We start from the raw sequence: 49,644 nt of genomic DNA on the forward strand, positions 1-49,644 counted from the left end.
AAAAAGTTCATAATAAAAAGAAATAAATTGGCAACAAGCATAGCCCATTCAAGAAAATTAAGGAGAGGAAAATCCTCTCATTAATAAGGAATCGACATTACACTTCCGTTTCTTCAACGGAACCCCATAATTATATTGTCCGAAAAATCCTCTGTGGATAAGATACTGCCAACGCCAGAATTGTATTCTTAGATACGATACTTGAGCAACAAAAAAGGCGCCCGTAAAGAGCGCCATATTAATCGATTATAATCAATTTAGCTATTTGATAATCAGATATTTACTTGCCGATGCAAAAATGCTTGAATATATTCCCCAGCACCTCATCGGTCGTAATTTCCCCGCCCACAATCTCTGCCAAGTGGAAGAGACATTCACGGAGGTCTTGTGAAACCAAGTCACCGGAGAGATGCATGGCCAGTCCGTCCTGTACGCGGTGGATAGCCTCCAACGCATGACTCAAAGCCTCGTAGTGGCGGATGTTGCTCACCACCACATCGTTCTGTGAGAGGTCGGGCAGGGCGGCGAAGTCCACCAACTGCTTCTGAAGCTGGGAAAGTCCCTCTTTCTGTTTGGCCGAAAGGGAGAGTACACACACATCTTCCGGCAAGTCGGGGAGAGCCGCTTTCAGGCGAGCAAGCTGTGCATCCGCCGAAGAAGCAGTATTATCTGTAGAAGGTTCTGCCGATGAAAGCAAATCTGCCTTGTTGAGCACAATCACCAGGTGCTTGCCTTTGCAGCGGGGCAGAATCTTTCCGGCCAGTTCACGGTATTGCGCCTCGGCACAAGTGGCGTCGATGACCCAAAGCACGATGTCGGCCTGGTCCAGTTTCTGGAAACTCCTTTCGATACCCAGGCTTTCAATGGTGTCGGTCGTTTCACGGATTCCTGCGGTATCAATAAAGCGGAAGGTGATGCCGCCCAGGTTCATGGTATCCTCGATGACGTCGCGCGTAGTACCGTGGATGTCGCTTACGATGGCGCGTTCTTCGTTCAGAAGGGCATTCAGCAGGGTAGATTTCCCGGCATTGGTTTCGCCTACGATGGCCACGGGAACTCCGTTCTTGAGGGCATTTCCTACGCTGAACGTATCCACAAGGTGATGGATGACGTGCTCAATCTGCCGGGCGATGTCTTCCAGTTCCGAACGGTCGGCAAACTCCAGTTCCTCGTGGTCGCTGAAATCGAGCTCCAGTTCCATGAGGGAGGTGAGGTGGAGCAGCTTGTCGCGCAGGGTGGCCAGTTCCCGACTGAAACCGCCGCGCATCTGGTTCATGGCCATCCGATGGGTAGCGGCGGAGGTAGAGGCGATGAGGTCGGCCACAGCTTCGGCCTGGCTCAAATCCATCTTGCCGTTCAGGAAGGCACGTTGGGTATATTCACCCGGTCCGGCGGCACGGCATCCTTGCCGGATAAGGAGCTGCATCACTTGCTGGAGAATGTAGCTCGAACCGTGGCAGGAGATTTCCGTAGAGTCTTCTCCCGTATAGGAATGAGGGCCTCGGAAAAGGCTGACCAGCACTTCGTCGATAATCTCTCCATCGGGTGTAAGAATGTGGCCGAAAGTGAGGGTATAGGGTTCTCGCTCGGCCAGCGGTTTGCCGGAAACGGGCTTGAAGATGCGGTCGGTGAGGGTGATGGCTTCCGGACCCGACACGCGGATGGTGCCGATGGCTCCACCTTGGGCGGTAGCGATGGCACAGATGGTATCTTGGGTTTGTAGTATGTTCACGTGCGTATTGCTTTTAGGTGTTGCTTAAAAAATCCTTGCAAAGATACGGTTTTCGGGTTACATCCGGAAGGGGAGTCGACAGATTTATACGTGTAGGTAGAGGGTCTGTACCAGCATATCGACTACTTTTTCGAGGAATTCGCGGTCGGTGTCGTCGAATGTGGCCAACTGGTCGCTGTCGATGTCGAGCACGCCCCGGACCTCACCGTCGGCAATCATCGGCACCACGATTTCGGAGCGGGAGAGAGAACTGCAGGCTATGTGACCGGGGAACTGGTCTACGTCGGGCACGACCTGGGTACGTGCTTCGGCCCAGGCGGTACCGCATACGCCGCGTCCTTTCTTGATGCGGTAGCAGGCCACGCTGCCTTGGAACGGGCCGAGGTGGAGCTCGCCTTCTTGAACGAGGTAGAAGCCTATCCAGAAGAATCCGAATGCTTCTTTCAGGGCGGCACTGGTGTTGGCCAATACACTGATTTCGTTTTTCTCACCTTCTATCAGTGGGGCGAACTGTTCAAGGAATTGTGCGTAACGCTGACGCTTGTCGGTAAGGTTGGATTTGAAACTTGCTTCCATGTGTATGAATTTTCAGACAGAAAAACAGGCTCTCTTCCGGAGAAGGGAACCTGTTGGTTGATAATAAGTTCATTAGATTCGTTCCAGAACGACCTTAATCAGGTCGTCAATCTTGCTCTTGTATCCGGTATTGGCTTCCTTGGCCACGCGGTTGGCTATGACCATGCACACGGTGGTGGCTTTATGGCCTTGCAGACGGGCCAGTCCGGCCAGGGCCGAGCTTTCCATCTCGAAGTTGGTGATACGGTGTCCCTGGTACTCGAAACTTTCGATTTTTTCGTTCTGGTGCGGGTCGGCCAAAGGGATACGGAGCTGACGTCCCTGCGGACCGAAGAAGCCGCCACAGGCTACGGTCACGCCACGTACCATATCGGTTCCGGCGATGCGGTCCACCAGTTCCTTGTCGGCATGGATCACGTAGGGAGCCGGGGCGCAGAGGTTGCCGGTCCAGCCCAGGTGGTTGAGCAGGGCACGCTCCATGGGCAGATCACAAACGGCATTGCGACCTTCGTAGAAGTTCAGGAGGCCGTCGAATCCCACGGATACTTCGGAACAGATGAAGGTGCCTACAGGCGTGTAGGGTTGCAGACCGCCACAGGTGCCGATACGCACGATCTCCAGCGGACGGAAGGTATCGTTTTCTTCACGGGTCTGGAAATTGATGTTGGCCAGCGCATCGATTTCGTTCATCACGATATCGATGTTGTCACATCCGATACCGGTGGAGGTCACCATGATGCGTTTGCCTTTGTAAGTTCCGGTAATGGTATGAAACTCACGGCTTTCCACTTCACATTCGCGTGTGTCGAAGTGGGAAGCCACGAGTGCCACGCGTCCGGGGTCGCCCACCAGGATGATTTTGTCGGCCAGGTGTTCCGGTTTCACGTGTAGATGGAATACAGAACCGTCTTCATTGATGATCAGTTCTGAAGGGGGAAAATACTTTTTCATAAGCGTAATGGTTGTTAGAATCAAAACTGCTTTTCAAATAGAATCATATTTCTCAACTGCTTTTTCGAAGGTCGCCTGTACAGCGCTGAATTGCTTCGGCTTGAAATCTTACTCAGTTGTTTATTTGCTTAACGGCTGATTGTTGTCGTCCGTAACAGGCCGGGCAATGCTGCTCCGCATGTCGGTGTCGGCCTGGATGTTCTTCATCCGGTAGTAGTCCATGATACCGAGGTTGCCGCTCCGGAAGGCGTCGGCCATGGCTTTCGGCACTTCGGCTTCGGCCTGTATCACGTTGGCGCGGGCTTCTTCGGCCTTGGCTTTCATTTCCTGTTCCAGAGCTACGGCCATGGCACGGCGTTCTTCTGCCTTGGCCTGCGCGATGTTCTTGTCGGCGTTGGCCTGGTCAATCTGCAGGGAGGCACCGATGTTACGGCCGATGTCGATGTCGGCTATATCGATGGACAGGATTTCGAAGGCAGTGCCGGCATCCAGTCCCTTGCGCAGCACGAGCTTGGAGATGGAATCGGGATTTTCGAGTACCGACTTGTGGTTTTCGGAAGAACCGATGGAGGAGACGATGCCTTCGCCTACACGGGCCAGTACGGTATCTTCACCGGCACCGCCCACCAGTTGGCGGATATTGGCGCGTACGGTTACACGGGCCTTGGCTATCAACTGGATACCGTCCTTGGCCACAGCGGTGACGGGAGGCGTATCAATCACTTTCGGGTTGACCGACATCTGCACGGCTTCGAACACGTCGCGTCCGGCCAGGTCGATGCTGGTTGCCATCTTGAAAGAGAGTTCGATGTTGGCTTTGGAGGCCGATACCAGGGCATGTACCACTTTCTCTACATGTCCGCCGGCCATATAGTGTGCTTCCAGATCGTCGCGGGTAATGTTGCTCAGTCCGGCCTTGTGAGCCTCGATCATGGCCGGTACAATGGTGTAGGGCGGAACCTTACGGATACGCATCAGGAAGAGCTGTATCAGCGAAATCTTTACACCCGATACCTTGGCCGAGAGCCAGAGGAAGAAGGGTACGTAATGGAAGAAGATGACCAGGATGATGATGACGGCTACGGCCGCCAGCACGATGGGGAAGAGGTTGATTTCGTATTCCATAGTTCGTTATGGTTTAAAGTTAATACATTCTGTTTGTGGATTTACAGGGGAGGGTACAGGTCATGCCTGCGTGCGTTTCACGTAGACTACCCCGTTGTTGATGCGGCTGATTTCAATACGGCTGTGCTCATCGATAAAGCCGTCGGCCGACTGCACTTCGATGATGTGACCGTTGATTTCGGCATTCCCGATGAGGGTGAGGCGGGTGATGGCCGTCCCCTTGTCGCCTACCTGCAGGTTGGAACCTTCCAGCGGATCGGGCCGGTAGTCGAGGGTCTTCTTCAGCGACAGGCGGTCTACCGTTTTGGAGCGCATGAACCAGACGGTTACGCCTACTACTCCCACAGCCGCTACGGCCAGGGTGATGAACCCTGCCTGCATACCCATGTTGGTGAATGCAAAATATACGGCATAGATGAGGCTGGCAGCCGATGCGAGTCCTGCCAGACTGATACCCGGAATGAGGAATACTTCTACGATGAAAAACAGGAGTCCGGCAAGGATCAGTCCTGCGATAATCAGTGTTCCCATGGTGATAGGCTTTATGTGTTTCTATTTGATTTTCTGCAGTTCGGTATTGCGGATGTCTTTGGCCATTCGGGCAAGTCCTTCCTGCATTTCCCTGACACGTTTCTCCTTGTCGAGGATACCCGGTGCCAGCTGTGCCTTTCCGTCGGCATTGCTTTTGCTGTAGTCGGTACGGAGCTTGTCCAGCGATGTTTCCAGTTCGGCCAGGTCTTTTCCGGTCTGCCGGTATTGCTGGAACATTTCACGGGCTTCTCCGGAACGGAAGTCCTCCAGTGTATGGTAGATATGCGTGTCATTGATGACGAAACGGAAATCTCCCTTGCTTCGCTGCTGTTCTTCTCCGGCATACTTCACCTGTGCCAGCTGCTGTTTGCCCAGACGGAGCTTGTCCTTGTCGGTCCAGGTGGAGCTGATGGAGCGCAGACTGGCGTCGGCTATGATGGCCTGCAGATCGGTATTTTCATAATCGTACGTTTCTTTGCTCTCGTTCGGGACGAATACATAGACACAGACTTTGCCTTCGGGCTGGAAACGGTCGGAAGCGAACCACCCCAGGTTATGCACATCGTCTATGGCATACATATAGTCGTTATAGGGCGAGTTGAACGGCATGCCCATGTTGTCGGGGCGGAAGTAGCTGTTGCTTTCCGAATCATACCGGGTGACGAAAATGTCGTATCCTCCGAGGCTTTCCTTACCCTTGGCGGCGTAATAGAGCGTGATGCCGTCGGATGCCACGAACGGATAGTTCAGGTCGGTACCTTCTTCGGTAATTCCTCCCTTGAGCGGTTCGGGAGTACTCCACCGGTCTATCAGTCTGATGCTGGAATAAAGGGCTGTCCCGTCGCCGGATGCCTGGGTGATGATTTTCTTGTCGTCCATCTCATTGGTGTAGCTGGTAGTGACGCCGTCCTCGTTCATGCTCACGGTTCCTGCCTGGCTGCCCAGTTTGAATGCGGTAAGGAACTGGTCCTTGTCGACCACGAAACTGTCTACCACCACCACCTTTTCGGTACCTTTCAGCATGCGGTCGCCCAGACGTGAACGTTCCATTTCCTCTTCTCCCAGTATGGGATCTTCCTTTTTCTTTTCGCGCATCGATATGTACAGCTCGAGGTTTTCCATGGCATCTTCGAAGCGGTACATGTCATTATAGAGCCGGGCTACGTAGAGGTAGGCGTTGATGACACGCCGTTTGGCACTCATCTGGAGGTAGGGAAGGGCCTCTTCCCTGGCTCCGGTCTCGTAACAGCAGGCACCGTACCAGAAATTGTAGTTGGCGTTGCTCGGAGCCTGTTTTACCAGTTTCTGGAATACGGGTTTGGCCTTGGCGAACTCTCCTTCGAGAAACCAGTCCTTGGCCTGTTGCAATGTTTGTGTAAAGGCGGTCCCTGTACAGCACAGGGCCATCAGTGCCAGCGCATATTTCTTGTTCATGATTTTTCGTGTTGTCAATTAAGTGTTTTTCAAAAATACAAGTTTCTTTTGAATTTCGGCCGTTTTCGTCTATTCTATTTTTCAAATTCTTTCCCGAATCGGTTTTTTGATGTAATTTTGCGTCGTTTTTGATGGACCGTTATGGGAAAACTGACTGAAGAGGATAAACTGATGCGCCGTATCGCGAAACGTTTCAACAAGGGCGTCGTACAGTACGGGCTGATTGAAGAGGGCGACAGGATTCTGGTTGGACTGTCGGGCGGAAAGGACTCGCTGGCGTTGCTGGAACTCTTGGCCAACCGTTCACGTATATACAAGCCTCGCTTTTCGGTGGTGGCGGCGCATGTGGTGATGACAAATATCCCCTACAAGTCGGATATGGATTACCTGAAAGAGTATGCCGAGGGACTTGGAGTGCCTTTCGTGCGGTATGAAACGTCGTTCGATCCGTCGACCGACACCCGCAAGTCGCCGTGTTTCCTCTGCTCGTGGAACCGTCGCAAGGCTCTGTTTACTGTAGCCAAGGAACAGGGGTGCAACAAGATTGCGCTGGGCCACCACATGGATGATATTCTGGAGACCTTGCTGATGAACATGACTTTCCAGGGAGCATTCAGCACGATGCCGCCCAAGCTGGTGATGCGTAAGTTCGACATGACGATTATCCGCCCGATGTGTCTGGTGCATGAAGCCGACCTGCTGGAGATGGCTGCCGTGCGCGGATACCGGAAACAGATCAAGAACTGTCCGTATGAGACGGATTCACACCGTTCGGACATGAAGGAGGTGCTGCACAGACTGGAGGAAATGAATCCTGAGGCACGATACAGCCTGTGGGGGAGCATGAACAACATTCAGACCGACCTGCTGCCGGAGGAGGCGGAAGGTACGGGCGACAGGAATTGACGGAATTAATAGAGAACCTGAAACTAAAATAGGAGTAGAAGATATGTTTTCACAAGGAGTTTATTCGATCGTACTGCTGATCTTTTCAAACATCTTCATGACGTTTGCGTGGTACGGTCATTTGAAAATGCGTGAAGAATTCAGCTGGTTCGCGGCATTGCCGCTGATAGGTGTCATCGCTTTCAGCTGGGCCATCGCTTTCTTTGAGTATTGCCTGCAGGTGCCGGCAAACCGTCTGGGATTCAAGGACAGCGGAGGTCCGTTCGACATCATGCAGCTCAAGGTTATCCAGGAAGTCATTACCTTGACCGTGTTTACCGTTTTCTCGATGATTGCCTTCAAGATGGAATTGAAATGGAATCATCTGGCAGCTTTTTTCTGCCTGATTCTGGCGGTCTATTTCGTGTTCAAGAAATGACGGATGAATTTTGACTTGTCCTTTTCCGGAAATGGCTTGACGGTTTTCGGGGAAGAACAAGTGAAACTGATAAAAAGGCCAAGGCGTTTCCGATGAAAGTTCAAGTTCTTTCATGGAAACGCCTTGGCTTTTTTTCTTGGGGCCCGGATAGCGGGTCAGTTCTGTTTTTCCTTGTATTGCCGTATCTGTTTTTCGAGGTCGTACACGCTGTTCTGCAAACCTCTTTCCTGTTCTCTTCTGAGTTGTTGCTGGCGTCGGATGGAATCTTCGGCCATCCGTTGGCGGATGTAGTAGGTAAAGCGTGAAACTCCTTCCTCGGGCTCTTTCTTTTCCTGCTTCTCCTGTGGCTTCTTTCCGGTTTCCGTTTTTGCCGGGGCTTTCTGGCGTGCAGAGGCTGTAGAGTCCTGTTCTCCGGTCCGGTAGACGGGAAGCAGAGGCTGAACGGGGAACTGGTTGTGCAGTACCGGAGCTTCACTCATATCGATGCCGGACGACGTATAGCTGTTGGCGGCAGCAAATGTAGAGTCGGCCGCTATGCTGTCACGCCGGCTCAAGACAATCCCTTCCTTGCGGAAGTAGGTCGGAAATTTGGCGCTGTCGGCAGCCGTAGGAATGTAGTTTTTATAGGTCTTCCAGGCATTGGCATGTTTGCGGTTGTGCGCCAGCATTCTTCCTCTGGGCGTAAGGACATCGTACAGGAAACCGTTGATGTCGGCTGAGATGACAACAGAACCTCCGGAGCCCATCCCGTTGCTGATCCGGTCATACATAGGACCCGGACTGGCCGGAAGCGAATGACCGTAATTCTCGTCCAACGCCGGACGGAACGGGTTGAGTGTCCAGTAGATTTTCCATTCCTTGTGTGGATTGGGAAGCACGTCGTAAACCGGATTTTCACCGAATTTGGTCCAGATGGTATATGGTTCGGGGCGTATCCATGCTTCAGGGCTTTTTACCCGGGTGCTGTCGGTTAGACTACGCGGCATAGAGAGGTCTTTTTTGAATTTCATCCAGCTTTTGTCGATGGGGGCCTCCAGCATGCGGGGGGCCTTGTCGTCGGGCTGTGCCGAGAAGTCGAACTGGATCATGCGTACGGCTTCATCGTTGAGCTTCAGCTCCTTTTCTTCCTTTGTGTTCTGCGCGGCGGCCGGAATTCCGCTGCACAGCAGCAGGAGTGTAACGCCGCTGATTGTAATTTTGTGTCTTTTCATTGTGTCTGTGTGTTAGAGTCCTTTCACCCTTCCTCCCTGCATCCAGTATTTCTTGTAGTAAGGTTCGTTCAGGCTGCTTACGATGACGCCTGCGTTGCTGGCGTGGATGAACTTGCTGTCCTTGAGGTAGATCCCTACATGGTTGGCGGTACGTTTGTTCCGTCCGTTATGGAAGAATACCAGGTCGCCTTCCCTGAGGTTCCGTTTGGCTACCTTGCGGCAGTTCTTTTTCCGCTGCTTCTCGGAACTTCGCTGCAGTTTCTTGCGGTAGACAGTCTTGTAGATGTTGCAGGTCAACCCCGAGCAGTCCACTCCCTTCCGGGTGTTTCCTCCTGTCCGGTACGGCACACCGATCCATTTCGACGACTCGATGTAGAGCTTGTGGTTGTCGTCCTTGTCGATATCCATCTCAAGCCGTATGGCGGCCTGTGCCAGTGCCTGATAGTCGTACCGGGGGGCACGTGTACCGCACGATGACAAGGCCAGCGTAAAGAGTGTGCCGATAAGGAGAAGGATGCCTGATATGTATTTTTGTCTGTGCATATGCGCTGTTTCTATAGCTATATAAAAACAAATATATAGAAAATGCTGGAAGGGGGGACTGGTAACCGGTTGAAATTTCAATAAATTAAACATCCGGACCTGTATGGACGTTTTTTTAATCTTTATTTAATGAAATTCCCTCTAAGGGTATCAGGGAGCAACATTCCTGTATATCCATAGAGGGAATCCGGTTGTCAAACCGGGTTAAATTTCAGTTTGAACCGTGCATACGGCCTGTCTTTTTCATTCCTGTATCTCGAAATAGGTTTCGAGTTCCTTTTCGGCGTTTCCGTCTACGTTTCCGATGTCACGGATAATCTTTCCGTGCTCAAGCAGAATGATGTGCGAGCTGATGTCGACGGTATGGTTCAGGTTGTGGCTCGAAACGAGGATGGTAGCTCCGGTCTGTTCATGGTATTCGCGGAGCAGGTGTTTCAAGGCCGACTGCGAGCTGGGATCGAGGAAGTTGAAGGGCTCGTCCAGGACCAGCAGTTGCGGACGGTTGAGCAGGGCTGCCAGAATTCCCACTTTCTGCTTGTTCCCGGCCGATAGGTTGCGGATCAGTTTCTTCTGCCCCAGAATTTCGCCGTTCATGAACCGGCTGTAGGGTTCCAGGCGTGTGTCCACTTCGTCCTTGTTCAGGCTGCACATCTTTCCTACAAAGTAGAAGTATTCTTCGGGAGTGAGGTAGTCTATCAGGAAACTTTCGTCCATGTAGGCTCCCGTAATGTCTTTCCAGTCCTCACTCTGTGCCACTTCGGTATCACCTATCCGTACATGTCCGCTGTCGGCTTTCAGCAGATCGAGGATGAGGCGGAACAGGGTGGTCTTTCCGGCCCCGTTGTTGCCTACCAGACCGATGATTTCACCTCCTTTGATCACATAGCTGTCGATGTCGAGGGCTACGTGTGAGCCGTAGCATTTCTTGAGTTGTTCTATTGTTATGTCCATAATTCGAAGCTTTCGTTAGCGTGTATTTCTGAAGTTCTCCATGTTGCTGTAACGGCGTTTCATGAAGCGTACATAGATGTTGTATATCCAGTAGCGGTGTGTGAAGAATACCGCCAGTCCTATGACAATCATGACCGTATAGGCCGTATCCGGTTCGAACAGTACCGTCAGCAGCCGGTAGATGAGCAGGGGCACGATCATGGCTGCGATGGAAACGATCGACTGGTATTTGTTGGCATTCTGGCGTTTGCCCATCATACTTACGTTCAGCGGCATGGTTTTGTCGTTGTAGACTGCCATCTGCATGAGGCAGGCGAATACGGGTCCCATGGCGAAGCAGAGGTATCCCAGTGACATCAGCAGAGACATGGAGCCCTTGATGACCGGTATCAGGCAGAGCAGGAACGGAATGACAAGGAAAATACACTGCAGGTAGTATTTGGCCCGCAGCATGTTATATACGGTTTCCCTGCGTACCATCAGTCCGTCTATGTAGTTCCCTTCGATGGCCATAATCTGGCTCAGTGTCATGATGCCGAACACAATGTAGCAGTACAGGCACATGAAATCGTTCATCAGGCTGTTCTCGCCGTAGATGTTGAAGGTGAGGAAGGCCGCGAACATACATACGCATACCATCAGCATCCAGAACTGGCTTTTCGGTGATTTGTTGCGGAATATCATCTTCAGCTCCAGACGCATGTACTCGCCCACGTTCCCGTAACGGTCGAAGAAGCTGTAGCTGCTGATATGCTTGACACCTGTATCGTCCTTGCGCGAAAGTTCGTTGTGGATGAGCCGGAGCTGTACTCGGTAGTTGATGAAACCCATAACGGCTATGGCCGCAAGTTCGCCCAGATAGGCCAGCGGGTTCCACAGGATGAAGGCTTCACCCAGGTTCATGGTAAAGGTGCTGAGCCATCCCTTTTCGGGCAGGAACTCGATGAGCGCCAATATGCCGTAGACCGGTACGATAATCAGGATATTGAGAAACCTCTGGCGTACCAGAACCTTGACCAGCATACTCCAGTAGCTGTTCAGTACCATCAGGAGCCAGATGCCGAGGCAGTAGCCCAGCACCCCTGTAAGTCCGTACAGCCGGGTAACGGTTATCAGTCCGAAAGGAACAAAGAAGAACAGCCAGAAGAAATTGAATCCGCCCAGTCCGGATTCGATTAGAAGAACGCTCATCACTTTCCGTCGGGGTACCGGAAGCAGCAGGAAGGGCTTTATGGCCTGTACCGGGGTGGGGAAGAGAAAGCGTATCAGGAAATCAAGGACCAGAAATACGATCAGTCCTTTGTCGAGCACATGGTATGGCTCCATATTAGGGAAACCATCCATAAACGCAAAGGACAGCATAACCCCGAAGAAAATGAGGTATGCTGCCCAGAATGCGATCATCAGATACACCAGAAACTTGGCAAAGCGGTTCTTTTCGAACATCGGACTCCGCTTTGCGTCGAGTTTCTGGAGTTTTCGGATATCATTATATAGCATAATCGGAATATATCGGATCAATATGCCGCAATCAGTTGTCGCCGGACGTCATGCTGACTTCAATGTCGTTATCCTGTGAGAAGATCGTTTTGGCAAACTTCTGCAGGTCGGCACCGGTTATTGTACTTACGAAATTGGCATAGCCGGTCACACGGTCATCGTCGGCCCAGTAATAGTTGTAGAGTGCTCCCATCCAGTAGGCGTTTTCCTTCTGGTTCTGTTCGTTGCTCTTTAACATGTACTCTTTCACTTTCTTCAGGTTCTCGGCGTCGGGACCTTTCTCGATGAAGTCGCTGATACCCTTGTTGACGAGGTCCACCATCTTGGCACGTCGGGCCGGATCGGTATCGAAGTAGATCTGGATGATGGCTTCCGATGTAGGATATTTGTTCAGGCTTCCGCGTACGCTCACGCCGTATGAGGCTCCTTCCTGTTCACGAACGGTGTCGGTGTAGGTCATGGTGAGCAGCTGCCCGATCATGCTTGTCATCAGCTGGTTCTGGAGGTTATAGTCGCATTTGGCTGTGCGCACAAGGACTACGGTCGCCTTTTCCGTTTCGAGGTCTTTGTGGAAGACGTTCCTGTACTGGCCTTTGCGAAGTTCCATGCGGTCATGGAAAGTCTCCTTGCGGTTGATTGACGGCAAAGATCCCAGATAGGTCTCGATAAGCGGAGTGGCGGTTGCCGGGTCGATGTTCCCTACAAAGATGAAAGTAAAGTCGCTTGCATCCTTGAACCGGTCTTTATAGAGTTCCATTACTTTCTGGTAGTCAATCCGGTCAATCATGTCGGCTTTGAGGCGCATGGCACGCGGATTGTCGCCATAGAGGGCTTTGTTGAGCGAGTCGGTCAGTGCTACCTGCGGATTGGCCTCCAGGTTGGCAAGCTGGGCTTTCATACGGCTCTTGAACGAGTCGAAGGCTGCCTGGTCTGTACGTGGGGCGGTAAAGAGCAGGTAAGTGAGCTGCAGCATGGTTTCCAGGTCTTTCGGAGCGCAGGAACCGTTGACTGCTTCGGTGAGTGTGCGTACGGAAGATTCGGCCGAAACCACTTTACCGGCCAGGACTTTCGGCAGCTCGATGGCGCTGAAGTTACCCAGACCGCCCAATGCTACCACCTGGTCTATCATCTTGAACTGGAGGGCATCCTTATCGTCGAAGACAGATGTACCTCCGTTGCTGAATGACTGCATACGGATCTCGTCGGCCTTGAAATCGGTCTGTTTCAGGATGACATGTACGCCGTTGCTCAACGTAAGCACCGTCGATCCGTACATGCCGGGTTCAGTCTTTACCACTTTTCCCGGCTGGGGAGTTTCTTTCAGAAGCGGTTCATCGGATACTTTGTCTACATACGGTTCGATCTTTTCGGCTTTCACGTCGGCCAGTACTTTCTTGATATCGGCCTCGGTAGGATATTTCATGTCCGGTTTGTCGGGGCAGAAAAGGGCTACCACAATGTTACTGTCGTTCACCATTCCCTTGAAAAGCTGGTTCACCTGGTCCAGAGGGATGTTCGGGACTATCTGGCTCATCAGGGTATACTCGTCTTCCACGCTCGGTATCGGTTCCGCATCGATGAAGTTACGTACATACTGTTCTACGAACTGTTCGTTCTTCATGTTGTTGCGCTCATTGTAAGCTTTTTCCAGCATACTCAGGTAGTCGGCCTTTGCACGTACATATTCGCCCGCTGTAAAGCCGAACCGGGTGGCACGCTCGAATTCACGCATCAGGGCAGCCAGTCCGCTCTCTATTGCATTTTCCTTGCATACGGCAGCACCCTGATAAGCCTTCTTGGTCTTTGACAGAATGAAGTCGCCGTCGGCCACACCGGCACCTATGAAGGGCGGGTTGGCACTTTGGGTCAGTTCGTCCAGGCGGGCGTTCATCATGCTTTCGGTCATGCCCAGCATGAAATTATATACCAGGTAGCCCACGTTGTTCTTCATTTCGTTGGGGAATGCGTCGTGCTTGTGGAACACGGCTACCTGTGCAACCTGCTGTTCCTTGTCCTTGGCTATGGCTATGATGGGTTCCTTGTTGTCGGGTACAGGGAAGTACTCGCGTGTAGCAGGGTTTTCAGGCATCTTGATCGGGCCGAACAGGTTTTTGATCTTGGCTTCCACGGCATCTACATCGATGTCGCCTACCACGATGATTCCCTGCTGGTCGGGGCGATACCATTTTTCATAGTAGTCGCGCAGAGCCTGGTATGGGAAATTGTCCACCACTTCCATCGTGCCGATAGGCAGGCGGTACGCATATCGGCTGCCTGCGAACATTACGGGGAAGAGTGTTTCGTACATACGCATCATGGCTCCTGTACGGGTACGCCATTCTTCATGGATGACTCCACGTTCCTTGTCTATTTCTTTGGGAGCCAGTGTCAGGTCGTCTGCCCAGTCGTGCAATATCAGCAGACAGGAGTCGATGATCCCGTCGCGTATCACAGGAACGTCCGAAATGTTGTATACGGTTTCGTCTACCGCAGTATAGGCATTGAGGTTGGTCCCGAATTTTACACCGATGGATTCCAGGTATTCACGGAGCGTGTTGCCCGGAAAATGGGTCGTTCCGTTGAAACACATGTGTTCCAGGAAGTGGGCCAGTCCGCGCTGGTTGTCTTCTTCCAGGATGGAACCTACCTTTTGGGCTATATAGAAATCAGCCTGTTTTTCCGGCCGTGTGTTGTGGCGGATATAATAGGTCATACCGTTGTCCAGTCGGCCTATCCTTACAGCCGGATCGGTCGGTACCGGTGGCAGCTGTTGTGCCGATGCCGTTGTGAATCCGCTTATCATCACAACGGCAACAAGGGCTTTTCTGAATATTTTTCTCATGATTTCAGTTTTAGGTGTCTTGGGGCTTAGAGCAGGTTGTTGGCCGACAGGTAACGTTCGGCTTCTATGGCAGCCTTGCATCCGCTACCGGCAGCTGTGATGGCCTGACGGTAATGAGGGTCGGCTACGTCACCGGCGGCAAACACACCCGGGATACCGGTACATGGAGTAGAACCTTCGGTAAGGATATATCCTGTTTCGTCTGTCTTTACCCATGGCTTGAAAATGTCGGAATTAGGCTTGTGTCCGATAGCCAGGAAGAATCCGTCGATTGCCACATCGTAGCGTTCCTCGTCGGGTTCACCCATGCGTTTCACTACGTGCATGCCTTCCACTCCGTTTTCACCGTAAAGGCCTACGGCGTTGTGCTCGAACAGCACGGTGATGTTCGGATGGTTCATTACACGCTCCTGCATGATCTTGGAGGCACGCAGATAAGGTTTGCGCACTACCAGGTAAACCTTGCTGGCCAGACCGGCCAGGTAGATAGCCTCTTCACAGGCGGTATCGCCTCCACCCACTACGGCTACCACTTTCTTGCGGTAGAAGAATCCGTCGCAGGTAGCGCAGGCACTGACTCCCATTCCGGCGTATTTCTTTTCGTCTTCCAGACCCAGGTATTTGGCTGTGGCACCGGTAGAGATGATGACCGTATCGGCAGTGATTTCCTTTTCGTCATCGACTACAAACTTATAAGGAGCCTGGCTCAGGTCGGCTTTGGTGACGATTCCGTTGCGGATATCCGTACCGAAACGTTCTGCCTGTTTGCGGAGGTCGTCCATGAGCACCGGTCCGGTTACTCCGTCCGGATAACCCGGAAAGTTTTCCACTTCAGTCGTGATGGTCAGCTGTCCACCCGGCTGTATACCTTCGTAAAGTACTGGAGCTATGTTAGCTCGGCTTGCATAAATAGCTGCTGTATATCCAGCAGGGCCCGATCCGATGATCAGGCATTTTACATGTTCTGTTGCCATATTGATTATAAATTTAGATTTCACGTCAGTTTACCGCATGTCGATGACTTCGGCGGTAGGGTATTTTTTCGGATTGAAGCGGAAAGACTCCATGCTCACGTTCTTATAGGTCTTGTAGGAAGTTACGTTGAACACCTGTTTTTGTCCGTTGGACTGCCTGATGGTGATGTGGAGCGGCTGGTAATTATCCGAAACCCCTAAGGTAATGGACTGGATGTCTCCCTTTTCTTTCGGGGTGAGTATGATTTCGTGTCCCTGTTTCCCGTTGAATGTCCTGGTACCGTTGTAACGGTAGTCGAAGGCTGTCTGATACGACGTGATCCAGGAGTAGGGGTTGATGCTTCTTATCTCTTCTCCGGTAGGATTGGTTACGGTCACTTCATCGTTCTTCTCAACGTAGCTCCATTGGGTCTTGCCGTCGAACCAGCTTTTTATTCCGGCGCATTTCAGGTAAAAACATTCGCCGCGCAACCAGAGGGTACCTTCCTGGCTGCCGTTGAACGTAAGGCAGATACCGCCTGTACTTTTATACGCTGCTGCAGTCTTGTCGAGCACTGCCTTTGCCTGGGCATCCTGCCCGGCAAAGCTTTCCGTAAAGGCGATAAGCAGCAGTAATAGGGTAATATAAATCTTTTTCATTTCAGGATCTGTTCAGTTTAGTTTCTCCCTTAGGGGGAGGATGGTTCAGTTCTTCAGGTTGCTCATACGCATTTCAAGGTCGTTCTCATCCATGCAGAGCACGTCGCGTGCCTTGCTTCCGTTGGCCGGCCCTACGATACCCGCACGTTCCAGCTGGTCCATGATACGTCCCGCCCGGTTGTAGCCGATGGAGAATTTCCGCTGGATGAGTGACGTCGATCCCTGCTGGTGATAGATGAGCAGACGGGCCGCTTCTTCGAACAGCGGGTCGAGGCGGTTCATGTCCACATCGGCGGCACTGCCGGTATCGGCGTTCTCGTCTACATATTCCGGCAGCTGGAATGCACATGGATAGCCTTGCTGCTTGCTGATATAGTTGGCTATACGCTCCACTTCCGGCGTATCTACAAAGGCGCACTGCACACGTACCGGATCGTTTCCCTGCAGGTAGAGCATGTCACCCTTACCGATCAGTTGCTGGGCACCCGGACGGTCCAGGATAGTACGTGAGTCCATCATGGAAGCCACGCGGAACGCTACACGTGCCGGGAAGTTGGCTTTGATGGTACCTGTAATGATATTGGTAGTCGGACGCTGGGTCGCTATGATGGCGTGGATACCTACGGCACGTGCCAGCTGTGCGATACGGCAGATAGGCAGTTCCACTTCCTTGCCTGCTGTCATGATCAGGTCCCCGAACTCATCGATGATGATCACAATGTACGGCATGAACCGGTGTCCGTTCTCCGGATTCAGCTGGCGGTTGATGAACTTCGCGTTGTATTCCTTGATGTTACGGCATCCTGCCTTGCGCAGCAGGTCGTAACGGGTATCCATTTCCACACACAGTGAATTCAGTGTCTGCACTACCTTGGTTACATCGGTGATGATGGCGTCGCCGTCGCCCGGAAGTTTGGCCAGGAAGTGCTTTTCTATCGGTGCGTAGATGGCGAATTCCACCTTCTTCGGGTCGATGATGACGAACTTCAGTTCGCTGGGGTGCTTCTTGTACAGCAGGGAAGTCACGATGGCGTTCAGACCTACCGATTTTCCTTGTCCGGTGGCACCGGCCACCAGCATGTGCGGCGCTTTGGCCAGGTCGACCATGAACACTTCATTGGTAATGGTCTTTCCCAGAGCTACGGGCAGGTCGAATGTGGTTTCCTGGAACTTCTTGCTGGCCAGGACCGACGCCATTGGGACGATGCGCGGATTGGCGTTCGGCACTTCGATACCGATGGTCCCTTTGCCCGGTATCGGAGCAATGATACGGATTCCCAGTGCCGAGAGGCTCAGGGCTATATCGTCTTCCAGGTTGCGTATCTTGGAAATACGTACCCCTTCGGCGGGTGTGATTTCATACAGTGTGATGGTAGGACCTACACTGGCTTTGATGGAACTGATTTCAATGCCGAAGCTGCGCAACACCTGGATGATGCGGTTCTTGTTGGCGTTCTGCTCTTCCATGTCGATTGTCGGCTCATGGTCGCCGTACGAGTTCAGCAGGTCGAGGGTAGGGAATTTGTAGTGTTCCAGGTCCAGTCTCGGGTTGTACGGCTGGCTCAGGTCGCCTTTTATCACTTCATCTTCTTCATGATGCTCGTCGCTTATTTCAAATGTAGGTTCCGTGTCTTCCGCTGCGTTGATGTCCTCTTCCTCTTCCGGAATTTCCTGTTCTGCGATATCCGGTGTCATCGGCTGGCGTATGATGGGGGCAGCTGCAACGGTTTCCGCTTTCGGGGCCGGTTTGCGTGTGTCCGGGGTCAGGTCCAGTTCAATGGCGTGGGGAGGCTCTTCCGTATCCTCTTCTTGCTCTTGCTGTTCTTGTTCCTGACGGATATCGGTATGGATATTTTCATCATCGGGCTCCGGTCCGTTTTCCGGCAGTATGCTGTCTTCCTCTTCTTTTTTCTTATCTTCAGTGTCCGGTCCTTGCGGGTCTGTACCGTCCTTTTTCCTGAAGGGGATGGACGGGTGCAGGGCTTTCCTTACCACCCGGATGGTTTCGCTGGTAAAGAAGATGCAGATCAGTATCAGGGTGATCAGCAGGAAGAGGATGATGCCGGGGGCACCTATCTGGGAACAGATCCACCGGCTCACGTTATATCCGTGCAGTCCGCCCGGGTAGAGGAATGAATCGGCAAAGGTCCCTTCAAAGATAAATCCCAAGGCGATGGAAAGCCAGATCATGACGGTGGCACAGCCCACAAACCATTTCCATAGCGTGAACTGGTAGGCTTTCATCAGTTTCATACCTGCAATGATAAGGAATACTACGATGAGATAAGCCGAAATGCCGAAGCAGTCGTTGATAAGGAATTGAGCCAGCTGTGCTCCTCTGGCACCGGCATAGTTCTGTATGTGGTTGTCGGTCTGGAGCAGCTCTTCCGGGTTGGGGTGGGTCAGTATGCTCTGGTCGTTCCCTCCTGTGAAGAAGAATGAACTGAAGGCCAGAATCAGGTATACCCCGAAAATGACGCACAGCAGTCCTACGATGAAACGGACCGTTTCGCCCTTCATGGCTGTCACCACTTTCTCTTTTGTTATGAATTTTTTATCGTCGGTTTTTGTCTCTGTCTTTTTCTTGACCATAGTCTCATGTGTTTGGAATTATGATTTCTTGTCGTATCATCTTTGATTTATTACGCAAATGTACGAATAAAACTAAAACTGAAAAATTTTTTTCATACCTTTGCACACCAATTGACAATTAAATATGGAAAAGAGCACTCCGATTATTTTCGATAGAAACACGGTTGAATTTGTGACTGTTGCCGCCGAATTCTGCGGATTCCTGGAACGGACTTCCGGAATGAAGCGCCGCAATTTTGTCGACAAGGCCCTCAAGCTGCTGCCTCTGCTGTATCTGAAGGCCTCTCTGCTTCCTGCCGGCGAACGGATTGATGAGGCCGATCCTGAGACATTCGTTACGGAAGGCGACTATGAGAGGGTACGTGGAGGTATTGCCGCACTGATGGGGAATATGGACGACTTTCTGGATGTGTTCCTGGAGGATATGGCCTACAGTGACACGCCTATCACGCAGACCATTTCTGAGAACCTGGCCGATGTATACCAGGTACTGAAGGATTTTATCTGTGTATACCAGCTGGGGCTTGACAAGACTATGAATGACGCCCTGATTATCTGCAACGAGCATTTTGCGGGTTTCTGGGGGCAGCGTCTGCTCAATGCGATGCGTGCCTTGCATGACGTGAAGTACGGCCATCATACCGATGACGGTACGGACGATGAGATGAGTGAAGAGGAGCTTTACAGGAACTCTCCGCTGGCTTCCGACGCCGGTATTACGGAAGACGACCTTTACGAAGGCCTTGACGCCGGTGAGGAAGATGACGGTTCGGGCGACCGCTGGGAGGAGTGACCGTCCGGATCGGATAAAAAACAACAAGACTTGATTATGGTTGTAATACAGAACAAGATATCCAAACAGTATGTTTCCGCCTTGCCAAAGGATGCATTCGGCGGACGTATCTTTGTCATTTATACGGAAGAGGAAGCCCGTAAGGCGATTGCGTATCTCAATACCCATTCCATTGTGGGGGTGGATACCGAAACACGTCCTTCTTTCCGCAAGGGGACCGTGCATAAGGTGGCGTTGCTGCAGGTGTCTACGCACGATACCTGTTTCCTGTTCCGTCTGAACCATCTGGGCCTGCCCGATTTTCTGGAGGAGTTCCTGCAGAATGACGTGTTGAAGGTGGGGCTTTCTCTGAAAGATGATTTTGCTATGTTGCGCAAACGTAACCAGAAGGATCCGCAGTCCGGCAACTGGATCGAACTGCAGGATTATGTGACCCGTTTCGGCATTGAGGAGAAGAGTCTGCTGAAGATTTATGCGCTGCTCTTCGGAAAGAAGATATCGAAAAGCCAGCGCCTTTCCAACTGGGAGGCGGAGACGTTGACGGAGGCGCAGCAGCTGTATGCGGCTACCGATGCGTGGGCCTGCGTGGAGATCTATACTTACCTGGAAGAATTGCGCAGCCACGGAAACTATGAGGTGGTGAAGGTGCCTGATGAACAGCCCGAGCAGGCTTGAATGAGGCTGCCGGCAGGGAATTTCCGCCATGGATTTTACTGTATAATTTTATTTAATTCATTATAAGCGTGTCGTATAAAAGAGTTTATCTGAAACCCGGCAAGGAGGATTCGCTGAAGCGCTTCCATCCGTGGGTGTTTTCAGGGGCTATTGCCCGTGTTGAAGGTGAGCCTGAAGAAGGTGAGATTGTCGATGTATATACGTCGAAGAAAGAATTTATAGCTTGTGGCCATTTCCAGATCGGAAGCATCGCTGTGCGTGTTCTTTCGTTCGTGCAGCAGGAAATAGACCATGAGTTCTGGGTACGCAAGCTGCGCGTGGCAAAGGAATTGCGTGTGGCCTTGGGGCTGATCGGGAATCCGCAGAACAATACCTACCGTCTGGTACACGGTGAAGGCGACAACCTTCCGGGGCTGATTGTCGATGTGTATGACCATACCGCCGTGATGCAGGCTCATTCTGCCGGCATGCATGTATACCGGATGGAAATTGCCGATGCCTTGTCGGAAGTGATGGGCGACGTGATTAAGAATATTTATTATAAGTCGGAAACGACCTTGCCGTTCAAGGCCGATCTGCTTGCCACCGAAAACGGGTTTATCAAAGGGGGAAGTCCCGAGAACATAGCCATGGAGAACGGACTGAAGTTCCATGTCGACTGGCTGAAGGGTCAGAAGACCGGGTTTTTCGTCGACCAGCGCGAAAACCGTCACCTGCTGGAACGCTATGCCAGGGGACGTAACGTGCTGAACATGTTCTGCTATACGGGTGGCTTCTCTTTCTATGCCATGAGGGGAGGGGCGAATCTGGTACATTCTGTCGATAGTTCGGCAAAGGCTATCGACCTGACCAATGAGAACGTGGAGCTGAATTTCCCGGGAGATACCCGCCACCAGGCTTTTGCCGAGGATGCTTTCAAGTTCCTTGACCGCATGGGCGACCAGTACGACCTGATTATTCTGGACCCTCCGGCCTTCGCCAAGCACCGTGATGCCTTGCGCAATGCCTTGAGAGGATATACCAAATTGAATGCCAAAGCTTTTGAGAAGATACGTCCGGGAGGCATCCTGTTTACCTTCTCCTGCTCGCAGGTGGTAAGTAAGGAGAATTTCCGCAATGCAGTGTTTACGGCTGCTGCACAAAGCGGACGCAGCGTACGTATCCTGCACCAGCTTACCCAGCCGGGCGACCATCCGGTGAATATCTATCACCCGGAAGGTGAGTACCTGAAAGGGCTGGTGCTTTATGTGGAATGATGTACCGCAGGATGTGACCTGTACGGCTATATGACAGGCTCATACAGAAAAGAACCGGGAGGATGTCCAGTTTCGGATCTCCTCCCGGTTCTTTTCTGTATGGTTGCAACTGTTCGTTATTCTACGGTAACCGATTTCGCCAGGTTGCGCGGTTGGTCCACGTCCTTGCCTTTGCACACCGCAATGTGGTAGGCCAGCAGCTGGAGTGGGATGGTGGTAACCAGCGGCTCCAGGCATTCCAGGGTTTCCGGAATCTCGATGCAGTCGTCTGCCAGTTTGCTGATCACATTGTCGTTCTTGTTGACCAGCGCAATGATGCGCCCTTTGCGGGCTTTGATTTCCTGTATGTTGCTTACTATCTTTTCATACATCGCGTTCTGTGTGGCAATGACTACGACAGGCATTTCCGTATCTACCAGTGCGATAGGGCCGTGCTTCATCTCGGCGGCGGGATATCCCTCGGCATGGATGTAGGAAATTTCCTTCAGCTTCAGGGCTCCTTCCAGCGCTACGGGGTAGCTGTAGCCGCGTCCCAGATACAGGAAGTTGTGGGCATAGGTGAATATGCGTGCCAGCTCGGCTATGTGGTCGTTCTCTGCCAGTACGTCCTTGATCTTGTCGGGGATACGGAGCAGTTCGTCTATGATCTTGCGGTATTCTTCGTCTTCTATGGTGCCCTTGGCCTTGCCTAGCGTCAGTGCGAACATGGTCAGTACGGTTACCTGTCCGGTGAATGCCTTGGTCGAAGCGACTCCGATTTCGGGGCCTACATGGATGTAGGATCCGGAGTTGGTGATACGGGGGATGGATGAACCTACCGCATTGCAGATTCCGTATACAAAGGCTCCTTTGGCCTGTGCCAGTTCGATGGCTGCCAGGGTGTCGGCCGTCTCGCCCGACTGGGAGATGGCTATCACCACGTCGCCGTCGGTTATCACCGGATTGCGGTAACGGAATTCCGAAGCGTATTCCACTTCCACCGGTATGCGGCAGAACGCCTCTATCAGCTGTTTCCCTATCAGTCCGGCGTGCCAGGATGTACCGCAGGCTACAATGACGAAACGGCGTGCGTTGAGCAGGCGTTCCTTGTGGTCGTTCACTGCCGATAGCACTACCTGGTGCACTTCTCCGCGTACACGGCCGCGCATGCAGTCGTTAATGCATTCGGGCTGTTCGAAGATTTCCTTCAGCATGAAATGCGGATATCCGCCTTTTTCCAGCTGGCCGATGTTCATGTCGACGGTTTTGATTTCCGCCGGTTGCGATTCGTTGATCAGATTGACTATCTTCAGAGGTTTCCCTTGTTCCAGAATAGCTATCTCACCATCCTGCAGATAAACCACCTTGTCGGTGTATTCCACTATCGGGGTGGCGTCCGAAGCCAGGAAGAACTCGTCCTGTCCGATGCCTATCACCAGCGGACTGCTTTTGCGGGCGGCAATGATGCGCTCGGGGTGCTGGTGGTCCAGAATGGCGATGGCATAGGCACCGATCACTTTATGCAGGGCGGTCTGGACGGCTTTCAGCAGGTCCAGGTGATAGGTCACCTGGAAATATTCTATCAGCTGTACCAGCACTTCCGTGTCGGTCGAGCTACGGAACGTATAGCCTTTTGCCTGCAGTTGTTCACGCAGGGTGGCGTAGTTTTCGATGATTCCGTTGTGTATGAGGGCCAGATTGCCCGACTGGGAAAGATGGGGATGGGCGTTTTCCTGACTGGGCTCGCCGTGGGTGGCCCACCGTGTGTGGGCTATGCCTACGCAGCCCGACGTATCCTTTTGTGAGGCCAGTTCCTCCAGATTCGATACTTTCCCTTTGGCTTTATATACATTGAGTTGGTTTGTGTCACTGATAAGACCCACACCCGAACTGTCGTATCCACGGTATTCCAGCCGCTTCAGTCCTTTGATCAGGATAGGGTAAGCTTTACGCTTTCCTATGTAACCTACGATTCCGCACATGTCTTCTATTTAGGATTATTCTGTTAAAATGATAATAATAACATGCGAATTTACGAATATAGCCAAAGATAAACAAGCCGAATATGGAATTTTTCCTATAAGTTTGATATATTTGCAATGATAACCCTAAAAACTGGATGATGGATATACCGACTATTTTAGCGAACCTGAAGATTGAGAAGTTGAACGGAATGCAGCAGGCTGCCCTTGAGGCCGCTGCCGGTGGAGGCGACCTGATTCTGCTGTCGCCTACGGGGTCGGGGAAGACCCTGGCTTACCTGCTGCCGCTGGTAGATATGCTGAAGCCCGATGTGGCGGGAGTGCAGGCCGTAGTGCTGGTGCCTTCACGTGAGCTGGCCCTGCAGATCGAGCAGGTGTTCAAGTCGATGGGTACCGGCTATAAGGTGATGAGCTGCTACGGCGGACGGCCTGCCATGGACGAACACCGTACCATGAAGGGAATTTCCCCTTCGGTGATCATCGGTACTCCGGGGCGTATGAACGACCACCTGGAGAAGCAGAATTTCGATCCCGCTGCTGTGCGTTACCTGATTATCGACGAGTTCGACAAATGTCTGGAATTCGGATTCCAGGAGGAGATGGAGGAAGTGATCGGCAAATTGCCGGCCCTGCGCCGCCGTTTCCTGCTTTCGGCTACCGATGCCGAAGAGATACCCCGCTTTACGGGATTGGGCAGGACGGTACGGCTGGATTTCCTGGATCCGGACCGTCCCTTGTCAAGCCGCCTGCAGGTGTATAAGGTTCTTTCGCCCGAAAAGGACAAGCTGGAAACTCTGTATAAGTTGCTGTGCTGCCTGGGCGACAGCTCCACGCTGGTGTTCTGTAACCACCGTGAAAGTGTCGACAGGGTAGGGAAATACCTGCATTCCATGAAGGTTTATTGTGAAACGTTCCATGGGGGAATGGAGCAGGACGACCGTGAACGGGCCCTGTACAAGTTCCGTAACGGGAGCTGCCATATCTTTATCTCTACCGATCTGGCTGCACGCGGTCTGGATATCCCCGATATCCGGAATGTGGTGCATTACCACCTGCCGCTGTCCGAGGACGGTTTTATCCACCGTAACGGACGTACAGCCCGCTGGGATGCCGACGGATGTGCCTATGTGATTCTGGGGCCGGAGGAACGGCTCCCGGCTTATGTACGTGAAGAGCCGGAAGAGTTTGTCTTTCCCCCGCAGATTCCCGGACCGTCCGAACCGGAGTTCGTGACTTTCTACATAGGCAAGGGAAAGAAGGACAAGATCAATAAGATTGATATCGTAGGCTTCCTTTCCAAGAAAGGGAACCTTAACCGGGAAGATGTGGGCCGGGTGGACGTGAAAGACCATTATGCCTTTGCCGCCGTTTCCCGTAAAAAGGCACGCCAGGCATTGAAACTGCTCCGTAACGAGAAAATCAAGGGCGTGAAGACCGTGATTGAGCTGGCCCGGTAATCGGGCCTCCCGCCGGTGCCTTGAACCTTGTATGATACTATGGACCTGCCTTGAAGCCGATTCCCGGATGTGAGGTAGGCAGATATCGATGTGTAATTAAAATACGGGTATTCACAATAATCTGAAAGGATAACTTGGTGTATACGGGAAAAATATTAGAAAAACTTTTGGAAGTCTGAAAATATTGACTAAATTCGCACTTGTTACATTTTGAACTTATTGTTTAACCAAAACAAACTTCCAATGAAAAAACATAATTTTAATGCGGGACCTTCTATCTTGCCTCGCGAGGTAATCGAAAAAACAGCTCAGGCTATTCTTGATTTTAACGGTTCAGGACTGTCTTTGATGGAAATCAGTCACCGCGCTAAAGACTTTCAGCCGGTAGTGGATGAGGCAGTAGCCTTGTTCAAGGAACTGCTGAATATTCCCGAAGGTTATTCGGTATTATTCCTGGGTGGCGGAGCAAGTCTGGAGTTCTGTATGGTTCCATATAATTTCCTCGAAAAGAAAGCTGCTTATCTTAATACAGGTACATGGGCCAAGAAGGCAATGAAGGAGGCCAAGGCATTCGGCGAAACTGTCGAAGTGGCATCTTCCGAAAAGGACGGCTATACCTATATTCCGAAGGGATTTGAGGTTCCTGCCGATGCCGACTATTTCCATATCACTACCAACAATACCATTTACGGTACCGAATTGCATGCCGATCCGGAAGTCAGTGTTCCGATGGTGGCCGATATGTCATCCGATATCTTCTCACGTCCGGTCGATGTTTCCAAATATATCTGTATCTATGGCGGTGCCCAGAAGAATCTGGCTCCTGCCGGCGTTACTTTCGTCATTGTAAAGAACGATGCGTTGGGTAAGGTTTCCCGCCATATTCCTACTATGTTGAACTATCAGACCCATGTCGATAAGGGCTCTATGTTCAATACTCCTCCTGTAGTTCCTATCTATGCTGCCTTGCAGACTCTCCGCTGGCTGAAGGAACAGGGTGGTGTTCTGGAAATGCAGCGCCGTGCCAAACAGCGTGCCGATATGCTGTATTCCGAAATCGACCGTAACAAGCTGTTCCGCGGTACAGTAACCGTTCCGGAAGACCGTTCATACATGAACATCTGTTTTGTCATGGCCGATGAATACAAGGATCTGGAGGCCGACTTCCTGAAATTCGCTACCGATAAAGGTATGGTGGGTATCAAGGGTCACCGTTCAGTAGGCGGATTCCGTGCTTCCTGCTATAATGCGTTGCCGATAGAAAGTGTACAGGCACTGATCGACTGTATGCAGGAGTTCGAAAAGATGCATTGATCCGGAAAAGAGAAAAATTAGGAAATTAAATGATATAGATGAGTTATGGATTGTTCCATACCATACAGGGATGGCGTGATTCATAACTCTTCTTTATTTTAAACTCATAAATCTGATTATTATGAAAGTTTTAGTTGCTACCGAAAAACCTTTTGCCAAAGTAGCTGTCGACGGTATCCGGAAGGAAGTCGAAGCTGCTGGTTATGAATTGGCTTTACTCGAAAAATATACCGACAAGAAACAGCTGCTCGATGCGGTAAAGGATGCGGATGCTCTCATTATCCGTAGCGATATTGTCGACAAGGAAGTGCTCGATGCCGCTTCCGGACTGAAGATTGTGGTACGTGCCGGTGCCGGTTACGATAATGTGGATCTGGATGAGGCTACCGCCCACGGTGTATGTGTCATGAATACTCCGGGACAGAACTCGAATGCTGTGGCCGAACTGGCCTTCGGACTGATGATCATGGCTGTCCGTAACTTCTACGATGGCAAGTCGGGTACCGAACTGAAAGGCAAGAAGCTGGGTATCCACGCTTATGGTAATGTGGGCCGCAACGTGGCACGTATCGCCAAAGGTATCGGTATGGACATTTACGCTTACGATGCTTTCTGTCCGAAGGAAGTCATGGAAGCCGACGGCATCAAGCCGGTATCTTCTGCCGAAGAGCTGTATGAAACCTGTAATGTAGTTTCCCTGCATATTCCGGCAACAGCCGAAACCAAGAATTCCATCAATTATGCACTGGTTAACCGGATGCCGAAAAACGGTCTGCTGGTGAATACGGCCCGTAAGGAGGTTATCAATGAGTCCGAACTTATCAAACTGATGGAGGAACGTCCCGATTTGAAGTATGTGACCGATATCATGCCGGTAGCAAACGAAGAATTTGTGGCCAAGTTCCCGGGACGTTATTTCTCTACACCGAAGAAGATGGGTGCGCAGACTGCCGAAGCGAATATCAATGCCGGTATCGCAGCGGCCCGTCAGATTGTGGGCTTCCTGAAAGATGGTTGTGAGAAGTTCCGTGTAAACAAGAAATAAAAAACTGAAGCATTATGGCAATCGTTAAACCATTCAAGGGAATTCGTCCGCCGAAGGAACTGGTGGAGCAGGTGGCTTCCCGGCCTTACGACGTGCTGAATTCTGCCGAAGCACGTGCCGAAGCGGAAGGCAACGAGAAATCCCTTTATCATATCATTAAGCCGGAAATCGATTTTCCGGAAGGTACCGACGAGCACGATCCCCGCGTATATGGAAAGGCCGCCGAGAATTTCCTGAAATTCCAGGAGAAAGGTTGGCTGGTGCAGGACAAGAAGGACTGTTATTACATCTATGCCCAGACCATGAACGGCAAGACGCAGTACGGACTGGTGGTGGGGGCTTACGTGCCCGACTATATGAACGGGGTGATCAAGAAGCATGAACTTACACGCCGTGACAAGGAGGAGGACCGCATGAAACATGTGCGGGTAAACAATGCGAATATCGAACCGGTGTTCTTTGCTTATCCCGACAATGACGTGCTGGATGCCATCATCGCAAAATATACGGCCCGCAAGCCGGAATACGATTTCATTGCACCGGGCGACGGATTCGGACATACGTTCTGGGTGATCGATGACGATGCCGATATCGCTACCATTACGGAAACATTTGCCAAAATTCCTGCCCTTTATATTGCCGACGGACATCACCGTAGCGCTGCGGCAGCATTGGTCGGTGCCGAAAAGGCGGCACAGAATCCGGATCATAAGGGCGATGAGGAATATAATTACTTTATGGCTGTGTGCTTCCCGGCAAGTCAGCTCACCATCATCGACTATAACCGGGTGGTAAAGGACCTGAACGGATTGACTCCGCAGCAGTTCCTGGATGCGTTGCGGAAGCATTTCGATGTGGAGGATAAGGGTACGGAAATCTATAAGCCTGCAGCCTTGCATAACTTCTCCCTGTATCTTGACGGGCATTGGTACAGCCTCACGGCCAAACCGGGCACGTACGATGACAATGACCCGATCGGTGTGCTTGACGTGACTATCTCTTCCAATCTGATTCTGGACGAGATTCTCGGCATCAAGGACCTGCGTTCGGACAAGCGCATCGATTTCGTGGGCGGTATCCGCGGACTGGGTGAGCTCAAGAAACGGGTGGACAGCGGCGAGATGAAGATGGCGCTGGCCCTCTATCCGGTTTCCATGAAGCAGCTGATGGACATTGCCGATACGGGTAACATCATGCCGCCGAAGACGACGTGGTTTGAACCGAAACTGCGTTCGGGACTGGTTATCCATAAGTTGGAATAATTCCCAGACTAAACCGGGACTTATTATATATCAGAAGCCTCGTTCCTTTTTTTCGGAAAAGGAAGAGGCTTCATTTGTATTTTTGTATTTTTGCACCCATGATACAAGAAGATACATATAAGACTATAACCGGCAGGTCGGAATCTGTCTATACCGAAAAGAGGAGCAAGTTCATTGCTGTGGCGCTTCCTGTACGCACTCTTGCCGAAGTCAAGGCTTACCTTGAAGAATATCAGAAAAAGTATTATGATGCCCGTCATGTGTGTTATGCCTACATGCTGGGGGCCGACAGGAAGGAGTTCCGTGCCAATGACAACGGGGAACCTTCGGGAACTGCCGGAAAGCCTATCCTGGGGCAGATCAATTCCAAGGAGCTGACCGACGTGCTGGTCATCGTGGTGCGGTATTTCGGCGGTATCAAGCTGGGTACCAGCGGACTGATTGTGGCTTACCGTACGGCTGCCGCACAGGCGCTCGGGGAGGCCGAAATTATCGAGAAGACCGTCGACGCTACGGTGGCAGTAGCCTTCGAATATCCGTTCATGAACGATGTGATGCGTATCGTCAAGGAAGAGTCGCCCGAAATCCTCGAGCAGTCGTATGATATGGACTGCTTCATGCGGCTGCGCATCCGCAAGTCGCTCATGCCTCTGTTGCGGGCCCGTCTGGAAAAGGTAGAGACCCTCCGCTTCCCCGAAGAGGAGGAAGGTTCCTCCCTGGAATAGCCCGCTTCCGTCTGTCTGTAACATGTGTTTCTTGTGAAATGTTTTTGTAACAGGTATGACATCATTACGTTAACTTCTTCGCATACTTTTGCCGCGGATTTAAAAAGTAGTGAGAAGTTTATACATGAAAAAGCTAATATCTGCGCTTACCTTTGCGCTTTGTATGGCATCGGCAGCAGCTCAGACTGTCGATTTGAGTGAATGGAAGAAATATTTGCCCGAAATCCACGGTACCGTGCGTGGTAAGTATGAGTATCAGACCACCACAGACGAACAGCGGTTCCAGGTCCGTAACGCGCGTGTCAGCATTACGGGAAAAGTGCTGCCCATCGTGAGCTATAAGGCCGAAATCGACCTCTCCGACGAGGGGCAGATCAAGATGCTCGACGCCTTTGCCCGCGTGTCTCCTTTCAAGGGATGGGATTTTACGGTAGGGCAGATGCGTGTGCCCTTCACCATCGATGCGCACCGTTCTCCCCACCAGCAGTATTTTGCCAACCGTTCGTTCATCGCCAAGCAGATGGGAAGCTTGCGTGATGCCGGTGCTACCGTGAAGTATTCGCAGAAGGAAGGTTTCCCCTTCGCGCTCGAGGCGGGACTTTTCAGCGGTTCGGGACTGACCGAACAGAAGGGATGGCACAAGGTGCTGTGCTACTCTGCCAAGCTGGAAATGATGCCTTTCAAGGGATATAACCTAACGCTGAGCACGCAGCGTGTGCGCCCCGAACATAACAATATCTATATGTATGACGCCGGTACCTACTACGATTGGAACAACTGGCATTTCGAGGTAGAGGCCATGTACAAGCGGTATGCCCATGCGGCCTTCGACGATGTATGGTCGGTCGATGCCTTCGTGAACTACGACTGGTGGATGAAGAAGCCCAAATCACTTGTCAAGAAGATCTCTTTCCTGGCCCGCTTCGACTATATGGGCGACAGCAGTACGGGTGAATCCGATCCCGATACCGGAAAGCTGTATATCACCGATTACCAGCGCAAGCGTATCACCGGCGGACTTACCTTCAGCTTCGGTAAGCCTTTCCAGGCCGATCTCCGTCTCAACTATGAGAAATATTTTTATGACGACCTCTCTTTCGCCAAGGAATCCGAACAAGACAAGCTGGTGGTCGAAATGATGGTCCGCTTCTGATGTCTTTTTAATTTTATTGCATAAATCAAAAACATGTGCTACCTTTGCCGGGAAAACTAATATTTAAACAAATATGTTCAGAAGTCATACTTGCGGCGAATTAAGACTTGCCGATGCAGGCAAAAATGTGACACTGGCCGGATGGGTACAGCGTACACGTAAGATGGGCGGAATGACGTTTGTCGACCTCCGCGACCGTTATGGTATCACTCAGCTGGTTTTCAACACTGAGGTCAATGCCGAACTTTGTGAACGCGCCAACCACCTGGGACGTGAATTCGTAATTCAGGTCAAAGGTACAGTTAGCGAACGTTCCAGCAAAAACAATAATATCCCGACAGGTGATATCGAGATCATCGTTTCAGAACTGAATATCCTGAATACGGCGCTTACTCCTCCTTTCACCATCGAAGACAATACCGACGGTGGCGACGACCTCCGTATGAAGTACCGTTACCTTGATTTGCGCCGTACTGCCGTACGGAAGAATCTGGAACTGCGCCACCGCATGACGATGGAGGTGCGCCGTTACCTCGACAGCAAGGGATTCCTCGAAGTGGAGACTCCGATGCTGATTGGTTCCACTCCCGAAGGTGCACGAGACTTCGTGGTTCCTTCCCGTATGAACCCGGGCCAGTTCTATGCGCTTCCCCAGTCTCCGCAGACTTTGAAGCAGCTTCTTATGGTTTCCGGTTTCGACCGTTACTTCCAGATCGTGAAGTGTTTCCGTGATGAAGACCTCCGTGCCGACCGTCAGCCGGAATTCACCCAGATCGACTGCGAAATGAGTTTCGTTGAGCAGGAAGACATCATCGAAATGTTCGAAGGGATGGCCAAGCATCTGTTCAAGGTACTGCGCGGCGTGGAACTGAACGAACCGTTCCTGCGTATGCCGTGGTCCGATGCCATGAAGTATTACGGCAGTGACAAACCCGACCTGCGTTTCGGCATGAAGTTTGTCGAACTGATGGATATCCTCAAGGGTTATGGCTTCTCCGTATTCGATAATGCAGCCTATATCGGCGGTATCTGTGCCGAAGGTGCTGCACACTATACACGCAAGCAGCTCGACCAGCTGACCGAATTCGTGAAACGTCCGCAGATCGGTGCGAAAGGTATGGTGTACGCCCGTATCGAAGCCGATGGAAACGTCAAGTCGAGTGTCGACAAGTTCTATTCTCAGGAAGTGCTGCAGAAGATGAAGGAAGCCTTCGGTGCCAAACCGGGCGACCTGATCCTGATCCTGAGCGGCGACGATGCGATGAAGACCCGCAAGCAGTTGTGCGAACTGCGTCTGGAAATGGGTAACCAGCTCGGTCTCCGTGACAAGAACAAGTTTGCCTGCCTCTGGGTAGTCGATTTCCCGATGTTCGAATGGAGCGAGGAAGAAGGCCGTCTCATGGCTATGCACCATCCGTTCACTCACCCGAAAGATGAAGATATTCCGTTGCTCGATACAGATCCGGCTGCCGTACGTGCCGATGCCTACGATATGGTAGTAAACGGCGTTGAAGTAGGTGGTGGTTCTATCCGTATCCACGATTCACAGCTGCAGGCCAAGATGTTCGAGATCCTCGGCTTCACTCCCGAAAAGGCTCAGGAGCAGTTCGGCTTCCTGATGAATGCCTTCAAGTTCGGTGCTCCTCCTCACGGAGGTCTGGCATACGGTCTCGACCGTTGGGTATCCCTGTTTGCCGGTCTGGATTCCATCCGTGACTGCATCGCGTTCCCGAAGAACAATTCCGGCCGTGATGTCATGCTCGATGCTCCGGGCTTCCTCGACCAGAAACAGCTTGATGAATTGAATCTGATAGTCGATATCAAGGAGAAATGATCCGTCATTCCGCCTTGTAGCCGACGGCTGTCCGTTATCATAAAGCGGAGGGTGTCTGTTCTGCAGTTTGCAGCGTTACAGTACACCCTTCGCTTCCGTTTGTATTTTATATTCCTTTTGTCTTCTCACTTCACCAGTCATGAAAGAACATGTACGCATCTTCCGGTTTGCCGTCATCGGTACGCTGAACGCCGTTATCACCGCCATTGTGGTAGGGGTGCTCATGCAGCTGTGCCGTCAGGAGTATACGGTGGCAAACATTGCGGCTTATGTGGTGGCGCAGATCCATAATTTCGTGTGGTGCAAGTATTGGATATTTCCTCTTGATCCGGATGCGAAAAAAAACAGCATCTGGCATCAGATGCTGTTTTTTGCCGGGGCGTTTGCCATTGCTTATCTCGCCCAGTTTATGTTTCTGCTCGTGCTCGTCGAGCTTCTGCATGTCAACGAGTATCTGGCCCAGTTCTTCGGACTTTTCATCTATGGGGCCATCAATTTCCTTGCCAATAAGTTTGTCACTTTCCGCTGACGGCCTTCCGGCTTCTCAGCAGGTCGGCTGCAAATGCCAGAATAACCAGGTAGCACACCAGCGGTACAATAAATCCTGTGGCCATGTTGATCCGGTCGGCTATCACTCCCATGATTACAGGAGCCACTGCTCCGCCCGCTATCCCCATAATGAGGTACGATGAAGCCCTTTTCGTGTGTTCTCCCAGCCCTTTGATCGACAGGGCGAAGATGGTAGGGAACATGATCGATTCACACAGGAAACAGAGAAAAAAGGCCAGTACCGCCCCGAATCCTTTCCCGAATATCACGATGACCATGCTCACCACGGCTCCTGTAGCCAGGTAGGCCAGCATCTTTTCCGCCCGTATGTATTCCATGACCCAACTGGCAGCCATACGTCCGGCCATGAACAGTCCCATTCCTCCGAACGACAGCCACAGAGCGGCTTCACGCGGTTCTATTCCGGCATTTTCATTCACGTAGTTGATGAAGAAGCTGTTCACCCCCGTCTGTGCCGCCACGTAGAAGAAGAGGGCTATCAGCCCGAATACGAAGCGTCGGTGGCTCCACAGCCCGCCCCCGTTTCCGTCACGGGTGGCCGATTTGTCTTCTTCCACGGTAATTTCCGGCAGTTTGATTCTGGAGAATACCAGTGCCACAGCCAGTACCACACAGCCTATGATGGCATAGGGAGCTGCCACACTGCCTTCACCGCCGTCGGCCGCGAAGATGAAGAGTCCGCCCACCAGCGGCCCGCATATCCATCCCAGTCCGTTGAACGATTGCGAGAGGTTAATGCGCCGTTCGGCCGATTCCCTGTCGCCCAGCACCGTAACGTACGGGTTGGCCGCCGTCTCCAGGCAGGCCAGTCCGCACCCGATGATCAGCAGCGAGAACAGGAAGAAGTTGAATGACATGATCCGTTCTCCCGGAATGAACAGGAGGGCGCCTGCACCGTACAGCAGCAGTCCGGTCACCACGCCTGCCCGGTATCCGTATTTCCGGATGATGTTTCCGGCAGGCAGGGCCATCAGGCAGTAGCTGCCGTATACCACGGCCTGTATCATGGCCGAGTGAGCTTTCGATATGCTCAGCGCATCCTGGAAATGCTTGTTCAGCACGTCCAGGATACTGTGTGCGAATCCCCATAGAAAAAAGAGGGTCGTAATCAGTATGAAGGGGGTCAGGTAGTTTTTCCCGTCCCGGGTCTTTACCAGTTTTGCGTTCGATTTCATTTCAATGTCATTGTTAGGTTTATCAGCTCCGGCTTACTTCCAGCCCTTTGGTCGACAGGCTCATCTCCACAAACCGTGCCCGGTTGTTGGGCGGATTCTGGTTCAGCCGCTGGCGTATGCGCACGGCCGCTTCCGGATCCTTGGCTACCATGTAGAGGTATCCGCCTCCGCCTGCTCCGGGCAGTTTGTATCCCAGGCACAGGTCATCTATCCGTGCCGTCAGGGCCGCTACCGCCTCCGGGTTGGTCCCTGCATCCAGGCGCTGGTTCTGTTCCCAGGTCTTCCGTATCAGCAGTCCCGTTTCCGTGAAGTTGTTGCGCAGAATGGCGTCATACAGGTCCAGTGCATGCTGCTTCATCTGCCGCAGCAGTTCCAGGTGTTCTGTCGAGTTCAGGAACATGCCCCGTACAATCTCGGCCAGAATGCCCTTGGCGGTACGTGTTATGCCGGTGTAGTACAGCAGGTGGCACTGGCGGTATTCGTCGTCGGTAAACAGGTGTTCAGGCAGCCAGCGCACCATCGGTTCCTGGTTCCATCCCGGCTGTGTCTGCAGCAGCTTCACTCCTTGCAGCACCCCGCCGTACTGGTCCTGCCAGCCGCCTCCCGTAGTGAGCAGCTGTTCCAGTATCAGAGTACGGCTGCCTATGGCATGCTTGTCCCAGTTTAGTCCGCAGAAGTCGTTCACGGCTCCCAGCACGGTCGATGCCAGGATTGAGCTGGTACCCAGTCCCGATCCTGCCGGGATGGCCGACAGCAGCGTGATCTCGATTCCTGCCCCGAATGCCTTCAGCTGTTCCTCCAGCGAGTTGAACTTTTCGGCCGAGAAGGTAGGGTGGAATCCTGCCAGCACCAATGCCGCCTTCGGGATCGAGAAGGGCGATCCCACCTTGTTGAAGCTGTACAGCTCCTCGTAGGTCGATACGGTTTCCATGGCGCCCAGGTCGATCGAGCGCAGTGTCACTTTGTATTGGTCCGATGGTTTGACGTATACCTGCAGCGGCGGTTGTCCGTTCAGTTCGATGGCGATGTTCACCACGTTACCTCCTTCCATCAGACTGTAGGGTGGGGTATCGGTCCATCCTCCTGCCAGGTCAATCCGCACCGGGCTCCGTCCCCACACAATCTGGTCGGCGTAGACCGACATCGTAGGATGCTGGTTATGGTCTACGGTAGCGGTCAGCCCTTTGCGCATCAGGCCGAAAGCCTTCTCCTCCTGCCGTCCGGTTTCCGCCGGATCACCGGCTGCCGACAGCTGCGCCACTCTGGCACGGAACATGGCGTCGTTGATGCGCGTCATCAGCGGAGCCGTTTCAGGCAGTCCGGCCGGCAGTTCCAGACCGTACCGGGCAAATGCCTCGGCAGCCTCCTGCAGGTCCAGCTGGTAGAACACACTGTGCTCATAGTTCCTGGCCAGAGCCGTCCAGCTCTGCTTGCGGAACTCCTCCCGCTGTGCGGTAAGCCGCCGCAGGTTGGCGTATGCCGAAATCTCGTCGGCCGAAACCTTCCGGGCCTCTGTCCATATCCGTTTCCCGGCCTCTTCTTCCGGATTCGTAGTCATCCAGCGCATCACGGCACCCAGTTCGTCCACATCCTTGCATACCGGGAAAATCCGGGCAGCCTGCAGGTCGCCGTTCTGTTCAATCTCCCCGGCGGTCAGTCCCCTCTGTGCCAGCCATTCGCTTACCGGTCTGCCCATATACATCGTAGCCTGGTTGTCCAGCGCCCCCTTGAAGGCGTCATTGAACCCGTACGGGCGCGCTGCCAGTTCCGTTTCGCCCATCGGCACCACGTCTATGCACACCCCTTCGGGCACATCCAGGCACCAGTCGTTTACAGGTACCCCCGTAATGATATGCCGTCTGTGCAGTGTCCATCGGGCACCCACACAGCTGTTTTCAATCCATACCTCCGTATTCTCGCCCGTCAGCCGGAAGCTGTTCACCGCATTCTGTATAAAGATGGAAGGATGCGGCTTTACCTTCTTCAGCATGATGGCCCGCTGGTCGGTCACACAGTTCTGCACAGCCAGTGTCGACGAGATCATCTCCCGGCTTGTACCGTAGTGGTGGAATTCACCTCCCGGCAGCGGCAGTATGGCTACACTCAGCCTGTTCAGCTCTTCGTCGGCTATGCGCGGATGCTCGCCCAGTGCCGGTCCGAACTCCGAATACATGTCGTAGAATACCGGCTTCCCGTCCTTCACCGAACGCTTTGCCATCAGTTCCACGGCCTTGTCGCTCAGCAGCCAGATACCTATGTCCATCAGGAACAGATAGTCCTGCATCAGTCCGCCCAGCTCTTCCACACTCGGTTTCTGCAGCATGAAGTCCAGCTTTTCCGGGTTGTTTCTCGATGAAACAAACACCCCGTGGTTCTTCGCCAGTTCCGGGTCGGCCCACAGACCGTAGCACACCACGTCGGCTTCCGGAATTTCCTGCAGCGCTTCGGTGGCACGTATGTACACGTCGCCGCTGGCCACCAGGGTATGCAGGGTGTCGGGAGCCTTGCGCATAATCCGTTCATAGAGCGGGAGCTGCAGTGACAGCAGGTTCTGCGACAGTTTCTGTCCGCGTCCCCACCTGAATACCGGGATAGGGGTGAGTATCTTCCCCGAAGGCGCATATCCCGGCAGGCGCCGGCTCTGTCCACCCGCGTGCAGCAGGATGCGCTTCTCTTTGGCGAGCCATCCCGCCAGACTTTCCGTATTCCCTTCGTATTCCTTGCAAGCCTGCAGCAGCCATGTCGTACCTCCTCCCGAGCCCAGCTTGCAGCCTATCGGGTCCGAGGTGCAGAACCATTCGTTCCGGTCTGCATGTTCGATATCATGGAAACATTCCACCAGATTCGGTGGAAGCGACAATAATTTCTTCATCTTCATCGTAAATTTATTGGTTGGCCTTTTCAATGTACCCCACCGGAATCTCCACTTTGGCGTATCCCAGCTGGTCTATCTGTACCGTCACCTGCGTTTTTCCGTCCACCACGATCAGTTCACCTTCCAGTCCGGTCAGCGGACCTTTGATTACCCGCACCCGTTCACCCTTCTGAAGCGGTTCACTTACGAACGATACCGCCTCTTCCGAGAAGTCGAGCATGAACCGGAACCGTTCCATCTCCTCGTCGCGTATCACGGCAGGTCTGTGCGTGCAGCGGTCTATCAGTGTCCCCGTAATGGCGGGAACCTCCTGCATGAGCCGGATGCGTCCCTTTTCGCCTGTCCGCACAAAGATCATCATCGGTATCACCACCACCTGCAGCTTCTTTTTCCGGTCGCTCCATTGCCTTACCACTTCCTGTACAGGCAGGTAATGTTCCACGCCCATCATTCCCAGCTTTTCAGCTGTTTTCTTTTCGTGATGCATGCGTACATACATCGCATACCAGTGTAGTTTTTCCATATCGGAAAACAAAGTTAATAGAAATTTTTAGAACTTTCTGAAAGTCAGGGTAGCGTAATTCGATTCCAGCACCAGTTCCTTGCCCGTCAGCTTCTGTATCCGGAAAAGGGTATAGCCGGCATTGTCCATCCCGAAGGGTTTCATCTGCTCGTCGGTAGCGTTCTTCTTGCTGTCGCTGGTTGCCGCCCTCACCTTGAACTCACTCATGGCTACAGCGTTGTCATCCAGGTATTCCAACCGTCCTATAAAGGCACCGTATCCGTTTTCACCCTGTTTCTCGGCCACTTCCACCACCTGGCGTGTAATGCTGTAGTAGATGCGTTCACACCGGTGTCCGGTCCCGTCGTCCAGCGTAGTGAACGATTCCAGTTTCCACATGCCTTCCAGCTTGTCGTTGATGGGTGCCTTGCTGCACCCGTTCAGGCACAGCACAGCCGCCAGTATCCATACCGGCAGCAGTATCTGGTATAGTCTTTCCTTCCGTATCATTTCAGGAGTCCTCCCGTCTTTTTCAGTGTAATCATGCCCCCGGTGCTGTTCCCCAGGTAATTTCCTCTGTCCAGTCCCAGTGCGGCCGAAACGCTCCATCCTGCGGCCCATGCCGGACGGTAAGTCACCTCATACAGTGAGCTGAACTGCTTGTGCTGCTTGTCGAGCGGAGCCGAATAGGTTCCCCAGTGGCGCACCATCGAAGCCAGGATACGGTAGCTCCATTCGCTTGAAGGGTTGCCCGATACGCCCACATGGTTCGAGCGTACCCGGTTGCTCTTGAATGAGTTGGTATGGTTGGCATTATACTGCGGTCCCGGTATCAGCGGGTTCCCCAGTGCGGCACCCCAATGCTGCCAGCCCAGGTACTCGCCGTTGTTGAAGTAGTTGTCGCCTCCGCTCTGCTGCACGTCGTGGAACGATCCGCCCACACCGTCATACAGCAGCGGTCCGGTCTGGTCCTTGGTAGCCATCCCTTCCCACAGCAGGGCCGATACCCACCTGTTCTTCGGGAGCGTCACCTCCAGTCCCAGCTGTCCGTCCTTCCAGCGTCCGTACTGCCAGAACATCTGCGAGTGGTCCTCGTAGTAATGCTCCAGATATCCCCGTACTTTCCAGTCTTCTCCATAATAGGTCAGTGCAAAGTTCCAGCTTCCGCAGTGGTTTCCCTGCACGTTCTGCAGCGTACTCTCATGTTTCGGAATCAGGATTTTGAAGAAGTCCTTCAGTCCGTTCGGCATGTTCGATACCAGCTTCCCCCCGTCGGCGGTCATGGTCATACGTTTCCCTCCGAACTGTGCCGCATGCAGGATGCCCACCTCAAATTCCATCGGGAACTTTTCCCGGTTCCCTATGCGCATAGCCAGCGACTTGCTGTGCATCAGCACATTCTTCGTATACGATGCACCTACGGGCACATAACTTTCCTGCCAGTTGCCGTCGGTAAACAGTCCGTAGGCTATGTGAGCCTTCATGGCTATCCAGTTTCCCGTACCCGGCACCGTCAGGTAGTCGACCGTGAGCCGCACCTGCGGCACCGGCCGTGCGTTCGGTCCTTCCACCATCATCCCGCTGCTCAGTTCGTGGTTCTTCTCCAGCGGAAATCCGTACCGCTCCTTGCTTCCCACGCTCAGCGTCAGCATTTTCCACGCTATGTCGGCATACAGCTGCTGCACCACGAAGTCGGCCGTCTGGTTTGCCGTTCCGGCCAGGTCCACACCCGTTTCCAGTCGCCAGTGGTGTTTCATCTCCTTGCGGTAAGTCAGCCCCGCACGCAGATACCCGCTGTTAGGCTTTTCGCTCGAAAGTCCGAAGCGGTTGGCGGTAAACCACAGCGGGGCGTAGGTGCCGTCCGATGCGTTTGCGCTCGCTTCCACCCGGTACGTCAGCGTAGAGTCCGTCTGTGCCCCTGCGGCGGCAGGAAACAGTCCTCCCGCCAGGCATAATAAAGTTCCTAGTAATCGTTTCATCCGGTTTCTTCGTCTTTTATTCCTGTGAGTATTCCTTGATGTGCTGTTCCTGGTCCAGTCTGCACACCAGCAGGCGTCCGTCGCGTTCCGCCACGATGTATCCGTCCAGTCCTTCCAGCACCACCTTGCTTTCCTGGTTGGCGTGCACCACACAGTTGCGGCAGTCGTACAGCTTCACGTTGCCGCCTATCACCGCATTGTTGTCGGCGTCATGACTGTGCTGTGCGTGCAGCGATCCCCACGTACCCAGGTCGCTCCATCCGAAGTCGGCCGGCAGCACATGGATCCCTTCTGCCTTCTCCATCACCGCATAGTCTATCGAGATCTTCTCGCAGGTAGGGAAGAGGCGTTTCAGTTCCTCCTGTTCCTTCTCCGTATACAGACTGGGCGTCAGTTCGTCCATCACCCCTGCAATCTGCGGCGCATACGTCCGCAGAGCCTTCGTAATCGTCTCCACGTTCCACACAAAGATCCCCGCGTTCCACAGGTAGTTTCCTGCCGCCAGGTATTTCTCTGCCGTTTCCAGGTTCGGTTTCTCACGGAACGAGTCTACCCGGTGTATTTCACTGCCTTCCAGCTTCTCTGCCGCGCAGATGTAGCCGTAGCCTGTTTCCGGCCGTGTCGGTCGGATACCCAGAGTAACGATGCGGCCCCCCGTTTCCGTAAAGGCCAGCGCCGTCTGTATGCACCGTTTGAATTCGGCTGTATCAATCACCAGCGCATCCGAAGGCGTCACCACAATGTTCGCCTGCTCGTCCTGCATCCTTATTTTCCAGCAGGCGTAGGCTATACACGGTGCCGTGTTTCTCGCTTCAGGTTCTGCCAGTATATGCTGTGCGGGAATGTCGGGAAGCTGTTCCTTCACGATGTCCGTATATTTCTCCGAGGTCACCACCCAGAAGTTTTCCGGGGGACAGATGCCCGCAAACCGGTTTACCGTAAGCTGTATCAGTGATTTTCCGCAGCCCATCACGTCAATGAACTGTTTCGGGTATTCGGGTGTACTCATCGGCCAGAAGCGGCTTCCTATGCCGCCCGCCATAATAACGATATGGTTATGTTCCATGTTGTTGTCTTTTGAATTTCGTTTACAAAGGTAATCATATATTCGGTACGAAAGGCTTTCTTTTCCTATGAAAATAGGTTTTGACTGTTTCCGCAAGAATAAGCCGTTTGTCATACTTCCTCAAAATTATAGACCGTAGCCATGTCCTCCGGATATTCCGCATGAGGTTTGATGCTGATGGGATGGATGGTGAGGGTGGCTTTTTCCGGGTCTACCTGCGGATAGGCCAGTGCCAGTGCCTGCCGGCGTTCGAGTGTAACGTATTCACTCTCGGCGGCATTCTTCGACCAGCATAGGATAAACAGGTCCGACGAGTCGATATATTGCCTTATCATGACAGGATAGATATCGCCGGCTTTCAGGTAATGCCGGTCAAAGAAATAATCCACTCCCTGTGCCCTATAGGCTTCGGCTATATATTTTACCTGCGCTTCATCCTTGTGTGAATACGAAATGAAAATTTTATGGAAGGTCCTGCATTCCACATTTGTATACAGGTTTTGCGGGTTACGTACTACATTGGTCTTGAACAGCATTTTTCCGGCAGGTATTCCGTTTACAGACACTACCACGGTTCCGATAAGGACAGATGCCCTGAAACCGTCTTTTACGGATACTCCGAACTGGCAGTCCGCAAGACTCCCTTGCCATGTCAGTTCCCGTACAGGCTCATCCGTTATTTCTACCCCTTCACCGCACATGTTCAGGCATACCCTTACCGTGTCTCCCTGTTTCAGCAGGACGGAAAGAGGGGTGAAATTACGGCGTATAGCCTGTGAATCCACTTCCGTTGCCTTGCGCATCACCGTGTCTTCCCATCCGTCCTGGTAGAGAAAGACCTGTACAAGCATGTAGTCACCGGGGCTGGTCTCTGCCGGAGCGAATACGGAAGCGTTGACTTTCGACGGCTGGGGCTGCTTGCTTTCACCCTTCATGTCACCGTTGCCTGTAAACAGTTGCCTTAGTCGGCCTAAGAGTCCTCCGGTACGTCTGGGTGCACCCTGTCCGGATCTCGAAGGCTCTGCCTCCTGCCGGGTATTCCCGGCCGATGGGGAATAAGATACTGGTATATCCTTCCGAACCCCGATATGCGGGCCGATGCATGTAGAGCAGAATTTTTCTACGGTCTTCTGCGCGGGGCTTGAAGAGAATCTGCCGCCGCTGATGAGAAGAAGGTTCCCTTCCTGCTGATGCCCGCGCATGAAATCCAGTACGTCTGTCTTGAAAGCATCCAGTGATTCATATCTGTCCGAAGGCTCGTAGCTTATGGCCTTGGGCAGAAATGGAAAGTCAAGGTTGCTGTATTCCGGCTTCATCAGCAGGGATGGTCTGGGAATCCGGACCCTGTTCATCCGGAGATTGTGTGCTCTTTCACCGTATTCCAGCCACAAGGGAGGATACAAGTTGTTGAGCAGGTGATAGGCCATCATACCTGTGACATACACGGCCGAACGTTCGTCGAATAAGTTTTCCCGTATTGTCTCTGGAGCCATGTACCATTTGCTGCCCACACCGCCTCTGTCTGTCATCCCGGCGTATTTTCCCGCTTTTCCGGTAAAGGTACAGCTGCCGAAGTCACCTAGCTTATACAGGTTGCGTCCGTTTTCAACGTCATCTGTCAGGTATATGTTGTTGAGATGGATATCCCTGTATACGATGCCATGTGCCAGAAGCTCTTCCAGCCCCGCTATAACGTCAAGTATCAGGAGGCAGAAGTCATTGATGGTCAGTTTGAAATAGTGGCTTGCAAGGATTGCCGCCAGAGGAGTTGCCTGTTCAATATAGAGTATACCCTTATTGAAATCGGCGTTTGTGGCGTGCAGGATATGCCTTATCGTATTTTCACTTGCCACGGTCAGTTCCTTGCGTAACAGTTCATGGTCCGGATCGTTTTTGAACACTTTGGCTACCGACTGCCGGCGGCAATGTTTGTCTTGATTGTGTGCCAGATAAATCTCCGATGTACTTCCCGAATCAGAAAGGAGACATCCCAATCCTCCGGCATTTCCGTTCCTTGACGGGGCGACGTCGATGTCCTGATATCGGGTATAGCCGATGTTGCCGTCGCAGTGCGGTAGCAGCTCCTCTTCCTCTATCGTCCTCGACTGTCTGATGGCAGATGTGTCCGTACAGAAAAAGTTATAGAACAGAGAGTCTGCTCCAACCGTAGGTTCAGTTCCTGATTCACGCAGGATCTTTTCCGTTTCCGGCATCGCAAAGGTGGGGTCAAGGTGATACCACTTCTCATCTACCTTTACGGTCAGCCAGCAGTGGCGGCTGTCAGCCTCACTGTTGTTCATCTTGCCGAATACCAGTCTGCTTTCAATGCCCAGCAGCTGTAGGAGATATTGTGCCGCCTTGGCTATGCCGGTACATACGGAGTTACGGTAAACGAATACGCTATAGATGGTCTGGTTATGGGCCGAATGGATGTTGTATCTGCAATACAGGGCAATCCATTTGTATACATACATCACTTGCCCGGCTGTTGTCAGTTTCCGCACCTCTTCCATGCGGAAATCGTTTTTTATGACGTCCTTTATCTGTTCCATTCCCTTTTCACTCTCTTCCTTTTCCAGGGCATAATGGAATGAAACCCTACCTTCTTTGTATTCCCACTGATGCGAGAACCAGAAGATGTCGGGATTGTCACGCATTACCTGTCGTACGGCACACGATATGTCCTCTCGGGTTGCTTCGGAAAGTACGGTTGCCGATGGTATATGGTTACGCAGGCATTGTTCTATCTGTTGTTCTATCAGTTCTTTGTTTTTCATGGCAGGTATTCCAAGAGTCCTTCAGTTTTGGCCAATCATAATTTTGCCTTTTCTTTTTCCAGTGCATCCTTCAATGTCTGCACGTCCAGCGTTTCCTTGCCGGACATGAGGAGCTGTAGGGCGCAACGGCGCACCACGTTGGTGATGGACCCGCCGGAAAGTTCCGTTCCGGCGGCAAGGGCGATGAGATCGTCGGCCTGCTGTCCCAGCCATTTCTTGGGCAGCATGTTCCGCCAAAGCTCGCGGCGGAGTTCTTCGTCGGGCATCGGGAAATAGACGACCGACTGGAAACGGCGTCAAGTTCTCCTCCCGATTCAGGCAACTGCAGTTCGTAGCTGTCAGCCGGGCGGAATCCGGACCAGTCGGTATAGAGAACAAATGCAGGATCGGTGATACACAGGTCCATATACAGCACATCGGTGTCCGTGTCCGGCTCCTCCGTAAAGAACAGGCTCCAGCTTCCCGCCGTTTCTTCACGGACCATCATTCCCCTGCGGTGCATCAGTGCCTCGCTTCCGGGTGAGATGCGGAGTTTCAGTGAAGGGCACGGGCTTTCTCCGAAATACTCGTGTCTTACGGTCATGCGGTATAGTCTGTTGTAACCTTCCATGCCATCCGTTTTTTACATCTCCACCACAGGTCGTCCTACGTTGGTTCCGCCCGCAGTTATCTGTTTCCCGTCAATGCAGAGCCGGCGTATCTTGCATACCACCGACGGATAATACTGTCCTCCCAGCAGAGTCCACATGTTGTTCTGGTCCTGCAGAGAGAGGTTGACAATCTCTATCGTGTAAATGGTGCCGTCCACTTCGAATTCCGGTTCAGATTGCATAAAGCGCAGGGTGTCAGAAAGCATGGAGAGCGATTCTGCGTATAGCCGTCCGTCGAACACGGCGGCAATCATCACATTCAGGTTCAGCAGCAGGGGAGGCCGCATCCGTACATATCCGTTTTCCGTCTGTCGCATAGGAGCCGAAATGTTTCCTGCCGTTTCTTTTTCCACGTTCAGCAGGCCGATTACCATCTTGTCGGGCTTTTCTTCCAGGTTATTCCCTATCTGTCCCACTGTAGCAAGCCCCTCGGGGCGGTTATGGAAGCGGGAGAGGTATTCTTCCAGCAGTGTGGCGTATGTTGTCAATATCTTGCGTATCATAATGTGATGTTTTCTATTTCTTTTTCAGTCAGGCCGGTAGCCTGTGCGATTTGTGCGGTAGTCAGTCCCAGTGCTTTCAGGTTGCGTGCTATGGCGGTTTTTTCTTCCGCACGTCCTTCCGCACGACCTTCCGCACGACCTTCCGCACGACCTTCCGCACGACCTTCCGCACGACCTTCCGCACGTTCTGTCATGATATTGTCCCGCAGAATCACGATGTTGTCCAGGTGTTTGTAATACGCCTTCAGCTCTTCCCGGCTCATGCGGTCCAGCTTCAGTTGCTCCTTCACCTTGTCCAGTCCCGGTGCCGTGGCATGTTCCGGCACGTTCCCCGTGTTCAGGTAATAGATCCATTCCTCCAGCGGCGTCTTGGCCACCCGGTTGAAGTCGTTCACCTTCAGGATGTAATACTCCGGATAGAGCTGGCTCACCTTGTCCACCTTGAACGTCTGTTTCTGGAAGGGACTCAGTTCCAGGATGTCCCCCTCATGTATGCCCACGAATTCCGTCTTTCCGTGATACACGAAGTCCTTCCCGTGTCCCAGCGAGAAATACACGATGTTCACGCTGTACACCTTCCGCACATTCTCGTATCCTTCGCCGCGGTTGATGTATTCCGTCACGAGCTTTGATGCGCCGAACAGCATGCGCTGGAAGTATGCATACTCGTTGTTGTTCTGCACCTCAATGAGCACCAGTTCACCTTTCGAGTTTTCCGCCAGCATGTCCACACGGTTATACTTGTCAAACTCATCCTCCTGGTTGCTTTCACTTTCCAGCAGCTTGTGGATGGTCACTTTTTCTTCTAACAGCGTGGTGAGCAGTCCTTCCAGCACCGCATAATTGGCCTTGTTGCGCAGCAGACGCTTCATGGCCCAGTCAAACCGAATATAACTTTCCATAGGGCAATCTATTTTGAGGTCATTTCTTTGTCACAAAGAAAATAAATAATTTTCAGAAAAACGAATAGGTTTCGAAGTAATAAATTAAAAAAGAGATGCAAAAAACGTAGCAGCCGTGTTATGGCAAAACATTCATCAGATGTGGCTTTCCTGTTCCGTTCTTGATAGCTCTTTTCACCTATGTTCAGAGTGCTGGGCAGTACATCAATGGCATCCTTGAACGGACTGGTTTTAAGTTGTTCTTCGAGGGAGGAGTCTATCTTCAGCCGGTTTCGCTTTGCTTGGTTTGGCCGTCTCCGGAAAAATGAGTAACTTAAGAAATAAATTTAAACCAACCGATATACATTTATGGCAGACATCAACGTACTTGTACCGCTCATCCTGAAGTGGGAGGGCGGTTTTGTCAACGACCCCGACGATCTGGGCGGGGCCACCAATATGGGAGTAACTCTGGCCACTTACCGCCAGTACCGGAAAAGCAGAAAATTACCTGCTCCCACAGTCGATGACCTGAAGAACCTCTCTCGCGAGGAGTGGACCGATATTCTGAAGACGTATTACTGGGACCGTTGGCAGGCCGACCGGATCCGTGACCAGTCGGTAGCCAATATCCTGGTCGACTGGGTATGGGCATCCGGCGTATACGGCATCAGGATTCCGCAGCAGATCCTGGACGTCACCGCCGACGGCATCGTAGGGAAAAACACCCTTGCCGCCCTCCATTCCTACAGCCCTCAGGCCGAGCTTTTCGGCCGTATCAAGCAGGCCCGTTTCGAGTACATCGACCGCATCTGCACCTCCCGGCCCGCCAACCGGAAGTTCCGGAAAGGGTGGGAGAACCGCATCAGGGCTTTCCGTTTCCTCGGATAAAACGCGGCAGGCATCCGTCTATCATATACTACATCTCCGTTGCCCGATAATTATTTTATGAATGAAAAAGGCAGGGCCAGGATGTAGTGACATACATGCAATTCCGTCTGTTTTTGGAATAGTTGCGTTTCTTCTACCTTGAATATACCGAATCTTCGGGCGGTCAGCACATAACATATTTCTTTTTCATCGCTTCCGCACGGAGCCCTGTATTCCTTCTTTCCCGTCTTCGGATTGAAATGATAATCTTCCATCCTGGGCTTGTAGAGTTCGTGGTAGTAATAATTTGCATCGAAGTCCTTTTCATTGTATTTCAGCTTGTAGAAATACCCCACAGAAGCATACTGCTTGCCGTGGAATCTTAATATTTTCCCAATGTGTATCTTTGTCTTTTTCATGGTAAGTTGGTCTTTTAAGGTGATAATAAACAAAAAGAGGAAATGTCAGTTTTTACACACCCTCTCTCTGCTGCCGTTTATTTCGTTTGGTCCATTCTTTTCGTACTGCGTAAAGGCCATATGCTATGTTTGCCCGTAACGTATTTCCTCATTCCTTCGGCATTATCCTTGCTTACGCTCAATTTGTCTTTAAATGTTCCGACAGGATTCCGGTATTATCTGGCTGTCTTCATGTCTTGGTGGTTATAGCATTATGAATGCATATCTCTGTTTCATCGCATTGCCTTTTTTAGGTTGGATTGTTTTTTTCTTTTTCTGTTATATTTTTATTTGAAGGAGGTTATGATGCTTTTATGTTTAATTCCAGAAATTATTCAGTGCTTTGATGGCATGGTCTACTAAGGTACGTTCATCAGGGACTTTACATACCAGGCTATATTTTTCTGCATTATTACTGTTTTCGGTTATAGTAACAGTAATTTCAGTACCAGTCTGGTTTATATAAGCTGATTCTACAGAATAATAATATTTAAATTTCTCTTCATTTTTATAAGGAATGATAAATTCTTTCACTAAGCATCCGGATGGTACATCGAATATGGAAACGGTTCCGCCTTGGCTGATGGTGAACAGATTTTGTCTATTATTGAATAATTGTGCAGCTACTATGTAGATGTCTATATGTGTAAAATCATATGTGGAATTATACATCGTGTTTATATTATATTCTTCGAGATACCTCCTTTCATCCGATGTCACATCCAGTATCAGGTGTCTTTCCTGACCGGCAACACAAAGCACATGTGTATCGTCTGCAATATAAGCCGTAAACAGATATGCTATTCCGTTTCCTAGTGAATAAGGCAGGAAAGGGGTAAAGCTTTTATAAGTGTCCGATTTTACATTATGCCATAAAATCTTTATGTTACTATTTATCTCATCTTGATTTTCGGACATATATAACCGGATATCCTCATTCCTGTCTATTTCTTGCCATGTCTTGTTGTCGTATCGGATTATCTTTTTAAAATCTTTTACTTTCGACACGTTTGGTAACATTTTATATGTTGGCTGATATAGCTTGACATATTTGCGGCTGAGCAGTTGCCCGTTTATGCAGATTTCTTTTCCCGTTGGTAAATATAGTATATATGGTGAATTTTCATCAGGAGCTGAACCGTTTGTCAAGTATGAATATTTAAGTTTATATTCGTTGTCTGTAATGCCATACTGATACATTTCATATGATGTTTGAGATAGTTTTTTCAGGAATGTTATTTCTGGTGTGGTAGGGTTGAAAGCATAATCGATGTTGGGGGTCATATCGGCAAAAGCATCTTGTTCTCCAATTATATTATTGTTTTCATCTCTTATAATAAATGCATATTCTCCGTCGTTTGTCTTATTATATGAAATCGATGCAGCATTATATTTTATAGAATCAGTATTGGATACGTACTGATAGGTACCGGGTATTACTACATTTGCTATATCCTCATAATTGTCTTTTTTGATTACACACATACTGTCTGGGTTCAGACTTTTCTTTGTATTTGTTTCCCATGCCATCCACTTGTAAATTCCTCTTCCATATAAAATTTTCGAATCGGTAGAAAATTTAAAATCATATTCGTCTGTTATGTCATGCCCTTTCAGGTGGTAAGATGTCTGTTTATGGTAGTCATACAGGTAGAATTCTCCCTGAAGAGTATACGCTCCCCATCTGCCATCGGGACTGATGGAAACCTTTTCATCGTAAATTTTATCAATAATCTTATATTCCTTGTTGGATAGCAGATACATGGATTTGTTCAGTACACTCATCATTTCAGGCACAAAAGGCCGATTGTTGTTTGTAGACGGTAACCATTCCACTGCCATTCTTAGAGCGGGCAGAACTTCTCCTTTTTCAACTAGTGCAGAAGCATTGGTAGCCAATAGTCGGATTCGTTCCTTATCTATTGTAACGTTTATTGTTTCCAGTTTTTTATTTGTCCGTTGTAATTCTTTATTGGCTCTATTCCTGTCTATGTATAAAAAACCGATACTGATTGCTGCCAAAAAAGCCAGTATGGCAGCTGCTATAATGTATAGTTGCTGTTTCTTCTTATCCCTTTTATATCTTTGCCAAAGTTCATCAAATCGGATGTTAAACATACTGGAAATAACTTTGATAGAAGCGGCATCCCGTCCCATTTCATGAATGTCGGCTCCTAGTATGTCTGTTCCAGTCGATGTTTTTCGCAGGTAAGGTGGAAAGCATTCTTTTTCGGGTTCCATGGCATTCGGAGTTCCATCAATAATGAAAGGAATAATTTTATCTGTTCTGCCGCTTTCTATGAATATTTCCACTTCTTTGTTTACCCAGGTGGATTTTGCAGCATTGGGCGAACAGATTACAATAAGAAATTTCGATGCATTCAGGGCGTCCTTTATTTTTTCTGTCAAGAATCCCGGTTCAAGATCTGTAGAATCTCTGAAGATGGGACGTATTTTATTTGGTAAAGTTGGATTCTGCTTTTTCAGCGTTACGGGAAGTTTATAATATTCAAGTTTATGCTGCAACCATTTGGCCCATTTTTTATCTTCCCTTTTATAGCTAATAAAGGCGTAATAATTGAATGTCTTTTCCATCTCGTGTATCTTTTCTAATTGTGTAGCTTCGTTACGTCGGTCTGCTTATACAGCAAGAACGGTATACCGTTACTGCTCCTCACGGGATAAAGTTAATGTTTTTTTCATATTTTCCCCCGAGATTGTTTGTAAGCATTCGGTAAACCACGTATTTTTATCTCCAACTTCCATCATTAACTTTACGTCCAAAAAGCAAAGTTATGATGACACGAGAAAAAGTAGTAGAGATAATGAACTACTGCAAAGAGCACAAAGTGACTTATAAGTCAAGATTAGAGGAGCTCAATATCCCTGTATGGCGGTTTTATGACAGCAAATCCCGTTATGCCGCCGAGCAATCATC

General features: G+C 51.4%; 41 protein-coding genes. 14 read left to right on the plus strand and 27 right to left on the minus strand.

Going from position 1 to position 49,644, the window contains the following annotated elements; translation table 11 throughout:
• Positions 1 to 280: 280 nt before the first annotated feature.
• The 6 genes from mnmE to BQ7489_RS16805 all read right to left on the minus strand — a co-directional run bounded on the left by mnmE (position 281) and on the right by BQ7489_RS16805 (position 6,349).
• Positions 281 to 1,732 carry a tRNA uridine-5-carboxymethylaminomethyl(34) synthesis GTPase MnmE gene (gene mnmE, locus BQ7489_RS16780; protein ID WP_083580741.1) on the minus strand — a complete coding sequence of 484 codons (1,452 nt, stop codon included), beginning with the start codon at positions 1,730 to 1,732 and terminating at the stop codon, positions 281 to 283.
• Positions 1,733 to 1,816: 84 nt separating this feature from the next.
• Positions 1,817 to 2,308, minus strand: a complete 492-nt coding sequence (locus BQ7489_RS16785; RefSeq protein WP_072532312.1) for a GAF domain-containing protein — start codon at positions 2,306 to 2,308, stop codon at positions 1,817 to 1,819.
• 72 nt (positions 2,309 to 2,380) lie between these two features.
• The gene (locus BQ7489_RS16790) at positions 2,381 to 3,259 is read right to left on the minus strand and encodes a nucleoside phosphorylase (protein ID WP_072532313.1); all 879 of its coding nucleotides are present in this window, start codon (positions 3,257 to 3,259) and stop codon (positions 2,381 to 2,383) included.
• A 120-nt stretch (positions 3,260 to 3,379) separates the two neighbouring features.
• Positions 3,380 to 4,384 carry a flotillin-like protein FloA gene (gene floA / locus BQ7489_RS16795; RefSeq protein WP_072532314.1) on the minus strand — a complete coding sequence of 335 codons (1,005 nt, stop codon included), beginning with the start codon at positions 4,382 to 4,384 and terminating at the stop codon, positions 3,380 to 3,382.
• 60 nt (positions 4,385 to 4,444) lie between these two features.
• The gene (locus BQ7489_RS16800; RefSeq protein ID WP_072532315.1) at positions 4,445 to 4,915 is read right to left on the minus strand and encodes an NfeD family protein; all 471 of its coding nucleotides are present in this window, start codon (positions 4,913 to 4,915) and stop codon (positions 4,445 to 4,447) included.
• Positions 4,916 to 4,936: 21 nt separating this feature from the next.
• Entirely contained in the window at positions 4,937 to 6,349 is a 1,413-nt protein-coding gene (locus tag BQ7489_RS16805) for a tetratricopeptide repeat protein (RefSeq protein ID WP_072532316.1), read from the minus strand.
• Between the two features lie 141 nt (positions 6,350 to 6,490).
• Between BQ7489_RS16805 and BQ7489_RS16810 the strand changes: the two genes are divergently transcribed.
• Together BQ7489_RS16810 and BQ7489_RS16815 are read left to right on the plus strand one after the other, a co-directional pair.
• Positions 6,491 to 7,255 carry a PP-loop family protein gene (locus tag BQ7489_RS16810; protein ID WP_072532317.1) on the plus strand — a complete coding sequence of 255 codons (765 nt, stop codon included), beginning with the start codon at positions 6,491 to 6,493 and terminating at the stop codon, positions 7,253 to 7,255.
• A 43-nt stretch (positions 7,256 to 7,298) separates the two neighbouring features.
• Positions 7,299 to 7,673: a DMT family protein gene (locus BQ7489_RS16815; protein ID WP_072532318.1), complete on the plus strand. Its 375-nt coding sequence runs from the start codon at positions 7,299 to 7,301 to the stop codon at positions 7,671 to 7,673.
• Between the two features lie 155 nt (positions 7,674 to 7,828).
• Here BQ7489_RS16815 and BQ7489_RS16820 read toward each other — a convergent pair whose 3' ends face one another.
• The 8 genes from BQ7489_RS16820 to BQ7489_RS16855 form a co-directional block, all read right to left on the minus strand.
• The gene (locus BQ7489_RS16820) at positions 7,829 to 8,884 is read right to left on the minus strand and encodes a hypothetical protein (protein ID WP_083580743.1); all 1,056 of its coding nucleotides are present in this window, start codon (positions 8,882 to 8,884) and stop codon (positions 7,829 to 7,831) included.
• A gap of 12 nt (positions 8,885 to 8,896) precedes the next feature.
• On the minus strand, positions 8,897 to 9,427 hold the full coding sequence (locus BQ7489_RS16825; RefSeq protein ID WP_072532319.1) for a C40 family peptidase: 531 nt from the start codon (positions 9,425 to 9,427) through the stop codon (positions 8,897 to 8,899).
• Between the two features lie 243 nt (positions 9,428 to 9,670).
• On the minus strand, positions 9,671 to 10,378 hold the full coding sequence (locus tag BQ7489_RS16830) for an ABC transporter ATP-binding protein (protein WP_072532320.1): 708 nt from the start codon (positions 10,376 to 10,378) through the stop codon (positions 9,671 to 9,673).
• 15 nt (positions 10,379 to 10,393) lie between these two features.
• Entirely contained in the window at positions 10,394 to 11,878 is a 1,485-nt protein-coding gene (locus BQ7489_RS16835) for a DUF5687 family protein (protein ID WP_072532321.1), read from the minus strand.
• A gap of 31 nt (positions 11,879 to 11,909) precedes the next feature.
• The gene (locus BQ7489_RS16840) at positions 11,910 to 14,720 is read right to left on the minus strand and encodes a M16 family metallopeptidase (protein WP_072532322.1); all 2,811 of its coding nucleotides are present in this window, start codon (positions 14,718 to 14,720) and stop codon (positions 11,910 to 11,912) included.
• Positions 14,721 to 14,746: 26 nt separating this feature from the next.
• Positions 14,747 to 15,694 carry a thioredoxin-disulfide reductase gene (gene trxB / locus BQ7489_RS16845; RefSeq protein ID WP_072532323.1) on the minus strand — a complete coding sequence of 316 codons (948 nt, stop codon included), beginning with the start codon at positions 15,692 to 15,694 and terminating at the stop codon, positions 14,747 to 14,749.
• Between the two features lie 30 nt (positions 15,695 to 15,724).
• Positions 15,725 to 16,333, minus strand: coding sequence for an outer membrane lipoprotein periplasmic chaperone LolA1 (locus tag BQ7489_RS16850; RefSeq protein WP_072532324.1), 609 nt, complete (start codon positions 16,331 to 16,333; stop codon positions 15,725 to 15,727).
• Positions 16,334 to 16,378: 45 nt separating this feature from the next.
• Positions 16,379 to 18,925: an FtsK/SpoIIIE family DNA translocase gene (locus BQ7489_RS16855; protein WP_072532325.1), complete on the minus strand. Its 2,547-nt coding sequence runs from the start codon at positions 18,923 to 18,925 to the stop codon at positions 16,379 to 16,381.
• A 124-nt stretch (positions 18,926 to 19,049) separates the two neighbouring features.
• On the opposite strand from BQ7489_RS16855, the gene BQ7489_RS16860 reads away from it, so the two are divergent.
• The 3 genes from BQ7489_RS16860 (at position 19,050) to BQ7489_RS16870 (ending at position 21,649) form a co-directional block, all read left to right on the plus strand.
• Entirely contained in the window at positions 19,050 to 19,718 is a 669-nt protein-coding gene (locus BQ7489_RS16860) for a DUF5063 domain-containing protein (protein ID WP_072532326.1), read from the plus strand.
• Positions 19,719 to 19,754: 36 nt separating this feature from the next.
• Positions 19,755 to 20,393: a 3'-5' exonuclease gene (locus BQ7489_RS16865; protein WP_072532327.1), complete on the plus strand. Its 639-nt coding sequence runs from the start codon at positions 19,755 to 19,757 to the stop codon at positions 20,391 to 20,393.
• 68 nt (positions 20,394 to 20,461) lie between these two features.
• Positions 20,462 to 21,649: a class I SAM-dependent rRNA methyltransferase gene (locus tag BQ7489_RS16870; RefSeq protein WP_072532328.1), complete on the plus strand. Its 1,188-nt coding sequence runs from the start codon at positions 20,462 to 20,464 to the stop codon at positions 21,647 to 21,649.
• A gap of 116 nt (positions 21,650 to 21,765) precedes the next feature.
• On the opposite strand, the gene glmS is transcribed toward BQ7489_RS16870, so the two are convergent.
• Positions 21,766 to 23,610: a glutamine--fructose-6-phosphate transaminase (isomerizing) gene (gene glmS / locus BQ7489_RS16875; RefSeq protein ID WP_072532329.1), complete on the minus strand. Its 1,845-nt coding sequence runs from the start codon at positions 23,608 to 23,610 to the stop codon at positions 21,766 to 21,768.
• A gap of 140 nt (positions 23,611 to 23,750) precedes the next feature.
• Between glmS and BQ7489_RS16880 the strand changes: the two genes are divergently transcribed.
• The 8 genes from BQ7489_RS16880 (at position 23,751) to BQ7489_RS16915 (ending at position 32,929) form a co-directional block, all read left to right on the plus strand.
• Positions 23,751 to 25,067, plus strand: coding sequence for a DEAD/DEAH box helicase (locus tag BQ7489_RS16880; RefSeq protein WP_113745308.1), 1,317 nt, complete (start codon positions 23,751 to 23,753; stop codon positions 25,065 to 25,067).
• A 243-nt stretch (positions 25,068 to 25,310) separates the two neighbouring features.
• Entirely contained in the window at positions 25,311 to 26,381 is a 1,071-nt protein-coding gene (serC, locus tag BQ7489_RS16885) for a 3-phosphoserine/phosphohydroxythreonine transaminase (protein WP_072532331.1), read from the plus strand.
• 121 nt (positions 26,382 to 26,502) lie between these two features.
• The gene (locus tag BQ7489_RS16890; protein WP_072532332.1) at positions 26,503 to 27,426 is read left to right on the plus strand and encodes an NAD(P)-dependent oxidoreductase; all 924 of its coding nucleotides are present in this window, start codon (positions 26,503 to 26,505) and stop codon (positions 27,424 to 27,426) included.
• A gap of 14 nt (positions 27,427 to 27,440) precedes the next feature.
• The gene (locus BQ7489_RS16895) at positions 27,441 to 28,688 is read left to right on the plus strand and encodes a DUF1015 domain-containing protein (RefSeq protein ID WP_072532333.1); all 1,248 of its coding nucleotides are present in this window, start codon (positions 27,441 to 27,443) and stop codon (positions 28,686 to 28,688) included.
• Between the two features lie 101 nt (positions 28,689 to 28,789).
• Complete coding sequence (locus BQ7489_RS16900) at positions 28,790 to 29,413, plus strand: IMPACT family protein (protein WP_072532350.1); 624 nt, start codon at positions 28,790 to 28,792, stop codon at positions 29,411 to 29,413.
• Between the two features lie 163 nt (positions 29,414 to 29,576).
• Positions 29,577 to 30,566 carry a porin gene (locus BQ7489_RS16905; protein WP_239496998.1) on the plus strand — a complete coding sequence of 330 codons (990 nt, stop codon included), beginning with the start codon at positions 29,577 to 29,579 and terminating at the stop codon, positions 30,564 to 30,566.
• A gap of 73 nt (positions 30,567 to 30,639) precedes the next feature.
• Entirely contained in the window at positions 30,640 to 32,400 is a 1,761-nt protein-coding gene (gene aspS, locus BQ7489_RS16910) for an aspartate--tRNA ligase (protein WP_072532335.1), read from the plus strand.
• Positions 32,401 to 32,539: 139 nt separating this feature from the next.
• Positions 32,540 to 32,929, plus strand: coding sequence for a GtrA family protein (locus BQ7489_RS16915; protein ID WP_072532336.1), 390 nt, complete (start codon positions 32,540 to 32,542; stop codon positions 32,927 to 32,929).
• Here BQ7489_RS16915 and BQ7489_RS16920 read toward each other — a convergent pair.
• From BQ7489_RS16920 to BQ7489_RS16965, 10 genes are all read right to left on the minus strand, one after another.
• A complete protein-coding gene (locus tag BQ7489_RS16920; protein WP_072532337.1) occupies positions 32,916 to 34,145 on the minus strand; it encodes a sugar MFS transporter in 1,230 nt (409 codons plus the stop codon). The two genes, BQ7489_RS16915 and BQ7489_RS16920, sit on opposite strands and share 14 nt — an antisense overlap.
• 22 nt (positions 34,146 to 34,167) lie before the next feature.
• The gene (locus BQ7489_RS16925; protein ID WP_394334086.1) at positions 34,168 to 37,050 is read right to left on the minus strand and encodes a bifunctional fucokinase/fucose-1-phosphate guanylyltransferase; all 2,883 of its coding nucleotides are present in this window, start codon (positions 37,048 to 37,050) and stop codon (positions 34,168 to 34,170) included.
• Positions 37,031 to 37,543, minus strand: a complete 513-nt coding sequence (locus BQ7489_RS16930; RefSeq protein WP_072532338.1) for a UpxY family transcription antiterminator — start codon at positions 37,541 to 37,543, stop codon at positions 37,031 to 37,033. The genes BQ7489_RS16925 and BQ7489_RS16930 overlap by 20 nt, the downstream gene beginning before the upstream one ends.
• Positions 37,544 to 37,570: 27 nt before the next feature.
• The gene (locus BQ7489_RS16935; protein WP_162617836.1) at positions 37,571 to 38,032 is read right to left on the minus strand and encodes a lipocalin-like domain-containing protein; all 462 of its coding nucleotides are present in this window, start codon (positions 38,030 to 38,032) and stop codon (positions 37,571 to 37,573) included.
• The gene (locus tag BQ7489_RS16940) at positions 38,029 to 39,501 is read right to left on the minus strand and encodes a capsule assembly Wzi family protein (RefSeq protein ID WP_072532339.1); all 1,473 of its coding nucleotides are present in this window, start codon (positions 39,499 to 39,501) and stop codon (positions 38,029 to 38,031) included. The genes BQ7489_RS16935 and BQ7489_RS16940 overlap by 4 nt, the downstream gene beginning before the upstream one ends.
• 16 nt (positions 39,502 to 39,517) lie before the next feature.
• Positions 39,518 to 40,567: a mannose-1-phosphate guanylyltransferase gene (locus tag BQ7489_RS16945; RefSeq protein ID WP_072532353.1), complete on the minus strand. Its 1,050-nt coding sequence runs from the start codon at positions 40,565 to 40,567 to the stop codon at positions 39,518 to 39,520.
• Between the two features lie 110 nt (positions 40,568 to 40,677).
• Complete coding sequence (locus BQ7489_RS16950; protein WP_072532340.1) at positions 40,678 to 43,344, minus strand: protein kinase domain-containing protein; 2,667 nt, start codon at positions 43,342 to 43,344, stop codon at positions 40,678 to 40,680.
• A gap of 35 nt (positions 43,345 to 43,379) precedes the next feature.
• The gene (locus BQ7489_RS16955; RefSeq protein ID WP_204352779.1) at positions 43,380 to 43,610 is read right to left on the minus strand and encodes a hypothetical protein; all 231 of its coding nucleotides are present in this window, start codon (positions 43,608 to 43,610) and stop codon (positions 43,380 to 43,382) included.
• Positions 43,611 to 43,966: 356 nt separating this feature from the next.
• Entirely contained in the window at positions 43,967 to 44,497 is a 531-nt protein-coding gene (locus BQ7489_RS16960) for a Pvc16 family protein (protein ID WP_072532341.1), read from the minus strand.
• Complete coding sequence (locus BQ7489_RS16965) at positions 44,494 to 45,399, minus strand: Rpn family recombination-promoting nuclease/putative transposase (protein ID WP_072532342.1); 906 nt, start codon at positions 45,397 to 45,399, stop codon at positions 44,494 to 44,496. The genes BQ7489_RS16960 and BQ7489_RS16965 overlap by 4 nt, the downstream gene beginning before the upstream one ends.
• 348 nt (positions 45,400 to 45,747) lie before the next feature.
• On the opposite strand from BQ7489_RS16965, the gene BQ7489_RS16970 reads away from it, so the two are divergent.
• Positions 45,748 to 46,269 (plus strand): glycoside hydrolase family 108 protein, encoded by a 522-nt coding sequence (locus tag BQ7489_RS16970; protein ID WP_072532343.1) that lies wholly within the window; start codon positions 45,748 to 45,750, stop codon positions 46,267 to 46,269.
• Positions 46,270 to 46,319: 50 nt separating this feature from the next.
• On the opposite strand, the gene BQ7489_RS16975 is transcribed toward BQ7489_RS16970, so the two are convergent.
• Together BQ7489_RS16975 and BQ7489_RS16980 are read right to left on the minus strand one after the other, a co-directional pair.
• On the minus strand, positions 46,320 to 46,667 hold the full coding sequence (locus BQ7489_RS16975) for a hypothetical protein (protein ID WP_162617837.1): 348 nt from the start codon (positions 46,665 to 46,667) through the stop codon (positions 46,320 to 46,322).
• Between the two features lie 357 nt (positions 46,668 to 47,024).
• Positions 47,025 to 49,301, minus strand: a complete 2,277-nt coding sequence (locus BQ7489_RS16980) for a toll/interleukin-1 receptor domain-containing protein (protein WP_072532345.1) — start codon at positions 49,299 to 49,301, stop codon at positions 47,025 to 47,027.
• Between the last annotated feature and the right edge of the window lie 343 nt (positions 49,302 to 49,644).

This window comes from Bacteroides ilei, assembly GCF_900128495.1.
GTDB classification, from domain to species: domain Bacteria; phylum Bacteroidota; class Bacteroidia; order Bacteroidales; family Bacteroidaceae; genus Phocaeicola; species Phocaeicola ilei.

What these genes read in the sequence shown, in the direction of transcription:
- BQ7489_RS16785 (WP_072532312.1), bottom strand. Translation starts at nt 2,308, where the DNA reads ATGGAAGCAAGTTTCAAATCCAACCTTACCGACAAGCGTCAGCGTTAC.
- BQ7489_RS16790 (WP_072532313.1), bottom strand. Translation starts at nt 3,259, where the DNA reads ATGAAAAAGTATTTTCCCCCTTCAGAACTGATCATCAATGAAGACGGT.
- floA (WP_072532314.1), bottom strand. Translation starts at nt 4,384, where the DNA reads ATGGAATACGAAATCAACCTCTTCCCCATCGTGCTGGCGGCCGTAGCC.
- BQ7489_RS16800 (WP_072532315.1), bottom strand. Translation starts at nt 4,915, where the DNA reads ATGGGAACACTGATTATCGCAGGACTGATCCTTGCCGGACTCCTGTTT.
- BQ7489_RS16805 (WP_072532316.1), bottom strand. Translation starts at nt 6,349, where the DNA reads ATGAACAAGAAATATGCGCTGGCACTGATGGCCCTGTGCTGTACAGGG.
- BQ7489_RS16810 (WP_072532317.1), top strand. Translation starts at nt 6,491, where the DNA reads ATGGGAAAACTGACTGAAGAGGATAAACTGATGCGCCGTATCGCGAAA.
- BQ7489_RS16815 (WP_072532318.1), top strand. Translation starts at nt 7,299, where the DNA reads ATGTTTTCACAAGGAGTTTATTCGATCGTACTGCTGATCTTTTCAAAC.
- BQ7489_RS16820 (WP_083580743.1), bottom strand. Translation starts at nt 8,884, where the DNA reads ATGAAAAGACACAAAATTACAATCAGCGGCGTTACACTCCTGCTGCTG.
- BQ7489_RS16825 (WP_072532319.1), bottom strand. Translation starts at nt 9,427, where the DNA reads ATGCACAGACAAAAATACATATCAGGCATCCTTCTCCTTATCGGCACA.
- BQ7489_RS16830 (WP_072532320.1), bottom strand. Translation starts at nt 10,378, where the DNA reads ATGGACATAACAATAGAACAACTCAAGAAATGCTACGGCTCACACGTA.
- BQ7489_RS16835 (WP_072532321.1), bottom strand. Translation starts at nt 11,878, where the DNA reads ATGCTATATAATGATATCCGAAAACTCCAGAAACTCGACGCAAAGCGG.
- BQ7489_RS16840 (WP_072532322.1), bottom strand. Translation starts at nt 14,720, where the DNA reads ATGAGAAAAATATTCAGAAAAGCCCTTGTTGCCGTTGTGATGATAAGC.
- trxB (WP_072532323.1), bottom strand. Translation starts at nt 15,694, where the DNA reads ATGGCAACAGAACATGTAAAATGCCTGATCATCGGATCGGGCCCTGCT.
- BQ7489_RS16850 (WP_072532324.1), bottom strand. Translation starts at nt 16,333, where the DNA reads ATGAAAAAGATTTATATTACCCTATTACTGCTGCTTATCGCCTTTACG.
- BQ7489_RS16855 (WP_072532325.1), bottom strand. Translation starts at nt 18,925, where the DNA reads ATGGTCAAGAAAAAGACAGAGACAAAAACCGACGATAAAAAATTCATA.
- BQ7489_RS16860 (WP_072532326.1), top strand. Translation starts at nt 19,050, where the DNA reads ATGGAAAAGAGCACTCCGATTATTTTCGATAGAAACACGGTTGAATTT.
- BQ7489_RS16865 (WP_072532327.1), top strand. Translation starts at nt 19,755, where the DNA reads ATGGTTGTAATACAGAACAAGATATCCAAACAGTATGTTTCCGCCTTG.
- glmS (WP_072532329.1), bottom strand. Translation starts at nt 23,610, where the DNA reads ATGTGCGGAATCGTAGGTTACATAGGAAAGCGTAAAGCTTACCCTATC.
- BQ7489_RS16880 (WP_113745308.1), top strand. Translation starts at nt 23,751, where the DNA reads ATGGATATACCGACTATTTTAGCGAACCTGAAGATTGAGAAGTTGAAC.
- serC (WP_072532331.1), top strand. Translation starts at nt 25,311, where the DNA reads ATGAAAAAACATAATTTTAATGCGGGACCTTCTATCTTGCCTCGCGAG.
- BQ7489_RS16890 (WP_072532332.1), top strand. Translation starts at nt 26,503, where the DNA reads ATGAAAGTTTTAGTTGCTACCGAAAAACCTTTTGCCAAAGTAGCTGTC.
- BQ7489_RS16895 (WP_072532333.1), top strand. Translation starts at nt 27,441, where the DNA reads ATGGCAATCGTTAAACCATTCAAGGGAATTCGTCCGCCGAAGGAACTG.
- BQ7489_RS16905 (WP_239496998.1), top strand. Translation starts at nt 29,577, where the DNA reads ATGGCATCGGCAGCAGCTCAGACTGTCGATTTGAGTGAATGGAAGAAA.
- aspS (WP_072532335.1), top strand. Translation starts at nt 30,640, where the DNA reads ATGTTCAGAAGTCATACTTGCGGCGAATTAAGACTTGCCGATGCAGGC.
- BQ7489_RS16915 (WP_072532336.1), top strand. Translation starts at nt 32,540, where the DNA reads ATGAAAGAACATGTACGCATCTTCCGGTTTGCCGTCATCGGTACGCTG.
- BQ7489_RS16920 (WP_072532337.1), bottom strand. Translation starts at nt 34,145, where the DNA reads ATGAAATCGAACGCAAAACTGGTAAAGACCCGGGACGGGAAAAACTAC.
- BQ7489_RS16930 (WP_072532338.1), bottom strand. Translation starts at nt 37,543, where the DNA reads ATGGAAAAACTACACTGGTATGCGATGTATGTACGCATGCATCACGAA.
- BQ7489_RS16935 (WP_162617836.1), bottom strand. Translation starts at nt 38,032, where the DNA reads ATGATACGGAAGGAAAGACTATACCAGATACTGCTGCCGGTATGGATA.
- BQ7489_RS16940 (WP_072532339.1), bottom strand. Translation starts at nt 39,501, where the DNA reads ATGAAACGATTACTAGGAACTTTATTATGCCTGGCGGGAGGACTGTTT.
- BQ7489_RS16945 (WP_072532353.1), bottom strand. Translation starts at nt 40,567, where the DNA reads ATGGAACATAACCATATCGTTATTATGGCGGGCGGCATAGGAAGCCGC.
- BQ7489_RS16950 (WP_072532340.1), bottom strand. Translation starts at nt 43,344, where the DNA reads ATGAAAAACAAAGAACTGATAGAACAACAGATAGAACAATGCCTGCGT.
- BQ7489_RS16955 (WP_204352779.1), bottom strand. Translation starts at nt 43,610, where the DNA reads ATGCCCGACGAAGAACTCCGCCGCGAGCTTTGGCGGAACATGCTGCCC.
- BQ7489_RS16960 (WP_072532341.1), bottom strand. Translation starts at nt 44,497, where the DNA reads ATGATACGCAAGATATTGACAACATACGCCACACTGCTGGAAGAATAC.
- BQ7489_RS16965 (WP_072532342.1), bottom strand. Translation starts at nt 45,399, where the DNA reads ATGGAAAGTTATATTCGGTTTGACTGGGCCATGAAGCGTCTGCTGCGC.
- BQ7489_RS16970 (WP_072532343.1), top strand. Translation starts at nt 45,748, where the DNA reads ATGGCAGACATCAACGTACTTGTACCGCTCATCCTGAAGTGGGAGGGC.
- BQ7489_RS16975 (WP_162617837.1), bottom strand. Translation starts at nt 46,667, where the DNA reads ATGAAAAAGACAAAGATACACATTGGGAAAATATTAAGATTCCACGGC.
- BQ7489_RS16980 (WP_072532345.1), bottom strand. Translation starts at nt 49,301, where the DNA reads ATGGAAAAGACATTCAATTATTACGCCTTTATTAGCTATAAAAGGGAA.